Source organism: Pedobacter planticolens (assembly GCF_014172375.1).
Classification (GTDB): Bacteria; Bacteroidota; Bacteroidia; order Sphingobacteriales; family Sphingobacteriaceae; genus Pedobacter; species Pedobacter planticolens.
Map to the genome: position 1 here is coordinate 1,960,829 of NZ_WNXD01000001.1, position 57,671 is coordinate 2,018,499.

Consider the following 57,671-nt stretch of genomic DNA (forward strand, 5'->3'; position numbering starts at 1 on the left):
CATTCGATGATCTCCAGTTATCAAAAAGATGGTATTCTGATAATCACTTCTTTTCTGATATTTAGCAAAAAAATTCCTTAGCGCTTCATCTGTATACATGATACTTGAATATTGCAGTTTATAATTCCGATAATTTGATTTTTTAGACTCATCAAATTTTAAGTAATCCATTCGCTGCTCAAACAGTTTCAAGTATTTTTCTTGATTGTTTATAAAGAATGGGTTGTGGGTAGCAACTGTTAAAATAACATTTAGTTCTGGCGCTTTTTCTATCGTAGGTTTTCGGGTGTTTAGGTAATAATTAAACAGCTGATCATCTGTGTAACCCCAAGTAAACCCATTGTGAGCGGGAAGTTTCTGATATCCATTTGGAAATGTAAATTCATCATTAATTTCATCAACTGCGTTCTTTTTTAGGAAAGCATTCATGTTATCGAATTTAGAATCTCCCCCATAATAAAATGAGGTGCGGTAACCATTGTGCTTAAGTAAACTATATAGCGACAAATGGTTTGGCATTTGACTACCCATTTCTAAGAAACCATTTTTTGCAAAAGGTAAGGACCCCATTAACGATGGTAAAACGGCAAATGTACGTCCGCCCTCGCTTAAAAAGTTTTTCCAGTACAGGCTTTTGCCAGATAGTGAATCAATAAATGGTGTGAAATTACCTAAATAAGCACCTTCGTTTGTGAAGGCTCTGCCTAAACCTTCGACCAATAAAATAACTATGTGCGGAGGTTTGGTATTAGGTTTAAAAAAGGGTGTTAGCACATCGGGTGTTTGCTCGGTATGTAAAAATGGATATTCATTCTCATTGATATAATTGAATGAAGCTACTTGAGTTGTGTTTCCTCCTTCATAATCGCCGATGTAATTATCTGCATAAATATCTACTTCTTCGTTTGGTGGGAAGAAATGATTGTAACTTGCTGTAAAGAAATAATCTGATTTGTTTAGTACAAGGTTATTAGAGAAATCTGATTCTAGATTTGGAAGACCAATCCAGTTGCTGACAGGAATAAATAACAGTAATATCGATAAAATTGGAAGTACCAAAGCTAGTTTACGGGCAACATTAATTTTTGGAGTTAAAAACTTAAATGCTGCGATGATACCAATTAAAACTACAAGAAAGGCAATAGTCATTGCAATGCTTAAGCCGCCAGATGCGCCAATAGTTTGTTTAATATCTGCGATAGAATATCCGTATAAATCGCCACCTAATGGTACTAATGAGGTATTAAAATAGCCAATTAGGATGAGTTGTGCTACTGCGAGTAGTGTTAATAGTACATAAGTAATTGTGTAAATGGTTTTTTGAGCGAAGTAAAATATGAGTACGAAAATTAAGTATTGGAGCCAAAGCCACTTTAGCCAGAAAATAATATCTAATAGCCACGACCAACCAATAACGGCAAATAAATGTTGTGGAAATTGACGGGTAATACCGTTTAATATAAGCTCTAAAAGGCTGAGTAAAAATAGAATACCAAGCCAAATTAGCATCACTTTTGCAAATGCTTGACTTGCTGTGTGTATTTTTTTTAGGTTATCTGGATTGATTATGCTGTTCTTCATACGTTAATTCTTAGCACTTTTGGGTGTTGTAAATCCTTGTCTGGTCATTTCGCCCCATGAATTCTTTTTTCTTAACAAATCGATATTTCCTTTTATGGCAGACCAAACTCCAAATGGGTGAAATAAAAACGGTTCTAAAAGCGCTGTTAAAACTAGTCTTAAGATATCTTTTTTGCGTTTGTATTGGTTATATGTTAAAACTTCCATTAAAATGGCAAATACAGAATACATTATTCCGAAACTAAAAACCATAGCTAATAAGCCAAAAAAGAAGCGCCAATTGGTTAAGCCAGATAATGCAAAAAGTAAAAAGCATATCATGCCTACAAATTCTATTATTGGTGCTAAAAATTCGAAAAAGAACCAATACGGGTAGCTTAACATTCCGAGTAAACCATACTTAGGGTTGAAAAACATTACTTTGTGCATTTGTAGTGTTTCAATTGTACCTCTGGTCCATCGGTTACGTTGTCTGCCTAGTATTTTAAATGTGGCGGGTGCTTCTGTCCAGCATAAAGGATCTGGAATAAACCTTACTTTATAGGGTAACTTTAGTTCTTCCATGTACCTTCTCATGCGTACCACAAGTTCCATGTCTTCGCCAACGGTATTGTGGTTATACCCTCCGCATTTTACTACGATATCTCTATCGAATGCACCGAATGCGCCAGAAATTAACAGTAATCCATTTAGTCTGCTCCAAGCCATTCTGCCCAATAAAAATGCTCTGATATATTCTAAGGTTTGCACTCTCGGTAAAAACTCGTTTGGTAGGTTGATTTGTACTAGTCTGCCATCTTCAATTTTACATCCGTTGGCTATTCTAATTACTCCGCCAGTTGCAATAATTCTATGTTTTGTACTTTCTAAAAATGGTTTTGCTAGTTTAAGGAGCGCATCTTGTTCTAAAATACAATCTACATCTATGCAAACTATATAGTCTTTTTGCGAAATATTAATTCCAACATTAAGGGCATCGGCTTTGCCCCCGTTTTCTTTATCGACAACAATTAACTTTCTATAAATCTTTTTGCTGCTTTTATACACTCCACGAACAGCTTTGGTTTGAATTTGCTGATTTACAAAATGATCTGTTTTACATAAACTGTATGCCTTAATTAATTTTTCGAGCGAATCGTCTTTACTTCCATCATTTATAATAATTACTTCTAAGTTGTTGTAATAAATGGATAAAAGTGAACGTACGTTTTCGATAATATTGGCGCCTTCGTTGTATGCTGGCGCCAAAATACTTATGCTGGGCGCCAATGATGAACTAGCTAATGCTCTATAATCGGTAAAGCTATTTTTGAGTAAATGTTTTCTTACTTCGCCGATAGAGTATAAACCAATAAATATATAGAGGCTTAGTAGCACTAAGGAATACACTAAAATGATGTTTGTGAATGTATCTACTACAATTGATTGCCAACTCATATTAATTCTCCTTCAATTTGTTTAATAATTTGACTTAAAGGATGACTATTGGCTTCTGGTAATTCTTTTAGCTGAAATATACTAGCTGGATTAATGTTGGCGACTGTACGAACTATCATTCGTTTTAAGTCGTTATCTCCTTGTTCTAAAAAATTGATTAAGGTTGGTATATTTTCATCGGAAGCAATATTTTGCAATACATTTACAATGGTCTTTTGATTTTTTAGCGTTTCGTGCTCGTATCTTTCTAATAAAATGTTAGCTGTATCGGCGTTATAAATTTTTTCTAGCGTATAAATGGTTTCTAATCTAATATTCTCCATTTCGTGAGTTAGACATTCTACTACTTGCTCGTAAAGCTCAAATCTGTGGTAGTTTCTTGCTAGTTTAAGTGCAAATACAATTACGCTGTTATTTTTTGATTTAAGCCATTTTTCAATTCCGCTAAAATTCTCTGGCGGAAGCTGTGAAAGTTCTTTTAACAGTTTAATCTGTTGCCATTCTGTAAGTTGATACGAGATTATATCTAAAAATCTAAGTCCTTCAAAACCATATAATTTAACAATGGTGGTTTGGGCTTCCATTCGTACCAGTTCATTTTTATTGTTAGTGCATCTGTAAATTTTATTCAAATATTCTTTTTGCTCCATGACACCGAGCTCTTGTATGGCTTTTGCTTTAATATGCCATTTCTTACAGTTTCTTAGTCTTTCTTCTGCATCTTTATCTAAATTCAATTGGATGTATAATTTTTTCAAGTTTAAAGCGGAAACTCCTGAAATATTATTTTTTGCTGCTAACAATTCTTTTGTAAGTAAGCGCTTAAAATGAGGGTTGCTTAACATTTTTTGAGTTCGACCAGTAATGGGAAACGGTTCATCAGTTACGGCATCATCATGTTCAGAAAAAATGGCATTTCTAATTAATAAATCGGCCATAAGTTTCGATTTTGCATACTTCTTTCTTCTGTTTTTTCTGATTGTTAAATTGATCATGATAAAACAAATCATTAAGAATGCAATGCCCAAAAAGATTAATGTTACAACTTCAAAGTAGATCATTTTGCCTTCATCATGTCGAATCTTCTAACTCTAACAGTTAGTTCATTTGGGCTAAAAGGTTTTGTAATAAAATCATCTGCGCCAAGTTGAAATGCTTCTAAAACAGTATCTTCTTGTCCCATACCCGAAAGAATAATAATAGGAATTTTACGATCTGGATAGTTTTCTTTTATAGCTGCAATAATTTCTAATCCAGAAACATAGGGCATCATAATATCTGATATCACTAAATCTGGCGAATGTTCTTCTATTTTACTCAAAGCCTCTCGTCCATCTCTTGCCAAAATAACCTCGTGCCCATCTCTTTTTAGCCTTAGTTCTAAAGTTTTGAGCGTTATCTCTTCATCTTCTGCAATTAAAATTTTCATTATTAGGTAGTTAGATAGATCGTAGTAATGGGGATGTTTTCTGTAAGGAAAATACTAATTCTTTTGCTCAAATCCTAAGTTAAAACATAAATTTTGTTTCCCAATTAAATATAATTTTAAATTATTAGAAATTTTATTTCGTAATAATTAACTAACACGGTATAGTGTTTTTTTGTTTTGAAAGGGTTGTTTGGAAACTTTTTTACGCATTAAGATTCCCGTTTTCACGGGAATGACGAGTGTAGTTTATAGCTAATTAACTTGTTTATCAACCGTTTTTAATGATTTCTTTTTAATTGATTTTTTAAGCTTGGTCCATTGTTCATCGTAAAAATCGCATGACATGTAATTAACACCTACACGTAATGCTTTTAATCCGCTTACACCTTGCAGTTCTTCGAGCTCTAACATTTCCAAGTCATCTTGTAAAAACTCTTGTTCTTGTAGATATTTGATGTATTCTAAATATTCATTTGCTTCAAAAGCGTTAAAGTAAACTAATGAAATTTTGCCCGGCTGGGTTAACCGTTCTTCTGTTCCTTTTACTAATACTTTATCAATTCTTTTCTTTACAACTTCGTAACGAATGTTGTAAGCGCCTTCTACATCAAATCTTCTTTCGTCGTTTCTAAAACTAATATCTATTGGGTTAGAGTGTATAAATATCAACTGTGTTGTTAATAAAGCTCTTGGCATTTGGCTTACCAAACTGTTGGTTAAACGTGCAACTTCTACCATTGCTGTGAGTTGCCAAAGGCGAATGTTTTTTAAGTACAACAAATCGAAAGGCACATCTGGTGCGATGTCTTGACCGATGTAAATATCATATTCTACGCCATCGGTTCTAAATTTGGCAAAATAACATGGATATGAGTTTTGTAAGGTTTGTTGCGCCTCTTCTAAATACTCGCTTACTGCGGTATTAATAAACTGCATGGAGGTTTCTAATGTTCTTCTGTGCTCGAAAGCAATACCACTATCTGAGTTAATGCTATTAAAGTAATTCTGAACAACGTCTTTTGCTTGCGGATGTCCTTTTTCTATATGTGTTAGCATTGGATAAACTTGCAACTCTAGAAATTCATTCAGCAATGCTTCTTCACTTGAGCTAATAAAATTATCGATTTTCTTGATCCACTCTTTGCAGTTGAATAACACTTTATCAATTAAATCTAGCGGGATAATTGTTCTTAACTCGTTCAATGTTTCACTTAAAATATCTAATTGTACTTTAAGATCTTCTTTTAAAGCAAAATTACGTTCTATGGTGGAATTACGAATATCTATAGCTCCAAATAAAGGATAAAGGCCTTTAAAGGTAACAGTTTCTATTTCTTGAGTTTTCTTTTTGCCTTTACTATTTTTAATGAAATCCCATACTACTTGATTGAATTTCCATTGTACTGATGGTTGTAACGCAGTAAATTTATCTTTTAACACGCCATCCATTCTGGTATTAAATTCTTCAATTCTATACTGTAGCAATTGTCCTAAAAGGGGCAATGCCGAATGTAATTTCGATAATAGTTTTTCGTCAACTTCTAAGGCTTCAGTCGAATAAATTTCCATTACTCCAGCTAATTGGTTGTTGTAAAAAATTGGAAGAAAAGAGTAAGAATGGATGCTATTTTTTCTTAGCACATCTAAAAACGGAAACTTCTCTATTTTTTTATCATCCAAATTATTGAAGAAAACAGACCTTGGATTTTCTTTGTATTCATTTACTAATGCGTAAAATGTTTCTTCTTCGAGATCATTTTTTTTAGCAGAATCAAGTAAAATACTTTGTGAATTTTGCTCGCTATCAAAAACAAATTTATTGTTCACCATTAAAAATGGAAGTAATCCAAATTCAATATGCCCATCTCCTGCTAAGGTTTTTAAAGCCTGAATTACGTGTTCGTACGCTTCGTTTTCGTAGGTATGATTTACTAATGCATCGCGAATACCATCTATTGCGTGTTGCAGTGTAACATCTGTTAAAGAAATTACGGTAAATCCATCGAATTTAAATTTACTAAGTGGAATTAATTTTTGTAATAACTCAATTTCGGTGCCCTCTTGTGTTTGAGCAGCTAGCAGTTCGAAATTTATTTCTGGTAATTTTCCATCGTATTTTATATCTATAAATTGAGTATCTGCATTGATATTGTAATAGGTGGTTAAATGCGTTTCTGGATTGGTGTAAGGGTATAAAATATCATTTTTAAAGATGGAGGTATAGTTATAGAATCTGTCCAGTATCATTCTATAAATAAATTGCAATTGTTGTTTCTCTTTAGATTCTTCGTTTTCTTTATTTAGTTTTTTCTGCTCTGCATGTAAGGTTAAAAACTCGTGAAATGAATCGGTACTAAAGAAAATTTTATCTGGCACAGGAGTGCTTAAAGCCCAATATAAATCTTTTTCATTTGCCATTAATGGCGTTAGAATGGTAAAAATAAGCTCTAGTGTATCTTTATATTTTATTAAATCTTCTGCTTCAATATCATTTTTTAGTACTTCATCGCGTTCTATTTTTTCTAACAAAAAGCGATAAAATTCTGCCTTCAACGTCTGCTCTGTTTTTAGTCTACTTTTTAAATAAGCAATTAAAGGTCTAAAAGACAGTGTAGATTCTACCTGACACGTTATGCATGCATTTTGATTAATTTGAATTACCTCTGTGTTCATCTCTTCTCTAATTAATACCTAAAATTCATCGATACGTAAGGATACCATCCTTCGTTCGAGTGCCCCATTATAAAACGAAATATAGTTAGGGATGCAGGAGCAAAATATACACCACCACCAACGCCATGATGCCATGCATCTGATTTTTCGTTAGTAGCCCAAACACGACCAACATCATAAAATCCCATTAGGCCAACCTGACCTGGCAGTACATAACTTACAAAATCGCCAAGTTTGGCTCTAAGTTCTACATTATTATAAAAACTATGTTGTCCGGCAAATCGAAATTGACGGTAGCCTAACAAATTTCCTTGTCCGCCTAAAAATAAATTCTGATAAAATGCTGGTTTACCAACTGTTATTCCTCCGCCAAAACGATCTGCCAATACAAATTTAGCTCTTCCATCTAAATTTTTATATAGTGCAATGCTTGCTGTAAATTGCCCGTAGGAATTAGCGTACTTACTTAAACTTTTAAAAGCCGACCATTTAAAATCTACATAGCTACCTAGCGTAGGCAAAATTTCATTATCGCGTGTATTATTTACAAAGTTAACTACAACACCACCGTACAATTTATCTTGGGCTACTGTGGTGCTATCATAAGAATGGAGTTGGGAGATATTGGTTGTTATTCTTCCTATATTATCATTATTATCGTATTTATAATACTGAAAGCTTGGACCAACACTAAATGTAGATTTCGGTCTACGCCATCTTAATGCGGCTTCTAATTGATAAATATTAAACCTCGCTCTGTAATATATTTTCTCATTAGTATATTTTGTTTCGTTACCAACTCCGAAAAAATTCTGTGTATTATCTGGAGCGTATGCGTCTGCTTTTAACGTAAAATCGGCCTTGCCAAATAGTTTTAGCCAATCTCCATAATAGTTAAACCTAAATGCGGTTGTTGCAAATGAATGTAAAAATGAAATGTGCTGTGAATTCTCGTAAGGCTGTTTTCTAAATCCTGGATTGGTAATTTTATAGTTTAAACCGAGTAATAAACCGTCATCCGTATTAAAACCTGCATTTAATATTAATGAAGATCTGCTGTACATATCTTTACCTAAATAAGAAACATTAGAGGTATCGACAGACATTTTTTTCCTCAACCTATTTTCATCATCACCCTCAAACTTAGAATTACCGTTTTTTCTGCCAAATAATTGAACAGTAGTTGCAGAGTTTGGTACATCGTACACTTTTTTTCCTGCGCCAGCAATTACTCTTAATTTAATGTTTGATGTTTTGTTATTCAGTACTAAACTATCATTTCCATCTTTGGTGTATAAACGGATTTCTTTTGTGATTTCTGGATCAAAATTCCGACTAAAAATCTCTTCTTTTATATTTCCTTCTTTAGAAATTTTATTGATTTGAACTTTTAAATATTGATTAGTAGAATCTGTAATCACAATCTTTTCATTTTTATTACTGGTTTGGATATCAACAATTCTATTAAAGAAATGGTAATATTCGTTCATCAACTTTGGTAAAGTTGCTCTTCTCTCTTTCAGTTGTTTTAAAAATTGATCATGTCGTAAAGAATAGTTAGGTTCTGGCAGTTTTTTTAATGCTTTTTCAAAAACATCATCAGTTAATTTGGCGCAAAAATCTTGTATAATTTTATCCCACTCCACTTCTGTAAACTGCGACATTAATCTACTGTTCATTGCTCTACCTTCCCATAAAAACCAATCTATTTTTTTGATATTTCGTTCATAACCCTGCATCATTGGCAAAAGCGACGAACTTTGTGCGTAACGCTGAATAAATCCATCTGTACTATAAAAAACCATATCACGGTCTCTTGGTATCGCTAAATATTTAACTCCTTTTTCCGTTTTTTCAGGTTTCCACCTCCATTGATCTTCATGGCGATCCCAATCTCCAAGCATTACATCTAACGCTCTAGCTCGCAACAATAATGGACCATCATAGGTATTGTCATTATCATCATCTAGTTTTTTGAACATTTTTGCGGTATTGTCCGAATCACCAAGAGGTTCTCTTTCCTCTAACAAACAAAGTGTATTGGCAAAAATGCCAGAATAGTCACCAAGATTAACATCAGGTGAAACCCAACCAATAATCGGTGTACTATGCGGAATATTTACAGCATCGGCAATTGTGGGCACAATCAACGCACCAAAAGGATGCTGAGCAGACATGTTATCTTTTATAATATCCTTAGCAAATGTTTCTCTAAGCCCTTGCGGTAAAAGAACTTCTGCATTTTTTTCTACACTTCTCAACACCCATTCTTTTCCGTTTTTATCTTTCAACCTGAGCGAATGAGATTGATTACCACCGCCTAACTGTGTTGGCGTTAGCCCTCCTTGTATTTCTGAAATACGCAATACTGGAAATTTGGTTTCTTGCGCATAATCTTTACGGTAATTCTCTCCAAAAAGAAAACGGTGAAACTTACCTACGCTATCATAAGATGGGTGAACTTTTATACTAATACTATCTCCTTTAATTACTTTGTACGCATTTTTTTGAGCAACAACAATTTCTTTAAACGGTTGTGTGTAGCTAAAAACTTTTTTTACACCCGTATCTGCGTAGATATAATACTCATAGCGCATATCATTATTAAGCAATTGGTCTGCAATAACATATCCTTGTCTCATTTCTTGAAACAATGAATTTTTCCCTTTTTTATTAGGCGTCATTTTAGATCCAGCACCACTTATAATTTGCAATTGATCGCTTTTTATGAGCTGTAAACCATGTTCATGACCAGCTACATAAATTACGTTTGGTCTGTTACCAAAAACTCCATTCACACTTTTCATCATATCTTTATACAAAGGATGATTTAAATCTTCTGGACTTAATAAAGTAGAGCGCAACAGCGGATAAACTGAACCAATAATTGGCAAAGGAATAACCAGGTTTTTATTGAGTAGAGTTAATGGTAATAAGTGATTCCGCCACGTAAAATATCCACCATGTGAGCCATAACTTTGAAACGGATGGTGTGAAGCTAAAAGGATGATTTTGTTTTTATTTTGCTCCATCAAATCTTCCATACGAGCAATTACTTCGTCTTTCGTTTGGCAATCGCAATCTGCTGCAGGGTTTGCTTTATTGTATGGAAACAGCCACCATTCACTATCGTAAGCAATAATTGTTAATTTATCAGTTAGTTTAATTGCAACAGGATCTGGGCAACCATTAGCCGGTATTAATTTTAAAAGAGGATCATTAAATGATTCTAAATATTCACTTTGTGCCTGAATTTTAGCTAAACCATTTGGTCCAGATTTATCCCAATCGTGGTTACCAGGAACAAAATAAACCGCAGCACCAGCATCCCGCATAGGTTTAAATTGAGATTGTAAGATTTTACTCGTTTCTGCAAAATCGCCATAACCCGGAATAGCCATCCCGACAGGATAAATATTATCGCCTAAATAAAGTGTAGTAGTTTTTCCTTTAATTACATGCTTGGCCGCATTTTTTAAGGATTCCGCTTGCCCAGCATTCATTTCTCCAGCATCGCCGATTAAAATAACTCGATATTTTACAGAGTCTTGTGCAAATCCCACAACACCTTGAAATAAAAATACAATGAGGAGTAGTTTTTTTAACATATTGATAGTTTGAGCTTTAACAATTCCATTAGTTTACGATTTTAAGGCTTTTTATAATCGAATCTTAAAATATTTCCAACTTGTGTTTCACTTCCTTCATTAGAAATATAAAGGTTTCCAGCTGCATCAAAAGCAATTCCCTCTGGTTGATTAAATATATTTGAGCTTAAATGATATACGTTTTTTATTTTCCAATTCGCATCTGTAACCACTAAAGCTTTATTTATAGATGAAACAATATACCACTCTTTCGTTAATGGATTCATAGCCAGAGCCGATGGATGAAAAGTGCCTTTCTTTTTGCCGGTTAATTTATCTACTTGGCTCACATCTGTACTAAATGTTCCTGTTGATTTGAAAGAACCATCGCTCTGCAACGTTAAAATGTAACCGCTATTTTTTTTGGTGCCTTTATCTACGCCACATTGCTTACATAACACATACACTTGCCCAGTTGTTTCATCGCCAAACATACCTTCGTATTCACCTTTAGGTATTAAATTTTTTGTTTCTATTACGTTTGTAGTTTCTGGTTTTGCCGTTTCGCTTAAGGGAAAAGAGTATAAAGTACCATTGCTTTTTAGCAAAATTGCCCAACCTTTAATAATAGATACATCTTCGTAATCTCCTTTCTTGCCGAATTTGGTTACTTTTTCGTCTTTTGTTCCAAGTGGCAAACTAAATAAACTTCCATCCTCATCCATTTCGGCATACACAATTTTATTATCCCCCTTGTTAAATGCAATTCCGGATATTTCTTGTAAAATATCAGGCATTGGATATTTATGAGGTTTATTTAAATCATAACCTAAAGGACTATCTGGACCTGGACCTTTTTTTTCTACACATGATAATGCTGTAAAACTTGCAATAAATGCAAGCACACTTAGTACTGCTATATAATTTTTGTTCGTTTTGTTTTTTGAATTGTTTACCATCTTATTTTACTGTTTTAACAATTGATAAATACGATATTGAGATTGTTTTGGTTCTTGTTTTGTTACGATTGGAATGTTAATCATTTTGTCATTTAATAACACTGCTTGTACATTATCTTCCAATTGAAGCTTTATCATCGACTTTATTTCCTTTTTTATTGCATCGTCAAAAATTGGAAAGCACACTTCAATTCTTCGATAAATATTCCTATTCATCCAATCTGCAGAACCTAAATAAATTTCTTCATCACCTTGATTATGAAAGACAAATACCCTGCCATGTTCCAAATAACGATCTACAATTCTTATCACCCTAATATTTTCGCTCAATCCTTTTACACCGGGAATCAATCGACAAATGCCTCGAATAATTAAGTCTATTTTTACGCCAGCTTGCGATGCTTCATACAATTTAGCAATTAATACCTTTTCTTCTAAATTATTAAGTTTAATAGTGATGGAGGCTTTTTCTCCTTTCTGCACCTGCAAAATCTCCCTTTGTATTAAAGAAACGAAACCTTGCTGCAAATTAAATTGTGCTACCAATAGGTATTTAAACTTAATTAAATCGGGATTTGTTGGCTTAACTCTTTTCGCCAAAAAAATAAAAAGTAATTCCATTTCTCTCAACATACCTTGATGGGCAGTCATTAAAATATGGTCGGTGTAAAAATTGGCTGTAGTTTCATTAAAGTTTCCAGTGGCAAATAAACCCGAATAAATATGGCGTAAACCTACTTTTCTTTTTACCAATGCAATTTTGGCATGTACTTTTAAGGCGGTTACGCTATAGCTGATATCCACCCCAGCTTCTTTCATTTTTTTTGCCCATTTGATGTTATTGGCCTCATCAAAACGAGCTTTTAATTCGACTAAAACAAATACTTTTTTTCCGTTTTTAGCAGCGCTGATTAACGCATTTACAATTTTAGAATCGTTAGCTACGCGATACAATGTGACATAAATTTCTTCTACTTGAGGATCGGTAGCTGCTTCATTAAAAAATCTTAAAACACTATCATAAGACTGGTATGGCGGATTAATGAGCATATCTTTTTTCAAAATCTGCTCATACAATGACTTCCCTTTTATAATTTCTGGATAGTTTATTTTAGGCCATTCAGCATTGCTCAATTTCGGATTGCTCACAGGAAAAGAAAAGAAGTCTTTTAAATTATGATACCTGCCGCCTTCAACTACGTTTGCATTTTGCAAATTCAGTTTTTTTGCCAGTAATTGCATGGTAGTTTCTGGAACTCCAGGTTGATGCAAAAACCGCGTAGCCAACCCAAAATCACGTTTTTGTAATTGTTTTTCAATTTGGTCTGCCAAGTTGCCAGCATATTCATCTTTCAGATCAATTTCTGCATTTCTTGTAATTTTAAAACTAAAACATCCAGTAATTTCTGCTTCTTTAAAAAGGATAGCCAAATTGTTTCTGATGATATCATCTAAAAACACAATAAAAGTTTCTTCGCCGATGGTAGTTTTATAAAATCGAGGTAAATTATTTGATGGAATATTCAGAATAACTGTTTCTTCTTTTCCGTTATGTATCAGATTAATAAGAAAATATAGCTCATTATTATTAGGGAAAAACGAAGATTTTGCCTCAGCCAAATTTACAGGTTGTAAAAATGCCAAAACCTGACTTAAAAAGTATCGATTTAGGATTGGATTTAATACTTCGGGAGTATCGTTTCCGTAAACAAAGTTGATTTTATTTTCCCGCAGTTGCGGAATAATTGTCGATTTTAAAATTTGCCCATATTCTTGTTGTTGGTTTTGAATAGCTGCGTTTGCTCTTTCTAATAAACCATCTTCTAATTGAATATTGTTCTTTTCCTTTTTGCTCAATTTCGCCAACGCCAATAAAACTGGCATCCTAACGCGATAAAATTCATCTAAATTGGAAGAATAAATGGAAAGAAATTTAATTCGCTCTAATAAAGGCACATTTTCTCTATTCGCTTCTTGCAAAACACGTTCATTAAAAGATAGCCAACTTAAATCTCTATCAAAAAAAACGTTTTCTAGTACAGTTTCGGGCATTTTAAGATAGTTTACCGTAGGCGATATAAGAAATTACGTAGGCTAAAACCGCTGCAATTAAACCGAACATAAAAATATTATAGGCAATTCTTATGAGTTTATATTTACGCCCCAATACCACCCCTTGCGAATACACATCGGTAATTAAAGTGCCATACAAAAACTCATTATCGTTCATCACTCTTATCATTCCTTTAGAATAATCATTTAATGCCATTTTATAAAAATTACCAAAGAAAAGCAGGTTAACTTTTTTGCGATCTAAGTCATTATCAGTAAATAAACCATCTGGAATTGATGGCCGCGTTGCTAAAATTGAAAAAATGATGGTAGATAAACTTACCATCAACAAAATAAATGTTGGAACAATTAAAAAGGCATTATCCTCTAATCTCCTTAACACCAAACTCACAATTAACGATAAAATAATGGAGTTCACCGTAATCAACAATTGCGCTTTATTATCAGCCATATCGCTTAAACGTTGATTATTAGACGAGGTAATTCTAAACATCGTTTCAATACCTTTATCTGGTCTTTTCTTGTCTTTTTTTGTCAACAATTTTTCTTGCTTAAACGGATTTTCATCCTTAACTGGCTTCGTCTCTTTCTTATCGCTTATTGTTAAAACAGTTTCGTCTTCGTCCTCATCTTTTAACTTACTCTTTAATTTTTCAAGGTTTTTTAATTTCTGATCATTCAGTAATAAAATGCAATAATCTGTATGGTATTCGTGAGATTCTAAAAATTCAATATCAGTTTTACGCCATTGCTTTTTGCTAATGTCTTTATCATATAGCAACTCAATTTCTTTATGCATTAGCTTACCTTTTTTCCTGAAATCTTCTGTTCCTAAATGGAAAAGATCTCCATCACAAACAATATTTTCAAGCTGATTAGTAGGTCGTTGTGGCATTTTTGTAGAAAGAATAACCTGCATTACTTCATCTCTAACTGCTGCTGGCACATCTAATTTTTTCAAGAATTCTACCGCTAAATCTGCTCCTTTTTGCTCGTGTGCTAAAGGTGCTTCGAAATAACCCGTATCATGAAACCAAGCGCCAGTGGTTACAATAAAAAAATCTTTATCGTTTAGCTGATAATGATTGGCAATTTGCATAGTTGCCTTTACCACATCCTGAGTGTGGTTTAAATTGTGATAAACCAATTTTTCATCGTGGTGCGTATTGAAATATTCCAACACATATTTTTCCACTTCTAGTTGCAGGTTTTTATAATTCATCTTAGTTTTTTGAACAGTTTAAAACTGATTTGGAATTCTTTTTAGGGATTTTTTATTTCGTAGAACGATAGTTATTTTCTCTTTTGATATAATTACGAAATATAAGGATTTTTATTCATGGCATATCATAAACCCAATAAAATGAAAATTGTTTTACATGAAAAAATTTAGATCGAGCTTGCTGTTTTTACTTCCTATTTTTTAGGTCAGTTTTACGTCTTTTTTAACTTATTACTTCATTATTTTACCCCAATTTCAAAAGAAAACAATATTTTTATAAAGTGATGTATCCTAAAAAGCTATTCATTTTCTTTTTTTTGCTTTTGGTGCTACAGGTAAAAGCCCAAAAAGTAGGCTTAGTTTTAAGCGGTGGTGGAGCCAAAGGTTTAGCGCACATTGGCACGTTAAAAGCGCTCGAAGAAAATAGTATTCCGATAGATTATATTACCGGAACATCAATGGGTGGCATTGTCGGTGCAATGTATGCCGCAGGTTATTCTCCTTCGCAAATAGAAAAAATCGCCTTAAGTTCAGATTTTCAGGATTGGGTAAGTGGAAAATACAAGAGTGATTATAGCTTCTATTTTCAGAAAAATAGTGCAAATGCATCTGTTTTAACTGCAAAATTATCCATTGATACCAGTTTAAGGCTCAATTTTAGATCTAATTTGGTAAATGATATTCCACTCAATTTTGCTTTATTAGAATTGTTTTCACAGGCTTCTGCTATTTCAAAAGACAATTTCGATCAACTTTTTGTGCCATATCGTTGTATGGTTTCTGATGTTTTATCCCAAAAAAGCATTACTGTTAGCAAAGGAAGTTTAGCCGAGGCTGTTCGAGCAACCATGACCGTTCCCTTAGTTTATCGACCAATAAAATTGGATGGAAAATACGTTTTTGATGGTGGCTTATATAATAATTTTCCAGCAGATATTATGAAAAATGAGTTTAAACCAGGTTTCATAATTGGCGCTAATGTTTCTTCGAAAACCTTTAATGAATATCCAAAAAACGATGACAGATTGATGAACAGGTTTTTGGTGTATATGTTTCTTTCCAAATCAGATTCGACTTTAGTTGGCGAAAATGGAGTTTATATACAGCCAGATTTGGTCGATTATAGCACTACTAACTTTACACCTGTTGAAGAATTAATTAAACGCGGTTATGAGGCTACAATGGCCGATATGGATAAAATCAAAAGTTCGGTTGCCAGACGAGTTACGGCACAAGAATTATTAGCCAAAAGAGCAAAATTTAATCAACGTAAACCCGATTTAGTATTTAGTAATGTAACGGTTTCTGGCGTTAATTCTCAACAAAAAAAATATATAGAACGGCTTTTTAAAAGCGATCAAGCAACCTTTAACCTTGCAGATATTAAAAGAGGATATTATAAATTAGTAGCTGATGAAACTTTTGAAACTGTTTATCCAAAAATTTCTTATCACCCAGAAACAGATAGTTATAATTTCGAAATTGTAGCTAGACCTAAAAAAAGTTTTAAAATAGATTTTGGTGGCAACATTTCCTCCAGACCAATTAGTAATGTTTATTTAGGCTTGCAATACAATTACTTAAATCGCAAGGCGTATACATTCGGAACAAATTTTTATTCGGGTAGATTTTACGAGTCGGTTCAGTTAAGTGGACGAGTAGATTATCCATCTGGATTGCCATTGTTTTTAGGTGCAGAGCTAACTTATAACCACTGGAATTATTATAACACCAGTCAAATTTTTATCGAAAACCCGCATCCAACTTATATTGAACAAGCCGATAGAAAAATTGATTTAAAATTAGGAATGCCCTTAAATCGCAATGCGAGAATTACATTAAGTGCTGCTTTTATTAATAACAGCGATAGATATAGCCCTACAAACACCTTCACCGTTGGAGATATTTTAGATAGAACCATTTTTAATGGATTAAAAACCAGTTTGTTATTTGAACAGAACTCACTTAATCGAAAACAATATGCTGATAGAGGTCATAGTTTGTTCTTTAGCGTAAATTTTTTAACTGGTAAAGAAAATTATACTCCAGGTAATGTTTTTGGTACGTATAGCTCGTTTGTTAAGAATACGGTTTTGAAACGCACATTTAGAGAATGGGGAAGTATTAAATTAAGCGATGAGAATTATTTCTTCCATACCAAAAATTATACTTTAGGTTATTTAGCTGAAGGTGTAATTTCTAGTCAGCCTTTATATTTTGATTATTATGCAACCTTATTAGCCGCAACAGCTTTTTATCCTTTGCAGGATAGTAAATCTCTTTTCTTGAAAAACTTTAGAGCAACAAGTTATCTTGCTGGCGGATTAAAAAATGTTTTCAATATTAAACGGAATTTTGATTTCCGATTAGAAGGTTATTTATTTTTACCTTACAAAGAATTTGAACAAAATGGAGTGCAAGGTGTTCAATATGCAAAAGCATTTAGTAAGTGGCATTATGCGGGTACGGCGGGCTTAGTTTACCATACTCCGGTAGGGCCAGTAAGTTTAAGTTATAATTTATACGATGATCCTGTGAAAAGGAACGGCGTTTTACTACATTTAGGCTATCTAATTTATAATAAACGATCTTTAGAATGAAACACATAATTATATTTTTTTTACTGTTTTTAGGCGGTAAAAGTTTTGCTCAAAATGCTGATATCAATAATTTTTTGGTAAAGGAAAGTTTGTTAAAAAACAGCAAGTTGGCCATAATAGCTGCTGATTCTTTAGATAATCCGTTGGAGAAAATAAATGGAACTTACACGTTTAGTATTAGTGGTTTTACACAATCTATGACTTTTAATGATGGTGTTGCGATATTACCTTTACCAATAGATAAATCAACTTTTGTTTATATTAAACACCAAAACGATAGCGGTACGCATAGTAAATTGCTATACGTTTACAAAAAAGATGGCAATCTTAATCCTTTTACAATTAGCCGTATATTTCTGATTATAATTCCGTTAATAATTATAATTCTTGCTTTTGCCTTTAAGAAATTCATTTATATAGCCATTATACTGCTGTTAATTTTCATGTATTTCAGTTACAGTAATGGCTTAAATATTTCTACATTTTTCGAAACTACTTTCGATTATTTGAGAAATTTAGTGTAGAAGAGAAAGTTTAATTTTCTTAGAAAGGCATTCCGATACCAAAATTATATTGCATAAAACGGTAACGATCTGGATTATGAGTGAGGTAATAATTGTTTTTAAAATCACTAGCGCCATTTAAAAATTTACTAATTACCCATTGTTCCGAACCTTTAAACTGAGGATCCTTCACTTTTAGTCCTAAATCAAATCTGAAAACGAAGAATTGCACATCGTATCTAAAACCCATACCTGCACCAATGGCAATTTGTTTGCCTAATTCTTTAATTTTAAAATACGTTTCTGGCTGAGGATTGCCTGCCGAGATATTCCAAACATTACCCATATCTATAAAAGTTGCACCTTTTAATTTTCCTCCAAACAGTTTACTAATCAGCATATATCTGTACTCCAAATTGGCCTCTATACGCATTTGCCCAAGCTGATCTATACCATAAGAAGAGTTTCTGGCCTCCACACTCGTAATTACTTCTCTATTATAATTACCCGGCCCTAAAGTTCTTGCTTGCCAAGCACGTACACCGCTCGAACCTCCTGCATAAAATAATTTCTCGAAAGGAATAGCAATTGAATTTCCATAGGCATAACCAACTCCCCCATTTATTCTGGCAATAAATTGTTTATCACCCCCTAATTTTTTGTACCAACGGATATCCACTTCTGGTCTAACATATTGGTTAAATGGCAATCCGAATATTGTTGCATAATCCCCATTTTTTGGATCGTGCTTATTACCAGAAATACTAGACGCTAATTGTAAAAGGTTACCAGCAAGATCAATATTACCCTTAAAATAGATAAAAGACCTATTTTCTAATAGTTTATCAGCATTTAAAGAATAAGCATATTTAACTCCAAGTGTAAAATCTTTACGTCCAAGTAATTTAATGTTATAAGAGTTTTTTTCGAAAATTTCTTTATTGCTATTGTACTTATCTATATCACTTTTATCCAATGTATCTATTAAAACACTACCAAAACGATACTCGAAATTAAGCGGTGTAAGTGAGTGTAATTTTGATTTTGTTTCTACCCAATCGTAACTAATAGAGTTAATAAATATTCTACGTACAGTAATATCTTTCTGTAATGCATACAAATAACTTGAAGAAAATGTAGTGTATGGCATTCCATTTTTACCCATCATGGGGATGGCAAATGGCACCATTAATCGTGGTACGGTTAAGCTAGCACTCACAGAAAAATCTCGTTGATAAATATCTCTAAATATTGATTGACCACTTCCAATTCTAGATTGTAATCCACCCTTAACTTGAAATTGAAATTTTTCAGCTCCTCTTAAAAAATTATTGTTTGTGTAGGTATTACTTAATGTAAATCCGACTGTACCGCTATTAAATGGAATCTCGCCCTCAATACGATTACTCATTCTTTTTTGTGGAATAAGCATAATAACCGGCTCAACTTTGTTGCTACTATCTTTTGCTTTTGTGTAATCTATTTTAACGTTTTTAAATACGTTAAGCTCATATAATCGATCATACGTTAAAGTTTCTTTTCTAATATCATATATTTCGCCTTCTCTAATAAAATCGTAGCGAGTAATTGGATTTCTTCTAAATCTTTTCGAAAGATCAGTATATCGGATACCTCTAAAAGATCTATCGTTTAATTTTAATGAATCTGTAAAACCATCAGAATTTGGCGCAATAATAATATTCGTTTCGCCAATGGTATATACTTTATGTTTTAAACTGCTATCAATTGGATTATCAATAATCAGTTTTACGCTTACTTTGCTATTATTCTGATTTGAATCCGGTGCATATCTAACATATGGTCTAACAAAATCGTAATACCCATTTTGGCGCATTACTTGATAAATTTGTTCGCGTTCATAACTCAGCGAATCTTCATCGTACTGCATTCCTTCCCTTAAATGAGTAAATGATTTTTTATTTGATAGATAAAGTGTTTTTATTGTCGAATCAGGAATTTCATAGCTGATTTTATTTACAAAAAAAGCTGGCCCTTGTTCTGCAACAAATCTTAGTTTAGCCTTCTTATCTTTTACTTCAATTTCAGATTTTACTTTGGCCATAAAAAAGCCTTTACTTTTTAAGTATTTTTCTATCTGAACTCGAGAAATCTCGACTAAATTACTATCTAAAATTGGTGGTGGAGAACCTAATGGTTTTATATTACTAGTTTTGTATTTACCATTTTTAGTATTAAAAATATTGTAGATACCAATATTAATTCCTAATCCTTCTGAGGCTCTAATATCCTTTTGCACATAATTATAAGCTTGTTCTTCAAAGGCTTTATCAATGCTATCTATTTTTACTTTTTTAACAATAGATTGATAACTTTCAATATATTTTGTTGAAGAACATCCTGCTATAAAAACAAGAATAAATAGTAATATTGTAAGAATTTGTACCTGCTGCTTATAGTTATACTTGTATGCTTTCAAAATCTCAAATCAGTTTTATAAAATCTCTACATCAAAAAAAGTACCGCAAAGAAAGTGGAATATTTATTATTGAAGGTATAAAATCTATCACAGAATTCATAAACTCAAGCTATCAATTACATAGCATTTATTACACCCCTACGTACTTCCCCTCATTACCCAAACACACCGCAAATATAAAGTTATTTGAAGTAAACAACGCCGAATTAGAGAAGATTAGTACTTTACAAACTCCTCAAGGAATTTTAGCGTTAGTTCATATTCCTGTTAAACAAAAATTAGATCTTAAAAGTTTGCGCAATCGTTTTTCTTTAGTGTTGGATGATGTTCAAGATCCAGGAAACTTCGGTACAATTATCCGTATAGCAGATTGGTTCGGAATAAAAAATGTAATCTGTTCTGAAAATACAGTCGAAGCGTATAACCCCAAAACAGTACAATCAACAATGGGTTCTTTATGTCGCATAAATGTAATCTATACAAACCTTACCACTTTTTTAGCTGAAACAAAACTTCCAATTTTTGGCGCATTATTAAATGGAAATAATATTTATACAACCAATTGGGGCAAAGAAGGGTTAATTTTATTAGGAAATGAAGGGCATGGAATTAGCGAAGCTTTGATAGAAAAAATTACAATTCCAGTTACAATTCCACGTATTGGCAAGGCCGAATCGTTAAATGTGGCTGTTTCTGCCGCTATATTTTGTAGCGAATTAAGCAGAGGTAATAAATAAATTGAAATTTTAAGCTTTGAGCTTTGTATCCTAACATATAATTGTTATTTTTGCAACCTTGAATTTAAAAGGTCGAGTGGCCGAGTGGCTAGGCAGAGGTCTGCAAAACCTTGTACAGCGGTTCGAATCCGCTCTCGACCTCAGATTTTATATTAATTAAAGAAAATAAAGCTCATTATCATGGCAGTAACAAGATTAAAAAGAAAAGACAGATATAATAAAAACGTTTCTCGTTTAGAAGTTAAAACGTTGAAATTAGCTACTAATCTAGAATTAGGAAGCCGTTCTAAACAATCTAAAACTGATCAGTTGGCTAAAAACAACGCTGTATTAGCTCAATTAGAAGCTAAAGCGTAGTCAATTTCTTTCTTTTAACGTATTAAAAAGCATCTCAGATTTATTTTTGGGATGCTTTTTTGTGCGCCATATTTTGACATCAACTCCCCTATTTTCTTCTTTCAAAATAAATTTAAAATAAATTTGCGTAAGTAAATACTTACTTATAAATTTGTAAGCAAACACTTACATATGAGAAGAGATGTATTTCAGGCAATCGCTGATCCAACAAGGAGAGAAATCATAAACTTAATTGCGTTTCAATCGTTAAACTTAAATGCAATTGCAGAAAATTTTGAGATGAGTAGACCTGCGATCTCTCAGCATATTAAAATTTTAACAGAATGTGGCCTTGTCTCTATTAAAAAAGAAGGCAGAGAACGATTTTGTGAGGTTAAATTTCAAAAACTAAAAGAAGTTTCCCAATGGATTGAACAATATAGTTCATTCTGGAATAATAAACTAGATGCGCTCGAAATTTATTTATCAGCTAATAAAACTAAAGTAGAACCTAAAAAATAATAGTATGAAATCAGAAAATGTTGTAGTTGAAAGAACATACAATGCTCCTATTGATAAAGTTTGGAGTGCAATCACAGATGTGAACGAAATGAGAAACTGGTATTTCAAATTAGAAGATTTTAAACCTAAGGTTGGTTTTAAATTTGATTTTCTTGGTGGACCAGAAGAAGGCGTTCAGTATTTACATTTATGTGAAGTGACCGAAGTTGTGGAGGGTAAAAAAATAACTTACAGCTGGCGATATGATAATTATCCAGGTAATTCATTTGTAACTTGGGAATTATTTGACAAAGGAGATCAGACTCTATTAAGATTAACTCATACTGGTTTAGAAACTTTTGCAGGTTTAGGAGCTGAATTTGAAAAAACTAGCTTCAACGGTGGTTGGACTTACTTTGTACACACTGCATTAAAAGGTTATTTAGAACCAGAAAGCTAAATCAATTAATGGTTTCGAAACTAAGTTTATTTAAATTTATCGAATATTTTATTAGTGTCAAAAAACCACCCCTTCCAATAAAAAGTTTTACCAATGATGAAAAAGCGAAAGAATGGCTTAGAGGATTTATTTAAAATAATGGACTAAATTATTACTATAGCGTATGCATCAATATCAATAGGTAAATTCATTTTATGAAAGCATATTTAAAATTTTTAATATTAGTTAGTGTATTAATCCTACAAAACAAATCACTTTCTGCACAATTAAATTCATTAGCTCCTTCTCCAACTCCACCCATGGGCTGGATGAGCTGGTATACCTTTATTGATCACATCAATGAAAAACAAATTATGGAAGTTGCCGATGCAATGGTAAGTAGCGGACTTCGTGATGCGGGTTATAATTTAATTCAATTGGATGATGGTTGGATGGCAAAAGAAAGAGATAAAGAAGGCAGACAATATGCAGATAAGGTTAGGTTTCCGAATGGAATAAAATATTTAGCAAATTATTTACATCAAAAAGGGCTGAAACTTGGCATTTATTCTTCCAATGGTAGCCTTACCTGTGCAGGTTATCCTGGAAGCTATAATCATGAAGAAATTGATGCAAAAACGTATGCCGAATGGGGAGTTGATTATTTGAAATATGATGCCTGTGGCAAAAAAGAAGGGCATCCGGATCAGGAATTGAACATGAGGATGATTAATGCCATAAAAAAAACGGGCAGGCCAATGCTTTATGCAGTTTGTGTTTTTGGCAGCAATGAAACTCACCTCTGGGCTAGTAAAGTGGCTACAATGTGGCGTACTGGTGGTGATATTGTGCAACATATAGAAAGAAACCCAATTGTGACTTATAAACTATGGTACACTAATTTACAGCAAGTTATAGGGAAAGAGGCATATGCTGGAAATGGTCATTGGAACGATCCAGATAATTTAATAATTGGTTATCCGCGAAACAATGAACAAACCATAGAAGAGCAAAAAGCACAATTTAGTTTTTGGAGTTTAATTGCTGCTCCCCTTTTGCTGAGTGTAGACGTAAGGGCAATGGATCCAAAAATCAAAGCGATCATTATGAACAAGGAGGTTATTGCAATTAATCAAGATAAAGCTGGCGTACAAGGCAGTAGATTAATTAATGATGACGACCATGAGATTTGGGTCAAGAAATTAAATGATGGCTCAAAAGCTGTTATTCTATTTAACAAAAAAGATGTAGAAGCTGAAATCAGGCTTAACTTAAAAGACATTAATGAGAAGGGAAAGGTAAAAGTCAGGGATTTATGGACGAAGCAAAATAAAACAATAACGAGCTCACTAACATCCAAAGTAGCTCCACATGGTGTTGTAATGTTTAAAATTAATTCGTTTAAATAAGTTTTGTAACCTTTCCAATTTTCACTTACTCTATGTTAATAGAAATCTAACTATTAACATTAAAAAAAGAGAAATGGAAATTATCAATTTAAATCAGGAGATTAAACCAACATTCAATTTATTAAAATTCACATTCGGAATCGTTCCTATTGTGGCAGGGCTAGATAAATTCACCAATATATTAACTAATTGGGAGCAATATATTAATCCAAGTCTCGGAGGAATGATTCCATTATCTGCACATTCATTTATGATGATTGTAGGTATTATAGAAATTTTAGCCGGCATTATCGTTTTACTAAAACCTGCAATTGGCGGCTTAATCGTTGCTGCATGGTTAACTTTAATTGCTTTAACTTTATTAGCTAGCGGTCACTATTTAGATGTTGCAGTTAGAGATTTAGTGATGGCTATTGGCGCATTTTCGATGACAAGAATTGCTAAATTAATTTCATAACTAATTACAAATGAAAGAATTCGAACAATATTCGGATATTGAAATCATACAAAGAATTCTTAATGGTCAACTTCCTTTATATGAAATTCTTATCCGAAGAAATAATCCGTATTTGTATAAAGTAGGTAGATCTTACAACTATGGCCATGAAGACACGCAGGATTTAATGCAAGACACCTTTATTGATGCTTATAATAACTTATCAAAATTTGAAAATCGTTCTTCATTTAAAACATGGATTGTTAGGATTATGTTAAACAATTGTTATAGAAAGCAACAGAAATTTAGCTATAAAAATGAAATAGCAAATGAAATTAACGACCAATCAATACCGCTATTTTCCAATCAAAAACAATCCGATATTAATAAAATAATCATGAATAAAGAGCTGAATTCTATTATTGAAAATGCTTTGCAACACCTCGATATTGATTACAGGATGGTTTTTTCCTTACGGGAAATGAATGGGCTAACTACAAAAGAGGCAGCAGAAATATTGAATATAAGCGAAGCAAATGTTAAGGTTCGACTAAATAGAGCTAAAGCGATGTTGAGGAAAGAAGTAGAAAAATCGTACACCACAGCTGATATTTTTGAGTTTAATCTCATTTATTGTGATGCAATGGTAAATAATGTAATGAGTAAATTGAAAGTGATAAACCAGTAATTAAACCAATTCTTTACAAATTTGCTTAATCAAACCTGGTCCTTCGTAAATAAAACCAGTATACAATTGCACTAAACTTGCACCAGCATCCATTTTATCTTTTGCATCTTGCGGAGAATGTATTCCACCTACACCTATAATTGGAAAAGATTTACCAGATTTTTCAGCTAAATAACGAATAACTTCTGTAGAACGTTGGGTTAAAGGTTTTCCGCTTAAACCACCCATCTCGCTTTTCACTTTTTCTTCGGTGTATAAACCGTTTCTATCAATAGTTGTATTGGTTGCGATAACACCAGCAATACCTGTTTCCTGTACAATTTCTACAATATCATCCAATTGTTCATTGGTCAAATCTGGTGCGATTTTAAGTAGAATAGGTCTAGAGATATCGTTTTTAAGATTACGTTGTTGTAAAGTATTTAATAACTCTTTTAGTGGCTCTTTTTCTTGTAAAGCTCTTAAACCAGGTGTGTTTGGCGAGCTTACATTCACCACAAAATAATCTACCACATCAAATAAACGATCAAAACATTTAATATAGTCGCTTACTGCGTCTTCGTTTGGGGTATTTTTATTTTTGCCAATGTTTCCACCAACAACAATTTGAGGCTCTTTTTCTTTGAGTAAACGCAAACGCTCTGCCATCACATCAACGCCTTTATTATTAAAGCCCATTCTATTTATGATGGCTTTATCGTCTTGTAACCTAAACATGCGTGGTTTATCGTTACCAGGTTGAGGCAAAGGAGTTACCGTTCCAACTTCTATAAATCCAAAGCCTAAATTGCTTAAAGACTCTACGTATTCGCCATTTTTATCAAATCCTGCCGCTAAACCTACCGGATTTTTAAATTTAATACCAAAAACTTCTCGTTCTAAACCTTTTATATGAACGTCAAAACTGCTACGTAAAATGGTTTTCCCTAATGGAAAATAATCATGAAACCATTTTAAGCGTTTTACCACAAAGTGATGCACGTTTTCTGGGTCGAACTTAAAAAAGATGGGCTTAATGAGGCGATACATGCAACGAAGATAAGAAGCATTTTCATATTTTAGAATTCACGACAAAAAAAAGCCAAAACACTAAGGTTTCGGCTTAAGAAATATTATGTTTCTTATTAGTTAATACGCTGCTGTAAATTGTTCTTGGTGATGTGCATTATTTTCTAACTCATCTGCAATTACAATAGCTAAGTCTTCTACAGATAAAATTGAACGACCTTCTTCATTAAAAATAGGACTAGTTTTGCCTAAACGATATTCACCAGTACGACCAATGATTATTCCTTGATGCATTTCTATCGCTGGACTAAAAAATACCCAATCTATTTCTGTTTCTTGTTTTAAAATATTGAAGTAATTTCTAACCGCAGACGCAGCTGGATAATATTCTGCTGGAAATTGTGGTCCATCAACTAATTGGTTACCATCTATTTGTAAAGTACCAGCACCGCCGATATATATAAATCTTTTTACGCCAGATGCTGCAACAGCTGTTTGAATTGAAGTTGATCCATTAATAACATCATTATAAATATTTGGGTTAGTCCAACCACCGTTGTAAGCACTAACCGCAACATCTGCTCCTTTTAAAGCTTCAGTTAATTTTTCAGTTTCAAAAACATCGACAGCTTTTTTAACTAATTTTTCATCATTACCTTCAATTTTGTCTACGTTACGAGCAATGGCAATTACTTCATTTCCTCTGGTTAATAATTCGTTTAAAATGGCTTTACCTACAAATCCTGTGGCGCCTACTAATGCTATTTTCATATTGTTTATTTTTTTTAAATTGTAACTAATTTTATTACAGTTTTAATCAAAAAAAGTTTAATTGAACTTACTACTAAAATCTGCTAAGTTTTGTTTGCTTAACTGCTCAATTAGAACTAATTCTGTATCGTTATATAAATTGTTTAAGTGTTCATTAATGTTTTCCCCAACGGGACATTTTGGATTAGGTGTATTTTTTTGGCTTCCTAAAAGCGCAGTTTGCTTTACACTTTGGTAAACTGCACCAAGTGCAATTTCGTTAGCAGAAATGGCTAAGGATGATCCGCCGTTTTTTCCTTCTTTACTTTGAACAAAACCATTATTACGCAAATTAATTAACTCTTTACGCACCATTGCTGGATTAATATTGATACTGCCAGCTAAATATTCTGAAGACAATAATTCTCCATTAGCCTTATCTAGCAGGGTTAAAATATGCAAAGCGATGGCAAATCTTCCGTTATTCATTCTGTAATTATTTTTATTACAGTACAAAGGTATAGATTAAATTTAGAATTGCAAATTTTATCAGAAATATTTGGGTAAAGCCAAATTGCATATTTTTTTATTCTGTTAGCTGAAGCCGACGATTTATAAAGATTTACAAGGACTTCAGTCACACATATTTTAATAGTTGTAAAAGCTTTTGTTATTTAAACCCGATTGAAACGGAAATCCTTTTTGTCATCCTGAGCGTAGTCGAAGGGCACAAAAAGATTGTAGTGTAAAACGGGGCTGATTTTGCCATAATCTACTGCCCTTCTTTTTCAAAAACTTACACTTGAAAACGCCCTTAAAAAATCGTATTTTTGCACCCGAAATGATTTCTATAAACGACTTAACCTTCCTAATTGGCTCGAGAGCCTTATACGACGAAGCGAACTGGCACATTAAACCAGGCGATAGAGTTGGACTAATTGGTGCAAACGGCACTGGAAAGTCTACTTTACTTAAAATAATTGTTGGAGAATATGCGCCGTCTTCGGGTAGCATATCGATGGCGAAAGATATAAAAATTGGTTATTTGAACCAAGATTTATTGTCATACGATTCGCATCACACTATTTTACATGTGGCAATGGAGGCCTTTGAGCGCCAAAATCAATTACATGATGAGATTGAAGAATTATTAAAAAAGATTGAAACTGATTACAGTGAAGATGTTTTATATAAACTAAGCGACAAACAACAAGAATTTGAGGCTTTAGATGGGTATAATATTGAATATCGTGCAAATGAGATTTTAGCTGGTTTAGGTTTTAGTACCGAAGATCAACATCGCCCACTAAATACCTTTTCTGGTGGATGGCGGATGCGTGTAATGTTGGCTAAAATTCTATTACAAACTCCTGATATTTTATTGCTGGATGAACCTACCAATCACATGGATTTACCGTCTATTAAGTGGTTAGAAACTTATTTGGGCAGTTTTGAAGGTGCGATTGTAATTGTATCCCACGATAGGTATTTCTTAGATAAAATTGTGCGTAAAACAGTCGAATCTAGAAAAGGAAAGTTGACGGTTTATGCTGGTAATTATTCTTTTTATGTAGAAGAGAAGTCGCTACGTGGTGAAATTCAAAAAGGCGAATTTAAAAACCAACAGGCTAAAATTAAGCAAGAAGAACGTTTAATTGAACGTTTTAAAGCTAAAGCGAGTAAAGCTAAAATGGCTCAATCGCGGATGAAAGCATTGGATAAAATGGAGCGTGTGGAGGATGTTGATGATGATAATCCGACTGTAAATTTCAGTTTTAAATTCTCAAAACCTTCGGGCAGACACGTAATTAGGATTGAGCATGCGACTAAAAGTTATCCTAACATTGATATTTTAGATGATGCTGAAGCATTGATTGAAAAAGGTGATAAAATTGCCTTAATTGGTGCTAACGGTAAAGGTAAATCTACATTATTAAGAATGATTGCTGGAACTGAGAAATTTCAAGGTTCTTGCGAAACTGGCCATAATGTTACGACCACTTTCTTTGCACAACATCAGTTAGAATCGTTGCATCTTGGCAATACAATTTTAGAAGAATTACAAGCATTTGCTCCTAAACATACAGATACAGAATTACGTTCTATTTTGGGCTGTTTCTTGTTTACGGGCGATGATGTTTTCAAGAAAATTAAAGTGTTATCTGGGGGAGAAAAATCGAGAGTTGCTTTAGCGAAATCGTTAACAACTGATTCGAATTTCTTGATTTTGGATGAACCTACCAATCACTTGGATATTCAATCGGTAAATATCTTAATTCAGGCTTTACAACAATATGAAGGTACTTTTATCGCTGTATCTCACGATAGGTATTTCTTAGATAATGTAGCCAATAAAATTTGGTTTATTGAGGAAGAAAAAATCAAGGAATATCCTGGAACGTACGCAGAATATGAAGAATGGAATAGCAAAAGGGTAATTCCTACACCAAAACCAATTCCCGTTAGGCCAACCGAAGAAAAAAAGCTAAAAGCGGCTGAACCTGTTACTGCAAATGCGCAACAACAATTAAAAAAGTTGAACGAGAAATTGAAAAGAATTGAGGAGGAGATTGCAGCTTTTGAATTGAGTATTAAAACTGTTGAAGCGGAATTAGCAAAAGAAGAAGTATTTTCTAATCAGTATAAGTTGGATGAAACTAATAAAAAGTATTTAGCAGAGAAAACGTTGTTAGATCATGCTCAAAAAACTTGGGAAGAATTAGCATCGGAAATTATGGAATTGGAAGCTTAACATGCAACGATTTGGGCTGATACTCTTTATTATAGCACTTTCTACTAGTGCATTTGCACAAAACCCAGTTGTTGTGTATGATAATAAAGTATATCAGCCTACTATTAAAACTGTTGAATGTTATAATACTAAAAAGGAACAATCTTTTCCTATCATCGCTTTGCGGAGTGGTGAAACTATCACTTTTGCATTTGATGATTTAAAAGGTGGTAGTAAAACCTATAATTACACTATTGAGCATTGTACTTTTGATTGGAAACCTTCTAAAATTAATCAGCTAGATTATTTAGAGACTTTTAAAGAGGATATTATTTTTAAGTATCGCTATTCTTTTAATACACTTCAAAAATTTACTCATTATCAGTTTTCACTGCCAAACGATCAGATAAAACCTAAACTAGCGGGTAATTATTTATTAAAGGTTTACGAGAATAATGATCCTCGGAAAGTTATCATTACGCAACGATTTTACATTGTAGATAATTTGGTTAATGTTGGTGCAGAAGTTGTGCCGAGCAGTCAGGTGGAGTTTCGATTGAATAAACAAAAGGTGAATTTCACGATATTCCATCAAATGCCAATTCAAAATCCATACATGGATGTAAAGGCGGTGGTTATGCAAAATGGTATTCCTCAAACTGCGATTACAAATACAAAACCAACTTTTGTAAAACAGGGTTCTTTAGTTTATAATGAATTAAACACCAATGAATTTTGGGCTGGAAACGAATTTCGAAAATTTGATATTAGAAGTTTCCGCTACAAAGCCGAACATGTGCAAGATTTTTATAAGGATAGCACATTAAACGTGATTTTATTTCCTGATCAACCTAATGGTATTGCGAAATATAGTACTCAGTTTGATGAAAATGGAAATTTCTTTATTCGTAATCAGGATGGAAGGGATAACGTTACTGATAGTGATTACTCCAATGTTCTTTTTACGCTAAACGCCACACCTCCTACTGCAAAAGGCAATGCATATTTTGTTGGTCGATTTAATAATTACATTTTGAATGATGAAAGTAAATTAAACTACGATTTAGCTAAAAAGCGTTTTTATGGAAGTGTTAAACTGAAACAAGGTTTATATGACTTTAAATATGTTTGGGTAACTGAAGATGGAAAATTTGATGATACTGTTTTTGAAGGTTCTTTTTTTGAAGCTGATAACAGTTATCAGGTGTTAGTTTATTACCGCAAACCTGGTGGCAGATGGGATGAATTGATTGGATTTAGTAATGTAAATTCTATTAAAAAATAGTTCATTGGTGTCATTTGTTCATTAGTTCATTTGTGGCAAATGTAAAAAATCTCTCCTATCAACCTCCTAATCCCAACGAACTAGTGAGCTATTGAACTATTTTAACAAACTATCTAGTACCAATGAGCAAATGAACTAGTGAGCTATTGAACTTTTAAAGTCCAAACCGATACACTTCCAGCATTACAAAAGAATTCTCCAAAACCGTTTTCGTCTATTAATACTTCTTCTTTTCGTTTCTCTAAACTATCGATAAAGGTTTTACCCGAAAAATATTTGCCCATTTCCATTGCTTTAAAACCTTCTTCGCCATTACTCATTAGCACTACAATACCAGAGTTTGGATGTTCTTCATCTCCTTTTCTCGTCCAGCCAATGCAATTATTATGATCTAAATAATCGTGTTGTTCTCCATAAGCCAAATACTGTCTTGCTTTTAAGAGTTGAGGTAATTCTGACAAGGCTACTAATTCGATAGTTTTGCCTTTATCCTCATAATTTGCTCCATATATATCGGTAAAAAACACGCATGGAATACCTTGTTCTCGTAATAAAATTAAAGCATACGCCAACGGACGAAACCAAAAATCTATAAATGATTCTAATGCTTGTAAAGGTTGTGAATCATGATTATCTACAAAAGTAACTGCCAGTTCCGGATTTTTTTGAACCAACGTATTATCAAAAATACTGCTCATATTATAATCTTTTCCTCCTGTTGAGGCTAAATAAAAATTGTGATGCAGTAATGAATCGAATAATTGCGTTCTTCCGCCAGTAATTTCTATATAATGTTCTAAATCATCGGCACTGGCAATGTTCCAATTCTCCGAAACCACAAAAAAATCACGATTAAACTCTTTCTTCAATTCATCTAACCACTCGATTACAAATTCTGGCGAAATATGTTTAACCGCATCTAGCCTAAACCCATCTATTTTACACGTTTCGTGATACCATTTACCCCAATTAATGAGTTCTTGTTTTACAGATGGATTTCTAAAATCTATATCATCAAACATTAAATAATCATAATTACCTAATTCTGTGCCTGCTACTTTTTCCCAACTTTCGCCATACCCATTTTGAATTTCGAAAATGGCTGATTCGTTTATATCTTGCGCCCAATCTACACCGCTAAAACACTGGTAATCCCAAAGAAAGGCTGAGTATTTACCCTGCCTGCCCGGAAACGTAAATTTTGTCCAAGCTTCTATTTCAAACTCATCAGATATAAATTCGTTTCTGTTTAACGGGTTTACCTTTTTAACCTTCACTTTTTCCAGCTCATCGCCACCAGCTTTGTGGTTAAAAACGGTATCAGCCAATACACTAATGTTGTTAGCATGTAAAGCATTAATGGCCGCTATATATTGGTCTTTGTTCCCGTATTTGGTATCAATACTGTTTTTTTGATCAAACTCACCTAAATCGTATAAATCATACGCATCGTAACCTATGGAATAGCCGCCTGAGCTACCTTTATAGGCTGGCGGCAACCAAACAGCTGTAAAACCCATTTCTGACAAATTAGCTGCTTCATTTTTTGCTTTGGTCCATAAATTATCTTTTTCATTATAATACCAATGAAAGTATTGAATGAGCGTTTGATTTTGCATAGTGTGTTTTTATGAATTACTATAACTGTAAATTAACATATATGTTTGATTTTTAATTAAGTTATTACAGAAACTCTAATTAGTTATGCTGAATTTATTCAAGAGCTTTATACCAGAAAGATGCTGAAATAAATTCAGCATGACGCGTATTTTAATAAAAAACCAGCTAATTTTCCTTATTTTCGCCCCTATTATGAGTACAAAAGCTAAAAGTCCGAAAAATTCCCATACGATAATGAATGAATTGGTGTTACCTAATGATACCAATACGTTAAATAATTTAATGGGTGGGCGTTTATTGCATTGGATGGATATTGCTGCTGCTATTTCTGCTCAAAAACATTGCAATAGAATTGTGGTTACTGCATCTGTAGATAATGTTTCGTTTAAACATGCTATTAAATTGGGTGATGTAATTACAATTGAGGCTAAGGTTACTCGTTCTTTTAACACATCGGTGGAGGTTCGCTTAGATGTTTGGGCAGAGAATATCCCATCTGGAACTAGAGCAAAATCTAATGAGGCTTACTATACTTTTGTAGCGGTAGATCAGAGTGGCAGAACCATTCCTGTGCCTGAGTTAAAACCAGAAACTGAGGAAGAAGTAGAGCTTTTTGAAGGTGCTTTGCGTCGCAGGCAATTGCGCTTAATTTTAGGCGGAAAAATGGATGCTAATGATGCTAATGAATTAAAAGCGTTGTTTTTTAAGGATTAACATGTTCGGTAATAACTAGGTTCACGTACTTTTCTAGTTGTTTATAACCCGCTTTATAGTTTTCTTCGCTTTCATTTACGATAAGTGTAAATTTAGTATTTGCAATTTCAGAAATTACTCCGGTAATTGTTCCTGCAACAACTCCCGTTGCTGTTAAAAGTGATGTTAATACCAGCATTTCTTTAGTCGAATTTCCTTCACTATCTAATGACCAAATAGTTGCACCTAAGCCTAAACCTGCTGCTCCGCCGCTTAATGTGGCTTCGCCGATAGTTAACCCTCGTTTTCTAATCTTTATCCTTGTTATTTCACTTGGCCTAAAGGTGAGGTAATTGCCTTTATAATCTTCAACTCCTATACCTTCTGGTGAAACTTTTTGAAGTAAACCTTTTACGGTTTGGTATTTTTTTGAAACGACTTTAATTTCAAAATCTTTAGATTGAGCGTTGACTGTGGTAAAGAAAATCGAAAATAAAAGAAGTAATAAAAGAGATTTCATTAACTCCCCATTTCTAAAATTTTATCAAATTCTGTTGCTTTTAGTGGCATAACCGATAATCGACCTTGTCTGACTAAGGAAATATCTTTTAAGCTTTCTTCTGCTTTGATTTGCTCTAGTGAAACTGGTTTAGCTAGGGATTGCACTGGAGCTAAATCTACCACTACCCAATTTGGATCGCTGGTTGTTGGGTCTTGATAAAATTCTTTTACGACTTTGGCTATTCCGACTACATTTTTACCATCATTACTGTGATAAAAAAGTACTAAATCACCTTCTTTCATCTCTCTGAGATTGTTGCGGGCTTGGTAATTACGAACGCCATCCCAAAAGGTACGTCCGTCTTTATTAAATTTTTCCCAACTGTATTTTATAGGTTCTGATTTGACTAGCCAGTGATTCATATTGTGTTTTATTTGGTTTCGAATTTACGATTTTTTCTTTTGAGATAAGGAGTTTTTTAGCTCACTATGACCTTGTTTGTTTTAAGGTTGGTCTTTGCTAGTAACGACCTGTCACGACTGCTCGGGAAAGCAATCTTTCTTTTCTCTTGATGTTTTCGGTTCGCCGCCACCGATGGCTCTTTCGTTTTTCATGAGTGTTTATTTTAGGGGTATTCAAGAATGCTTCGCAGTATCTCTTGATAGAAAAGAAACAAAAGATCAAGGCTTAGTATCATTTTTTCGGTAGCATATATTGTTTTTTGTCCTCAAGAGCAATCGTGGTTCTCGGATTAAGCTATTAAAACTTTTTTGGCAATAAGCAGCAGGTTCGATGAAGGATCGAAAGTCTCATTGTTTTGGAAGTGGTTTTTGAAAGTTTGTGGGGGAAGTTTAAACAAGTTGGTTTATTGTTTTTAAATTGTTTGTTTGAGCTCGTGGTGAAAAACCACTCGGTTTAATGCTTTCTCCTTCGGGATGCTACAAGGCCGGATGGCGTACTTAGGGATGGACTGTGGTTTTGGGAAGGTTGCAGGATGGAAAACTAGTTCTAGTTGCTAGGTTAAGCAGTGCAGTTGATAGGTTAAGCAGTGCAGTTGAAAGATTAAGCTGAGCAGTTGAAAGATTAAGCGGTGCAGTTGAAAGGTCAAGCAGTGCAGTTGATAGGTCAAGCAGTGCAGTTGACAAGTCAAGCTGTGCAGTTGATAGGTTAAGCGGTGCAGGTATTAGGTTTCTTTTTGCAGGTGCTGGGTTTCTTTTAAGTTTTTTGTACAGTTTTAAGTTCTTTAAACCCGATTGGAGTGGAAATACTTTTTTGTTGTAGGTGCTTCACTTCGGCTACGCTCAGTGCAGGCTAGCTCAGCATGACAAACACAAAAAAGATTGTAACGGAAAGCGGGGCTGTGGTTGCGATGGAATACTGACTTTGTTTTTCGAATATTTAACCATATAAGGCATTTAAGAAAATATAAGCTATGGGTTTGCGTGATCTTGACTAAAACGTAGCGGAATGGAGAGATTTATATTTGAATGCAGTGCCTAAAGGTTTCTCCGCCACGGTCGAAATGACGGAAGAAGTTGGCACAAAAAAAGCGTCCCGATGTGAAGGCGGGACGCTTTAAATTAAGGTTTTGAATTACTTAATCTTTCTTATTATCTAAAGCGCCTTCTATACGATCTGTTAAATCTAATAGGTGGAATTTGCTTAACGAATCTGCTTGTGAGGCAGCGGCAGACTTAATGCTGCTATTTAAATCACGTAATTGACCTTTTACAACTGATAAAACATCACTTTGTGAGGCTGTTAAACCGCTTGGAGCGCCTCCGCCTCTACCTGCAAATACTACGGTGGTAGCTGCTGCTGGGGCTGGTTTTACAATTGCAATTAGTTTTTCTACGTATGCTTTTTGTAGGTTACGACGGTATACATCGATTGCTGCATTTGATTTTAGTTCGGTAAAGATTGCGCCGTTTAAATCTGTAAATAAATCGGTGATTTTGTAGGCTGTTGGTCCATCGGCAGCTTCGGCAGCTACTAATTTACTTAGGGTGCTGTTGCCTAATAAACGGTTTAAAGTAGTTGATTGTAATTTTGATACTACTTCTAATGGGTTTTGATCGATATTATCTAAAATAGACTGATTTAACATCCATTTTGGGGTTGTAAATAGTTGTCTGTTTAAGAAATCCATTGCTTCTTTTTGAGTTGCTGCTGGTGTGCGTTGGTATATTTCGCCAGCTTGCTCTACCGTTTTAGGGTTTTCGTAAATGCCGCCTACGTTTTTAGCTACATGGCCCATGTAACGACCGAATTGGGTTGTTAATTGGCCATACATGTTTGCTAAATTATCATAACCTTCGTTGGCTTCTTTTGTCCATGTTGGTAGGTTTGGTAAAATAACTTTTAGATTTTTAATACCGTAATCGCTCGCTTTCATGGCGTTATCCCCTAAGTCTTCACTTTGCGAATGTGGATCGTCTGGATTAGATTCGGTACCAAACCATAAACGTCTGTTTTTAGCTGATTCGATTACTGCATTGTTTAATCTAGCTACTTCATCTTCTGGAGATTTTGTATCTGCATAGTATTTGTACCCCCATTCTATTGCCCATCTGTCGTAATCGCCGATGCGAGGATATAATCCTTTTGCGGTGATGTTATCTTCTGGTTGCGCCACGTAGTTGAAACGAGCATAATCCATAATAGATGGTGTGTGTCCGTTTTCTTCTACCCATTTTTTATTGCGTAGGTTTTCTACTGGAACGGTTGAACTTGAACCATAATTATGTAATAAACCTAAGGTATGGCCCACTTCGTGAGAGGAAACGAAACGAATTAAATCGCCCATTAATTCATCACTGAATACCATTTTACGCGATCTTGGATCAACGGCTGCAGTTTGAATCATGTACCAATCGTGTACTAATGATTGCACGTTGTGGAACCAGTTAATGTGGCTTTCCATAATTTCTCCACTACGTGGATCTGAAATACTTGGCCCGCTGGCATTTGCAATTTCTGATGGTTTGTAAACGATTGCTGAGTGACGAGCATCATCAATACTCCATGTTGAATCTTGTGCAAATGTTGGTGCTTCTTTAGCTACAACTGCGTTTTTGAAACCCGCTTTTTCGAACGCTTTTGCCCAATCGTTAACTCCTGCGATTAAATATGGAACCCATTTTTTTGGTGTTGCTGGATCAATGTAATACACAATTTGTTTTTGTGGCTCTACTAATTCTCCGCGTTTGTATTTTGCTACATCTTGTGGTTTAGGTTCTAATCTCCAACGTTTAATTAAGTCGATTTCTTTTACACCTTGTGGGTTTAGATCGAAATCGGTATAACCCACGGTGAAATAACCTACGCGAGGATCTGCATATCTAGCTTTCATTGGTACTTTTGGCAAAATAACCATTGATGTATTTAGCTCTATTGTTGCAGAACCTGCAGAAGCGCCGCCGCCCATACCTGCTGGGGCAGCTGGACCGAAAGGTGAAGCCGCAGCAGTTAAGCTATAGGTTTTCATGGTGCTGATTTCTACGTTAAGTGGAAAACTACGCATGTTTTGGATGTAGCTACGATCTGATAGTTGTGCACCTAATCTGAAACGTGTTTTAGCTGCTGGAGAACTGAAATAGAAGATATCGTTATCGCTATTGATATAATCTGTCATGTCTATTACGCTTCCAGTTTTATCTGGTGTGTATGCTGCAATGTTAAATGAAGCAGCAATTGCTTGGATGTTTGAGTTTTTTAAAGACTGATACATTGCAGTGGTACTATCTGGGCTGTAGGTTTTAAAACTCACTTTGCGCATGAAAATGCGATTGTTTGGTCCTTTTTCGAAACGGATTACGGTGCTTCCAATCACGTCTCCGGCGTAGCCTTGTGCTGCTCGCACATCTGCACCAGATTTAGCAATACGGCTTACCACTAAAATATCTCTACCTAGTGTGGTATCTGCAATTTCAAAAAAGAATTTGTCGTCTAATTTGTGGGTGGTAATCATCCCTTTGCGGGTAAGTGCTTTATCGGTGATTACTTGAGCGTAGGGTTTTGGTTGTGCTTTAACACCTGCACCTAGGGCAGACCCTGGAGCTCTACGTGTTGTATCAGCCATACCGCCTTGCTGTCTGACTTGTGCTTGTGCTACGGTAATAGCACTTACAGCCAATAAAATGGTTAGTAAATTTCTTTTCATGAAAATAAGTTAATTTAAAGTAAATATAGCGGGGCTATATTTAATAGCGGGAATAGCGCTATAACTTTGTAGTTACAAACTGAAAAAAACTTATTGGTTTATTGGTTTATTGGTCATTGGTTCATTAGGTATTGGGGACCTAGTTAATGGAACATTTTAAAAAGCATTTCTTTGAGTAGTTAACGCTCTTCGAAAGATGATGGCTTTAGGTCGTCATTCTCAGCTCGACTGAGAATCGTAATGAGATGATAGTAATGGTTATTTAGCGCTTTACGGTTCCCACTTTCGCGGGAATGACGATTAACTAGCGCTCTTCGAGATATTCTATGCCAAAGGCATCCCTTTGGAAAAGGCATCTCAACAGCTTAAACTTATTGATTCATTAGTTGTTTGAACCTAGTTAATGGATCATTTTAAAGAGCATTTCTTTGAGTAATTCGCCATCTGTTGTATTGCCTGTACTGTCTAAACCTTTGCTTTTAAGGTCGTATTCTCTTAATAGGCTAATGATATCGAAGGTTTTTGCATCGCTAAATGTTCTGGCAGCGGTTTCATAATCTTTAATAAAATATGGACTTACGCCTAATTCTTTAGCTGCATCGTTTTTGTTGGGCAAGTAATGGTATTTTAAGATTTTGGTAAAGTAGGCGTTCAAATTTGCCATAACCATTACCATTGGATTTGCTTTTGGATTATCGGCAAAGTAATTCACAATCTGATTGCATTTTAACACGTTTCTTGAAGCCAACGCTTTTTGCAATTCGAATACATTATACTCTTTACTTATACCAATGTTTCGCTGAATATGATCTGTTTGGATAATGGTGTCTTTACTAATATTGAGGCACAGTTTTTCGACTTCGTTTGCAATTTTAGAAAGGTCTGTACCCAAATATTCTGCCATTAAAGCGGCTGCTTGTGGTGCAATTTGATATCCTTTTTCTTTGATGTGTTCTTCAATCCAAGGCATTAATTTGTAATCGCGAACGGGATCTGATTGAAAAACAATACCGTTACTGTTTATCGCTTTGTAAATCTTTTTGCGTTTATCGAAGTTGGCATATTTGTAGGCGAGTACGAGAATAGTACTTGGTAAAGGTTTTTCGAAATAGTTTTGTACTACTTCTGCTTCTTTACCACTGCCTTCGGTTTCTTTTGCCCATTTTAAATCTTGTGCTTCTTTTACAATAATGAGTTGGTATTCGGACATCATCGGGTACCGTTTTGCAGCGTTTAAAATGGTTGCCATGTCGGTATCTTTACCATACAAAACAGTTTGATTGAAACCTCTTTCACCATCGCTTAGCACATTATTTTCCATGTAATCAACTACTTGATCAATGTAATAAGGTTCTTCGCCCTGCAACAAATACAAGGGTTTAAATTTTCTGGCTTTTAAGTCTTTTATAATTTCTACGGCACTCATTTAAGCGTAAAATTACGATTTCAGATTTACGATTTACGATTTTGGTGGAATAGTTTATTCACAAATATTAACTTTGAGCAATGCCGATATTTAATCCAACTCCTCTTAATCTTCCACATCATCCTTTTAAAATTACCCAAAGGGATGATTTGTATTTTATTTTTGATGAGATACGGAAAAAGCATTTGGTTTTAACTCCTGAAGAATGGGTGAGGCAACATTTTATTCGTTATTTAATTAAAGAGAAAAATTTCCCTGCTTCTTTATTACAGATTGAAGGGGGATTGAGTTTAAATCAAACCAGAAAACGTAGTGATATTTTGGTGTATGATAAGTTGGGCGAAAAAATAATGGTGATTGAATGTAAGGCGCCATCGGTTGCTATTACTCAAGCTACTTTTGATCAGGCTGCTCGATATAATTCGGTTTACAAAGCGAGATGGTTGGCAGTGACCAATGGTTTACAACATTATTATGCGCAAATAGATCATACCAATGGGAAGTTTTTGTTTGTAGAGGAATTGCCAGATTATAAGTTTCTTTAGTTGGGAAGTTTTTAGTCCGAAAGTCCGTGAAGAGATAGTTTTAGTTTTTTAAAGGCCATTTGACAGGCTAGTTATTAGAATGATATTTAGAGATTCTTCGCTGCGCTCTGAATGACAAATTAGTTTTATAAAAAAGTCCTTCGACAAGCTCAGGATGACAAGCGTACCCTGAATGGCAAGTATATTTTGAATGATGAGTTTCTTTTATGTTTTATCTTCGGACTTTTCTGACTTCCCGACTTTCCCGACTCTCTTTTAAGAATATTCAGCTTTCCAGAATTGAGTTTTGTTGGTATAAATTGCTTCATTACTCATAGCTACACAAATTGCGGCTTGTGTACCTGTATTTATATTTGAAACTGGAGTTTTGTTTTCTGTAATCGCTTTATAAAATTCTTCTAAGGCATAGATAGTTCCGTCTTTTGTGGGTTTATCTAAAATCGGGATACCGCCATCGGTATTTACCACAATTTTTGTAGCACCAGTTACCCCATCTACAATTCCTAATTGTTTGGCTGTTTCCTTTTCAGGATAAAAAATTCCGGTATTAGGTAATAAATTAACAGAACCTTTTGTACCTTTTATTTTAAATAGATAACCATCGTGTGCATTACCGCATGTCGCACCGAAATTTCCAATCATCCCTGCATTTTTATAGCGCAAAGTAGCTTGTATATTATCATAAGTTTCTCTGCCATCCTTAAAAATATCTATTCCGCCAGTACCTATAATTTCATCAGGTTGTGTTTCGAAAGCCCAATTAATAAAATCTATTTGATGCGATAATAGTTCTGCTGCTAATCCGCCAGAATATTCTTTGTACATCCGCCAGTTAATTTGCCTTTCTAAACTAGGATTTGGCACGGCTCTACGCCAATTTCCATTGCGATCCCAACGGCAATCTATCTGAGAAACTTTACCTAAATATCCACTTTGTACCATTTCCTTAACTTTAAAATACAAAGGCGAATAACGGTACTGATAACCAACCTGAAAAACTTGCTTAGGATATTGTTTAACTAATTTTCGAAGTGCTAAAGCTTGGTCAATGTTGTAGGTCATTGTTTTTTCTACATACACATGTTTGCCAGCTAAAACTGCATCTTTTGCAATTTTAAAATGTTCGCTTAACGGTGTTGCAATAAATACAGCATCAATCTTTTTATCGTCTAAAATTTTTCTGTACTCTTTTACGGCAACGGCCGATGAAGGCACATATTTTTTAGCTTCTTCTAGCCTGAAATCAAGTAAATCGCAAAATGCAACGATGTTAAATTTATCGCTCATTTTCTGAATTACCGACAGCACACCTTTACCCCTATCTCCGCAGCCAATCATAGCCACATTAATAGGTGCTAAAGTCATGCTGGCAAAAATATTTTCGGCCATCAACATACTCGAACCAAGCAAAGCTGATTTTTTAACAAAGGAACGACGTTGCATTATAAAGTCTTAATTTTTATGGTTCTAAAACTTACTTTATTTCCGTGATCTTGTAACAGCAAATGACCTTTTACAGCTTCACCAAAGTTTTTCCAGTCTTTATATTTACTAATTGCGACTAATTTTTTAAACTCTTCAGAACCTCTGGTATATTCCAAAACTTTAACTCCATTTAAATAATGTTCTACTTTATTGTTTGGATAAACTACTAACCTTCCGTTATTCCAACTACCGATTGGTCTTAAATAGCGAGCTTCTTTTTTTGCAGTTAGTAAATCATATAATGATGCTAAAGTTCTATTTCCATCACGACCTAATTTCGCATCTGGATGTCTTTCATCATCTAATACTTGATATTCTAAGCCAATTGCAGAACCCGTATTTTTCTCAGATAGTGTTACAAAGTACTTCACACCACTATTCGCACCTTCGCTTAATTTAAACTCGAACGATAAATCGAATGCTGCATATTCTTCTTTGGTTACAATATCGCCACCATTAGTAGATTCTGCTCCGTTTGAAGGTAATACGGTTAATTGCCCATTAGAAATATCCCATCCTTTTGCTGGAAATGTAGTTTTGTAGGCGCCAACCCAACCTGCATTTGTTTTTCCATCGAATAATAATTTATACCCATTTGCTTTTTCGTATGCAGATAATGTATTTGGAGTTAAATTAACAGTATATATTCCTTTTGGAAAAGCTTGTGGTTTTAAGTTTTCTGTTTGAATATTGATGTTTTTGAAATATACTTTTTTACCATCTAATTTCAGATTTGAACCAATTCCATGCACCTGTAAACCAATAAAACCAGTTTTATCTAAGGTATCAATTACGTATGCTACTGGAATTCCGTTAACCCAAGTTTTGGTTTCGTTCCCAATACATTCTATTTTGTAGTGATTAAATTCTTCTGATTTATATGCAGATTTTGCAGCGGTATTTAACTCCAAAGGATAAAGCCAAAGTCTTCTTGCTTCATCATAAATTCCACCAGTCCATGCTCTTGCCGTTGGATCTATTTCAACTTGTCTGCCAAACACCTTGCCTTTTCCATTATTACCCGCAGCATCAAAATGACTGCGAGTTTGTATGCCAGAATTGGTTTCAGTTCCTTCTAGTTTTACATCTAGTTCCAAGATAAAGTCGCCGTACTCCTTTTCTGTTACCAAAAATGAGTTTGGAGATCCTTTAGTCATTGTTCCTATAATTGTACCATTTTCTATTGCATAAGGCGCTGAACCTACAATAGCTTTCCAGCCTTTTAAGGTTTTTCCATCGAATAATGGTTTACCTTTTTGGGCATTGGCAACTGATAAAAAGCTAATAAGTGAGAGGGTTAAAAGGCAAGTTTTTTTAGCGTAACTGAACATAATTTATTTAGGTTGATTTTATTTGGAGATTCTTCGCTTCGCTCTGAATGACAAAGCCTCTCAATGATGATTTAATTAATATTTGAATATTTTTCCGCCAGCCATTACTTCTTGTAATTTTTCATCGAATGTGGCTTTTGCACCAGTATGAACCGCGGCATTTGTCATGATATTTGCAATAGAGTGTGCGTAACCAGCTTCTACTGGTGCATTCGGTGTTTTTCTACTTCGCACACATTCCATCCAATTACGCATGTGACCAGAGGTTAAGGCATCGCCTCCCATATTGGCAGCAGTTTCAATTTTAATTGCCCTTTTAGAAAGATCGAATGGCTCTAGTAGGTTTGGTTTCATACCCATTGCGGCAGCTTCTCTTACTCCTAATCCACCTTTTGGTGATACTTTATTAGTCATTAAGTTTAATTCGCCTCCATTTGAATAGTACACTTCGCCAACATCACCCACACTATTTTGCATTCTCGAAGTGAACGTTACTTGAAATCCATCGCTTCCATTTGGCTGACCATAATCAAATACGGCTACCATTGAATCCCAATTCTTGCGACCATCTTTCCAAGTGTAAATTCCGCCATTAGCAACCACACTTCTCGGATGTTTTAATTTGGTAAACCAGTGTACGGTATCAATTTGATGCGACATCCATTGCCCTGGCATACCCGAAGAATATGGCCAAAACAATCTATACTCTAAATATTTTCTTGGATCGTAAGTATCTGCAGGGCGATTAACTAAAAAGCGTTTCCAATCGATATCTTCTTGTTTGAGTTTAGCAACTAAATCTGGTCTACGCCATCTGCCTGGCTGATTAACATTCCAAACTAAATCTACTGCTGTAATTGCCCCAAATTTACCATCTTGAATATACTGAGCAGCATTTGCATAATTTTCTCCACTTCTACGTTGCGAACCAATTTGAACAATTTTATTGCTTTCTTTAACCGCTTTTAAGGCTGCTTTTGCATCTGCCATTGTTTCGGCAAAAGGTTTTTCGATATACGCGTCACATCCAGCTTTTACAGCTTCAATGGTATGCATAGCATGTTGAAAATCAGCTGTGCTTACAATAACTGCGTCCAAATCTTTCATAGCATAAAGCTCGTCGTTGTTTCTACACGCTTTAATATCGTGACCCATTTTTTCTTTTAGATGGGCGATACCTAAATCTCTACGGTAATTCCATAAATCTGAAAGGCCAACAATATCAAAATTGAGCTCTTTATTATGGTTTTGAAAACATGGAAAAAGTGTGTCTTTAAATCGATCCGAGAAACCGACTACACCGACTCTAACTCGATCGTTAGCACCAATAATTCTGCTGTAACTTTTTGCGCTGCTTGTTAACGTACCGGCATAAGTAGCCGCGGCAAGTATAGTCGACTGTTTAATGAATTTTCTTCTCGAATTTTCCATGAAGTAAAGTTTAATAGTTTCTTTTCGGGTAATTTTTGATTTCTTGTTATAGTGATATATCTATCTAGAATTAAGTCTAATCATTATTTCATAAATACTTCATTAATTTGTTTAGTGAGGAATTTAAATGATAATTCAGCATCTGATGGTTTAGTGAAACCTGCTTCAATAAATAATGGACCTTTATAATTCGCTTCTTTTAATGCTCGCAAATATGGTCTAAAATCATCACCTTGAACACCTGGTAATGTCCTCTTTTCCGTTTCCGCAATTTCGCAGTGAATCAGTATTTTTTTTGCATCAACAATGCTTTGAGGTAATTCTCCTTCGCATCGCATGTGATAAATATCAGCATTAAGCCCGAAACTGGGGTTATTAACTCTCTTAACAACTTCTGCAGTAGCTTTTAAGGAGGTTAAAAAATTAGTCTCCTTACTTTGTAAATTCTCAAGTGCTATTTTAATTTTATGTTTTTGTGCCAAAACGGCTAATTTTTTACATAAAGCGACAAAGTCTGATTCTGCTTTTTGCACATCATAACCTTCGGGGATTCTTCTTGATGTACCACTACCTAAAACAAGCAATTCAACCCCAGCTTGCGCTGCTCTCAAAAAAACACTATCAGCATAGGCTAAAACATTTTTTTCATTTACATCTGGACCAGCTATTTTCATTTTACCTGGAAACAGCACATTACATAAATAAATCTTGCATTTAGCTGCTTTTATTCGTTCAATATTTTGTCTAAATTTCTCTTCTGTTAAAGAGGGAGAAATGAGTGCATTAACAGACCCACCGTTCAATTTAAAACCAGCAGCATGCACTAAGCTATCCCGTTCTAGTGAGGCAATTATACCAAGTTGTATGTATGTTTTTTGTTGAGATTGAAACCCAAACGATACAATTACAGATACTATGGTTAAAGTAATGAAGGCTTTTGCATTCATAATATAGATAAATTTTATAGAGAGTAATTAATTCACAATCATAAAATCAACTATATTTAATTTTCTAGTACAATCCATTTCAGAACTACAATTAGGTGATTGAAAGATTTATTATTTGGTTAGATTAATTCGATTAACCCATATCCAATAATATGATTTTTTACTCAAAAACCGTAGCTCTTACTGTAAAATTTTTACGCAATCGTTTCGAAATGAATTAGAACGGCTTAAAGTCAGTATCCGTTTTCAGTATATTTATTAAATTGAGCTATTAAATTATTTAATTTCTTTAGGCGAAATATTCCAGAAAGTATATTTTCCTAAAGTATAAATTGGTTTTTCTACTTCATGAGAAAACTTCACATCTGCTCGTTTGCCTTGTTTAAAAAGCATTCCTTTTAATATATATTTTTTATCAACAGTTAAACTAGCAGCTTGATCAGCAGGCATAATACCTCTAATTTCTAACTCTAAATCATTCAAAAGCGATTCTTTAGGTCTTGCAGTATCTTTAAAATTTTTAAATACTCCAATTTTTACAGGTTGATCGCTTACAACTGTATCAGATATTGTGGTAAGCTGTAAAGGGAACTCAGTTAAAAAATTAGGTTCATTACTGAGATTAATCATTTTATGCTTAAACTTTTCTGTAATATCAGCTTCTGTAGCATCTTTAGTCCAATCGGGATTAAGTGCAATAAAATCACTTACTTCTTTTTCAGTAAAAATTTTAGAATCAAAACCTTTAGGTTTTTCAGAACAGGCAAGTAATACAACTGCCATTACAAAATACATTAACTTTCTCATTGGTTTCTTTGCTATTATGGTTAATTCAATACCGCTATTTTATTATTTGAAAGAACAGGTTTTAACTTTTTGATCTGCATTGGATAAACGCCTAAAACATAAATTGAACCATCAGATTTTTTATAATAATTTACATCTTTACGTTTGCCTTGTTTATAAATCAATGCCTTAAGGTAATATTTCCCTCCCAATACCAAGCCTTTCGCTTCATAATCAAATTGGAAAATTCCATTTATTCTTAATTCCATTCGGTTCAAAAGAGAATTTTTATCTCGAAGAGCATCTGTATACGTTTCAAATGTTGCTATTTTAAAATTTTGTGTTCCCATTACTGTATCGCGGATATTTGTTGCTTGCAAAGGAAAATCTACCAAAAAATCTATGTTATTACTTAAACCCTTAATTTCTCTTTGAAATTTATCAAGAGCTTCGGCATATTTAACACTATCCTCACTATTTAACTCAGGATTTTTATTTACATAGTCAATTAAACTCTTTTCTGTAAAAATCTTCGATTGATAGGTAATTTGTTCAACTTCAGTCTTTTGTTCGCTAATACATCCTAAAAGGATACCAAACAGTGCAATAAATAGAATAACTCCTTTTATCTTCATTTTGAATTATCCTTCTAAAGTCTCTAAACTTTCGGTTATAATTTTAATTTTCGATTCTGCATCAGCCTTTTTATTACGCTCATTGGTAATAATTTCTGGTTTTGCATTTTGCACAAAACGTTCATTACTTAATTTCGCATCAACAGATTTCAAGAAACCTTGTAAATATTCCAGTTCTTTCGTTAAACGTTCTTTCTCTGCATCTAAATCTACATTTTCGTTTAAAACGATGAAAAACTCATCATTTCCTATCATAAAACTAGCCGCACCTGCAATTTTATCGTTTACTAATTCTACCTCACTAATATTTGCCAATTTAAATACGCTATTAATCCATTTTTCGTAATCTAAACTGGAATTCACCTTTATACTTAATGGCAAAGCATCTTTCGGAGATATTTGACGTGTATTTCTCACATTCCTAATTTCAGAAATCAATTCTTTAATCAGTTCTGCTTCTTTTAACAATTGTTCATCAGCTTTGCCAATTGTTGGATAATTTGCAACAATACAACAGTCCATTTCTGCACGCTCGCCAAACAACTCATCATGGTACAATTCTTCAGTTAAGAAAGGCATAAACGGATGCAATAATTTCAAGATTTGCTCAAAATATTGAATAGTTATTTTCTTGGTTGCCGCATCTATTGGATGTTGATAAGCAGGTTTAACCATTTCTAAATACCACGCACAGAAATCATCCCATACCAATTTATAAGTCGCCATTAAAGCTTCAGATAAACGATATTGTTTAAAGTTGGCTTCAATTTCAGCTAATGCTTCATTAAAGCGGTTTTCAAACCAACTAATTGCTTGTTGATTAGGATTTTCTAAGTTTTCATCAACTTCCCATCCTTTAACCAAACGGAAAGCATTCCATATTTTATTGGCAAAGTTTCTTCCTTGTTCGCAATACGATTCATCAAACATTAAATCGTTGCCAGCAGGCGATGACATTAACATTCCCACTCTAACTCCATCAGCTCCATATTTTTCAATTAACCCAATTGGATCTGGAGAATTCCCTAAAGATTTAGACATTTTTCTGCCTAATTTATCGCGAACAATTCCTGTTAAATACACATTTGTAAATGGTTTTTTACCCATAAACTCATGCCCAGCCATAATCATTCGAGCTACCCAGAAGAATAAAATTTCTGGTGCAGTTACTAAATCATTGGTTGGATAGTAATAATTAATGTCTTTATTATCAGGATTTTTAAAACCATCGAAAACAGAAATTGGCCACAACCATGAGGAGAACCAAGTATCCATTACATCATCATCTTGTCTTACAAAAGCAGCTAATTGATGTTTAAAACCTATTTTTTCTGTATCAGAACACGTTTGATCTAAGCATTTCTTTTTCCAAAACTCTTCTAAAGCTTCGTCTTTAGTTTTTGCAACTACCCAATTTCCTTTATCGTCATACCAAGCCGGAATACGTTGTCCCCACCATAATTGACGAGAAATATTCCAATCGCGAACATTTTCCATCCAATGGCGATAGGTATTTTCGAATTTATTCGGAATTAAGTTTACTTCTCCATTTAAAACATCATCCAAAGCTGGTTGTGCCATCTCTTTCATCTTCACAAACCATTGCATAGAAAGCTTTGGTTCTATAGCTGCATCGGTACGTTCAGAGAAACCAACTTGAGATTTATAATCCTCAATTTTCTCTAAATGCCCAGCTTCTTCAAGCATTTTAGCGATTTTTTTACGAGCTACAAAACGATCTTCACCAACCAAAATAACGGCTAACTCGTTTAAAGTTCCATCATCGTTTAAAATATCTGTAACTGGTAGTTTATGCTTAACACCTAACTCATAATCGTTCAAATCATGCGCTGGCGTAACTTTTAAACAGCCTGTACCAAATTCAATATCTACATATTCATCTTCAATAACCGGAATTTCATGATTAACCAAAGGCACGAAAACTTTTTTGCCTTTTAAATGTCTAAAACGTTCGTCATTTGGGTTGATACAAATCGCCGCATCAGCCATAATGGTTTCTGGACGAGTGGTAGCAATTGTTAAAAACTCATCAGTCGTTCCTGCAATTAAATACTTGATGTAATATAATTTCTGATTTACTTCTTTACGGATAACTTCTTCATCAGAGACTGCAGTTTTACCAGCAGGATCCCAATTTACCATACGAATACCGCGATAAATCCAGCCTTTTTTGTACAAATGGATAAACGAATCAATTACCGCTTCCGATAAATCATCTTCCATGGTAAAACGCGTTCTATCCCAATCGCAACTTGCACCTAATTTCTTTAATTGTTCTAAAATAATGCCCCCATATTTCTCTTTCCATTCCCAAGCATATTTTAAAAATTCCTCACGAGAAATATCCTTTTTATTAATTCCTCTTTCCTTCAGCATTGCTACAACTTTCGCTTCCGTAGCAATAGATGCATGGTCAGTTCCAGGAACCCAACATGCATTTTTGCCTTGCATACGAGCTTTACGAATCAATACATCCTGAATGGTATTGTTTAGCATGTGCCCCATGTGCAACACGCCAGTAACATTTGGTGGCGGAATTACGATGGTGTAAGGCTCACGCTCATCAGGCTCAGAATGAAAAAACTTTTTATCAAGCCAATAGCTATACCATTTATCTTCGGTTTCTGTAGGATTGTATTTAGTAGATATGCTCATTTATATGGTCGTGTCGAATTTAGGTGGTAAAAATACGTTTTTAGGCGCAAAAGACCAAAGCAGAAAGGTTATACATTTTACAATTCCCCTCTCATAGAATTGCTTTGTGAACTAAAGTCTACCAAGCTTTGCACCATTCCCGCAAAAGTGAGAATCTTAATACTTTTTTGCTTTTCAACAGCTTTACAATATCCAATTATTTGATTTAAAAAGGAAGCTAAAAATCAAATCGAAACAATAACTTTTGTTAAGGTCTTCTTTAGGTCTTGTTCGAGAAAAGTAGGGTTTTCTCGAAGGTGTCTCGAACAAGACCTTAACAAGACCTTAACAAGACCTTAACAAGTACACAACAAACAGCCATTAATATTAGTCCAGTACTTCATTATAGTCCATAATGAATCCATGTAACTATAGGAAGGGTTATTTCCATTGTGGTTGGATTTAGAAAACTTAGGAAATTAAAGACAATAAGTTCTAAAACCTTAATCCTTCTTCATTCCCTAATGTTAAAGTTATAAACCTTCAAAAACATCATCCAAGTTTAATACAAACCCTGGCAAAACTGATGAAGTGATTTTTTCGCTTAATGTGAATATTTTAGAAGGTCGAAATTTACCATCATTATCCAACGTATAAATTAAAATACTCTGGTCACTTTGGCTAACTACCCAATATTCTTTAACACCAAACTCTTCGTAAACTTTGTATTTATTTAAAAGTTCTTTTTTGTTATTCCCTGGCGATAAAATTTCTACAACTAAATCCGGCGCACCGATACAACCTTTATCGTCTAATTTACTTAAATCACAAACAACACAAATATCTGGCTGTAAAACTGTAAACACATCCTTGTCGGCTTTACTTTTTGTAGGAAAACGAACATCAAATGGAGCACCATAAACTTTACAAGGTTTATTTTCAAGGAAATTTCCAATTCTTCTAAAAATCTTTCCAAAAACCTCTTGGTGAACTCTTGAAGGTGCGGGACTCATTTTAAAAATTTTACCTTTAATTAACTCCACTCTTTCATCAAAAAGCCAGTTCAAATAATGAGCATAGCTATAAGTTAATGATTCGTCTATTTCGTTAAAAGTATAAACTTTCTTTTCAGTTAAATCTGGGTATGTTTTTTCGGTAGTCATTATACCAAATATACTAATTTAGACACAGATAAGGAGTTAAACATTAAGGAATTAAGAAAGACTAAGAATTTAATTTAGCGAGAACAACTCTGTAAACAAAGTAGACACGGATTAACTTAATTTAACTTCAATTCTTACTATTAAAAATCTTAAAATTTCATTTTCTGAATTCTTATTGCATTTAAAATCGCTAAAAACGCCACACCAACATCTGCAAAAACTGCTTCCCACATGGTGGCTAAACCGCCAGCGCCTAAAATTAAAACCACAGCTTTTACAGCAAATGCAAGCGTAATATTTTGATAAACAACTCGCTTAGTCGCTTTACCAATTTTGATAGCAGTCACAATTCTACTTGGCTGGTCATTTTGAATAACAACATCAGCCGTTTCTATCGCAACATCACTACCCATTGCCCCCATTGCCATTCCTAAATCACTTAATGCTAAAACTGGTGCATCATTTATTCCATCACCAACAAAAGCAACTACACGGGTTTTATCCTTTTTAATTTCCTCTAATCGAGCTACTTTATCTTCGGGTAGTAAATCTCCATGCGCCACATCAATTCCTAGCATTTTTGCAATCTTTTGAGTAATGGCAGTTTTATCTCCACTCAACATAACAACCTGATTAACGCCATTTTTGTGCAATTCATGGACAGCTTGTTTAGCATCTGATTTTACTTCATCAGTAATAGTTACATAACCTGCATATTTATCATCCACAGCTAATAAAACTATAGTTTCAACTTCTTCATCAACAACTGTTGGATAATCTATTTTAAGCTTTTTAAATAATTTAGTATTCCCAGCGACTATTTTTTGATTTTCAATTACAGCTGTTAACCCATGACCTGTGATTTCTTTTACCTCGTTTACTTTTAGTAATTTTTTATCGCCATGATGGCTTACAATAGCTTTAGCAATTGGATGCGTAGATTGGCTTTCTATCGATGCAAGTAAAATCATAAACTTTGCTTCTTCAATTTCAGATTTTATGGCTGAAACTTTAAAAACACCATGAGTTAGCGTACCAGTTTTATCTAATACAACGGTATTGATTTTGGTAATTACATCTAAAAAATTAGATCCTTTAAATAAAATTCCATTGGCAGATGCAGCCCCAATTCCTCCAAAATATCCCAATGGGATAGAAATAACCAAAGCGCAAGGACAAGAAATAACCAAAAATACCAAAGCACGGTATAGCCATGTTTGAAAGTGATAATCTGCGACTATAAAGTAGGGAAATACCACTAATGCAACAGCTAAAAAGAAAACAATTGGTGTATAAATTTTAGCAAACTTTCTAATAAACAACTCTGTTTTCGCTTTGCGTGAAGTTGCCGATTGTACCATTTCTAAAATTCGAGATAAAGCACTATCTGCAAATTTCTTTGTTACTTTTAGTGTGATAACTTGATCTAAATTGAGCATCCCAGCTAATACAGTTTCACCTTTTCTGAAAGTTTTCGGCGTACTCTCGCCAGTTAGGGCCGCAGTATTAAAACTTGCGCTGTCATTTATCAATTCACCATCTAATGGAGCTTTTTCTCCTGCTTTTAATTGAATTGTTTCTCCAATCTCAACTGTTTCTGGCTTTACAATTTCATATTTTTCTTTTCTAAATACATTAGCAGTATCTGGTCTAACATCTAATAAAGCTTTTATATTTCTTTTCGCACCCTCAACCGCAGCACCTTGAAACAACTCTCCCACCGTATAAAATAGCATTACCGCAACTGCTTCAGGATATTCTCCCAAAGCCAATGCCCCAATAGTTGCCAAAGCCATTAATAAAAATTCCGTGAAAATTTCTCCTTTAGCTATAGTTTGAATTGCTTCTTTAATAACTGGATAAGCAACTGGTATATAAGCAACTACATACCATGCAATCCGGATATAATTCGTGAAAAAATCCACCTTAAAATAATCTAATGCGATTGCAATAAGTAATAAAACTAAACTGAAAATTGCAGGTAAATAGGTTTTAAAAGCAGAAGCATCTCCATGGTCGTGATCGTGGTCATCTCCATGTTCATGTTGATGAGAATGATTGTGACTACAGCAGCTATCTATTTCTTTATTATGTTGATGTTTTTCTTTTTCCATTTTATTTAGAATAATTCAAAATTACGTAATTATTAAGCACAAGGCACATTTTTTAGGTTGATTTTTCTGCCTTGCACAATAAAAAGTGTTAAAATATGTTAATATTAATATAAATCGCAAATCATGAAATCGTTTAGATTATCAATATTTAATGGCGACATTTTCCGCAAAATTGGTTTAAGCAGAATCTATTACTGGTTTAACAAGTAATATTTCTATTAACTTCATACAAGTTCAGTAGGTATTTCTTAATTTTCATCTTTAACTATTTATTAAAGTATGAAAATTCAACAACTCAAAAATTATTTTACAGTTTTAGGAATTTTGGCAGGTAGTTTTTCCGCCTATGCGCAAAATATCCCTAAAAAACTGATCGATCCAGCTAATATGGACTTAAGTGTTAAACCTGGCGATGATTTTTATCAATATGCTAGCGGAACTTGGATTAAAAACAATCCTGTACCAGCCAAAGAAACACGATGGGGCTCTTTTAATGAACTTCGAGAATTTAATGCACAAGCTGTAAGAAGTTTAGTAGAAAAAGCTGCCGCTGATAAAACTGCTGCTGCTGGATCTATTACTAAACGCGTTGGCGATTTCTATGCCGCTGCAATGGATAGTTTAACTATCGAAAAATTAGGCTACACTCCTATCAAAGCAGATTTAGAAAAAATTAAGCAAATTAAAGATGTAAATGGCCTTTTAGATCACATTGCATACATGCGTACATCAGGTATTGGTGGTCCGATGTTTGGTTTTGGCGTTGGTCAGGATAGAAAAAACGTAACCAAATACGTAGTTAATATCTCGCAAGGCGGAACAACTTTAGGCGACCGTGATTTCTATTTAAAAGATGACCCACAAAGTCAAAGAATTAGAGCGGCATACAATACGTACATGGTAAAATTATTTACATTGACTGGTAATAGCGAAGCTGATGCTAAACAAAAAGCAGCCACCGTATTTAATTTAGAGAAAGCTTTTGCTGAAATTCAGATGAGTCGTATCGAAATGCGTGATCAATACAAAACCTACAATAAGTTAAGTGTTGCAGAATTTAATAAGATTACGCCAAACATTAACTGGACTACTTTAATGCCTAAGCTTAAAGTGGTTGGACAAGATACGGTGTTGGTTAATTCGTTATCTTTCTTTAAAAACTTAGACGGCATGTTAACGAGTGTGCCATTGGCAGATTGGAAAACGTATTTAGAATGGAATATTTTAAAAGGTGCGGCAAGTAATTTAAGTTCGCCATTTGTGAATGCATCTTTTGCATTTACGCAAGCTCAAACTGGTCAAAAAGTGCAAACACCACGTTGGCAAACCATGTCGGCCTTAACAGACCGTACTATAGGTGAATTATTAGGCCAGTTGTATGTTGCCAAATATTTTAAACCGGATGCAAAAGTGCGCATGGATCAGATGATTGTAAACTTGCGCAAAGCTTTTGAAATTAGAATTAATGGTTTGGAGTGGATGAGTGCCGCGACCAAACAAAAAGCATTAGAAAAATTGCATGCTTTTACACCAAAAGTTGGTTACACCACTAAATGGCAAACGTATGCTGGTTTAGAAATTAATAGAGGTACTTATTTCCAAAACTTACGTAATGCAGGTGTTTGGGGTTATAAAGAAAATATAGATAGACTTGGAAAACCTGTTGACCGAACTCGTTTTGGCATGACGCCTCCAACTGTGAATGCTTCTTACAGTCCAACAATGAATGAAATTGTTTTCCCTGCTGGAATTTTGCAATTCCCTTTCTTTGCACCAAATGCAGATGATGCCGTAAATTATGGCGGTATAGGTGCTGTTATTGGTCATGAAATGAGCCATGGTTTTGACGATACTGGTAGTCAATATGATAAAGATGGAAATCTTAGAAACTGGTGGACTGATGAAGATCGCACTAAATTCAATGAAAAAACAAAAGCTTTAGGAGATCAGTTTAGCTCATACACGGTTGTGGATACTATTCACGTTTTGGGTAAATTGACTATGGGTGAAAACATTGGAGATTTAGGTGGATTAAACGCGGCTTACACTGCTTTTAAAATGACTAAACAAGGTCAGAGTAATGATAAAATTGATGGTTTTACACCAGATCAACGTTTCTTCTTATCGTGGGCGCAAGTGTGGAGAGGTAATATTTTACCAGAAGCCGCAGCACAATTAATTAAAACAGATCCACATTCGCCAGGCCCATACAGAACTATTGGTGCACCTGTAAATATGGATGCATGGTATGAAGCATTTGATGTAAAACCTGGAGATAAATTGTATAAAAAACCAGAGGATAGGATTAGGTTGTGGTAGAATTTTAAGCCATTGACCATAAAAAATCGTCATTTCGTTGCTTTCGAAATGACGATTTTTTTTTTATTTATACTTCTCCTGAACCTTCTTCGACAATTTACTCAATACCAAAGCTCTAGAAGTAGCAACCCGTTTTTTCAATTCCGTATCGTTCAATACTTCTAAATTATCTATTTGCACCCATTGTTTTTTGGCCATATGCGAAGCCTGATGAATACCATCACGAGCGGCTAACTCCTCAAATTCTTCTGGCGTACATTTGGTAGAAAAGCTATTTCCTTCATCAATGGCAATAATTACAAAGATTTTATCTTCAACCATAAAACAAAGGTGCTCCCATTTCATACCTTCCGTAGTACCAGGAAAGCTTAAACAGTATTCTCTAAAAGTTTCTATATCCATAAAAATTGAAAGGTTAAAGCTGAAAAATCAAAGTTAAAAAAGAAACGCTAAAGCAAAATGCTAAATTTGTGCCGGAAAAGAAAAAGGCACTCCTACGGAGCATCATTATCTTGAAAATCCTTAAATCATTTTAATCCTGATCCTGACGATGAATATTCTTACCCAAACCGCCGATGGCTCTAATACTTTATTTAATGAAACCATTGGCGAACATTACCATTCTTCGCATGGTGCATTGCAAGAAAGTAAACATGTTTTTTTGGAAGCAGGATTAAAACACTCCATCTCCCAAAGGGAAGAAAAAGAAGTTAACGTATTAGAAGTAGGTTTTGGAACAGGATTAAATTTTTTACTAAGTTTTGCGCATTGCGAAGAAAATAATATTCAATTAAATTATACTGGCATAGAAGCTTTTCCGCTTTCAAAAGAAGTAATAGAAAAAACGGGTTACGAGCAATATGTTATGCCTGAGGTTTGGCAAAAATTCCTCGCCAATTACGAAGTGAGTTTAACTCAAAAACAAGTTTTATCATCGTTTTGCGAATTAGAAATTGCCCATATTACATTAGCCAATTTTAAAAGCTTACCGCAATTTGATATTTTATATTACGATGCCTTTTCCGTACAACACCAACCTGAAATGTGGACAAATGAAATGATTGCTCATGCTTGTAGTTTCCTTAAAGTTGGAGGCATTTTTGTAAGCTACGCCATTACCGGAAATTTAAAACGAGCGGTTAAAAGTTGTGGTTTTACCATCGAGAAATTGCCTGGCGCAGCCGGAAAAAGAGAAATGCTCAGAGCCATTAAGTCTTAAGTAAATAGTCTGCGCTCTTGAGTCTATTTCTTATTCTCTATTCCCTATTTCTCGCGGAAAAATCTTTTATCTTTATTAAAATTTATTGCCATGAAAGAAATCTCCCTGCCTTTTGTTGCCAAGTTAGCTTTGGTACTTTTATCTATCATTATGTTGGGCTACTTAGCCATTTTAGGTAAAAGCTTATTGGCTCCATTGTTATTTTCGTTATTGATGGCTTTTTTACTCTTACCACTTGCTAATTTTTTAGAGCGAAAATTAAAGTTTAAAAGAAGTTTAGCATCAATAACTGCCGTAGTTTTAATGATTGCTGCTCTATATGGCATCCTTTATTTTTTAGGAAATCAATTAACAGAGCTTTGGGCAGACTGGCCATTATTGGTAAAACAAGTATCAACTGCCTTTCACGATATACAAAATTGGGTTGATAAAACATTTCAAATTAATATTAAAAAACAAAGATCTTTTCTAACAGATGGCATTGAGAAGTCCTTATCTACTAGTGCAGTCGTAATTGGGACCACGCTATTAACCTTATCATCTAGCTTATTATTTTTAGCATTTACATTATTATTTACCTTCTTTATTTTAAACTACCGCAGATTATTATTCACATTCCTAACTGCTGTTTTTGCCGAAGAACATAAAACAAAAGTGAACGATATAGTACGAGAAATACAGCGAATTATTAGAAAATATGTAACTGGTTTGTTCCTCCAAATGCTAATTGTTTCGTTATTAATGATTATCACTTTGTCGTTATTAGGTGTAAAATATGCCATCCTTTTAGGTCTTATTGCAGGTATTTTTAACATTATCCCCTACTTAGGAATTTTTACAGCATTATTAATAAGTGCATTAATTACTTTCGCAACTGCTGGAGCATCATCTGCATTATTCGTAATCTTTGCATTTATAGGTGTTCATACCATCGATGGAAATATTTTAATGCCTTTGGTGGTAGGTTCCAAAGTAAAAATCAATGCCTTATTCGCTTTCATTGGTATTATTGTTGGCGAAATGATTTGGGGAATTTCTGGAATGTTTTTGTGTATTCCCTATTTAGCAATGCTGAAAATAATTTTCGAAAAAACTGATGGTTTAAAACCTTGGGGAATTTTACTAGGTGAAGAACAGAAAACCATACCCAGAAAGCGTAAGACATATCAAATTACCAAAAAGATAAAGCTCGAAGAAGCAGAATAACGATTAATGAAAACCGAAAAAGAAAATAGATCGCCACATATTTTAAATACATCTGCCAATTTATTAGGCTTTTGTTTTATTGTTTTAACATCGGTTAAGATTTCAAAACTAGAGGAATCATCTTTTATTGATGAAGGTGCTGCTTTAGCAATTATTATTTTTATGAGCAGTTGTTTATTATCTTTTCTCGCCATGCGAAGTACAACCACTCGTGCAATAAAAATGGAACGCAGCGCAGATATTTTATTCCTATTCGGCTTAATTGTCCTTTTCATCACCACCATACTTATTACGTTTAATATCATTAAATAATATGCCCGCAAATATTCCACCTCCAACAACTTCAAGTCCAGAAACTGCTTTTTTAAGATTGTTAACCGTGTTAGATACGCTGCGTACGCAATGCCCATGGGATAAAAAACAAACCATGGAAACCTTGAGACATTTAACAATTGAAGAAACCTACGAACTTTCTGACGCCATTATAGAGGGCGATACGCAAGAAATTAAAAAGGAATTGGGCGATTTAATGATGCATTTGGTGTTTTATGCTCGTATTGCTAGTGAAACCGAAACGTTTAATATCACTG

Annotated in this window: 47 protein-coding genes and 1 tRNA gene (2 of these 48 running past the window's edge); 20 read left to right on the top strand and 28 right to left on the bottom strand. The window is 34.1% G+C overall.

Going from position 1 to position 57,671, the window contains the following annotated elements; translation table 11 throughout:
- The 9 genes from GM921_RS08040 to GM921_RS08080 all read right to left on the bottom strand — a co-directional run.
- A protein-coding gene (locus GM921_RS08040; RefSeq protein ID WP_182922079.1) for an LTA synthase family protein crosses the window boundary here: on the bottom strand, nucleotides 1–1,581 show its 5' portion. The gene continues 471 nt to the left of window position 1, outside the view; 1,581 of the gene's 2,052 nt are visible here — the first part of the coding sequence; its start codon is at nucleotides 1,579–1,581; its stop codon lies off the left edge, out of view.
- Nucleotides 1,582–1,584: 3 nt separating this feature from the next.
- Nucleotides 1,585–3,018: a glycosyltransferase family 2 protein gene (locus GM921_RS08045; protein ID WP_182922080.1), complete on the bottom strand. Its 1,434-nt coding sequence runs from the start codon at nucleotides 3,016–3,018 to the stop codon at nucleotides 1,585–1,587.
- Nucleotides 3,015–3,956, bottom strand: a complete 942-nt coding sequence (locus GM921_RS08050; RefSeq protein WP_182922081.1) for a HEAT repeat domain-containing protein — start codon at nucleotides 3,954–3,956, stop codon at nucleotides 3,015–3,017. Before GM921_RS08050 ends, GM921_RS08045 begins: the two co-directional genes overlap by 4 nt.
- A gap of 119 nt (nucleotides 3,957–4,075) precedes the next feature.
- Complete coding sequence (locus GM921_RS08055) at nucleotides 4,076–4,447, bottom strand: response regulator (RefSeq protein WP_182922082.1); 372 nt, start codon at nucleotides 4,445–4,447, stop codon at nucleotides 4,076–4,078.
- 252 nt (nucleotides 4,448–4,699) lie between these two features.
- Entirely contained in the window at nucleotides 4,700–7,120 is a 2,421-nt protein-coding gene (locus tag GM921_RS08060; RefSeq protein WP_182922083.1) for a GAF domain-containing protein, read from the bottom strand.
- A gap of 11 nt (nucleotides 7,121–7,131) precedes the next feature.
- Nucleotides 7,132–10,728: a BamA/TamA family outer membrane protein gene (locus GM921_RS08065; RefSeq protein ID WP_182922084.1), complete on the bottom strand. Its 3,597-nt coding sequence runs from the start codon at nucleotides 10,726–10,728 to the stop codon at nucleotides 7,132–7,134.
- Nucleotides 10,729–10,769: 41 nt separating this feature from the next.
- Entirely contained in the window at nucleotides 10,770–11,666 is an 897-nt protein-coding gene (locus GM921_RS08070; protein ID WP_235969795.1) for an SdiA-regulated domain-containing protein, read from the bottom strand.
- A gap of 6 nt (nucleotides 11,667–11,672) precedes the next feature.
- Entirely contained in the window at nucleotides 11,673–13,718 is a 2,046-nt protein-coding gene (gene ppk1 / locus GM921_RS08075; protein ID WP_182922085.1) for a polyphosphate kinase 1, read from the bottom strand.
- 1 nt (nucleotide 13,719) lies between these two features.
- Entirely contained in the window at nucleotides 13,720–14,961 is a 1,242-nt protein-coding gene (locus GM921_RS08080) for a Pycsar system effector family protein (protein WP_182922086.1), read from the bottom strand.
- A 284-nt stretch (nucleotides 14,962–15,245) separates the two neighbouring features.
- Between GM921_RS08080 and GM921_RS08085 the strand changes: the two genes are divergently transcribed.
- Both GM921_RS08085 and GM921_RS08090 read left to right on the top strand, forming a co-directional pair.
- Complete coding sequence (locus GM921_RS08085) at nucleotides 15,246–17,561, top strand: patatin-like phospholipase family protein (protein ID WP_182922087.1); 2,316 nt, start codon at nucleotides 15,246–15,248, stop codon at nucleotides 17,559–17,561.
- Complete coding sequence (locus GM921_RS08090; protein ID WP_182922088.1) at nucleotides 17,558–18,085, top strand: hypothetical protein; 528 nt, start codon at nucleotides 17,558–17,560, stop codon at nucleotides 18,083–18,085. Before GM921_RS08085 ends, GM921_RS08090 begins: the two co-directional genes overlap by 4 nt.
- 19 nt (nucleotides 18,086–18,104) lie before the next feature.
- Here GM921_RS08090 and tamL read toward each other — a convergent pair whose 3' ends face one another.
- On the bottom strand, nucleotides 18,105–20,522 hold the full coding sequence (gene tamL, locus GM921_RS08095; protein WP_182922089.1) for a translocation and assembly module lipoprotein TamL: 2,418 nt from the start codon (nucleotides 20,520–20,522) through the stop codon (nucleotides 18,105–18,107).
- Between tamL and GM921_RS08100 the strand changes: the two genes are divergently transcribed.
- The 9 genes from GM921_RS08100 to GM921_RS08135 all read left to right on the top strand — a co-directional run bounded on the left by GM921_RS08100 (nucleotide 20,513) and on the right by GM921_RS08135 (nucleotide 25,068).
- Nucleotides 20,513–21,259 carry a TrmH family RNA methyltransferase gene (locus GM921_RS08100; RefSeq protein ID WP_182922090.1) on the top strand — a complete coding sequence of 249 codons (747 nt, stop codon included), beginning with the start codon at nucleotides 20,513–20,515 and terminating at the stop codon, nucleotides 21,257–21,259. The genes tamL and GM921_RS08100 overlap by 10 nt on opposite strands.
- A 70-nt stretch (nucleotides 21,260–21,329) precedes the next feature.
- Nucleotides 21,330–21,400, top strand: a tRNA-Cys gene (locus GM921_RS08105).
- Nucleotides 21,401–21,439: 39 nt separating this feature from the next.
- Nucleotides 21,440–21,616: a spore protein gene (locus GM921_RS08110; protein WP_182922091.1), complete on the top strand. Its 177-nt coding sequence runs from the start codon at nucleotides 21,440–21,442 to the stop codon at nucleotides 21,614–21,616.
- Between the two features lie 171 nt (nucleotides 21,617–21,787).
- Nucleotides 21,788–22,117, top strand: a complete 330-nt coding sequence (locus GM921_RS08115) for an ArsR/SmtB family transcription factor (RefSeq protein WP_182922092.1) — start codon at nucleotides 21,788–21,790, stop codon at nucleotides 22,115–22,117.
- 4 nt (nucleotides 22,118–22,121) lie between these two features.
- Nucleotides 22,122–22,556 (top strand): SRPBCC family protein, encoded by a 435-nt coding sequence (locus GM921_RS08120; protein ID WP_182922093.1) that lies wholly within the window; start codon nucleotides 22,122–22,124, stop codon nucleotides 22,554–22,556.
- A gap of 8 nt (nucleotides 22,557–22,564) precedes the next feature.
- Entirely contained in the window at nucleotides 22,565–22,690 is a 126-nt protein-coding gene (locus tag GM921_RS17635) for a DUF7793 family protein (protein WP_449415947.1), read from the top strand.
- A 60-nt stretch (nucleotides 22,691–22,750) separates the two neighbouring features.
- Nucleotides 22,751–23,944, top strand: a complete 1,194-nt coding sequence (locus GM921_RS08125; protein WP_182922094.1) for a glycoside hydrolase family 27 protein — start codon at nucleotides 22,751–22,753, stop codon at nucleotides 23,942–23,944.
- Between the two features lie 73 nt (nucleotides 23,945–24,017).
- Complete coding sequence (locus GM921_RS08130; RefSeq protein WP_182922095.1) at nucleotides 24,018–24,401, top strand: hypothetical protein; 384 nt, start codon at nucleotides 24,018–24,020, stop codon at nucleotides 24,399–24,401.
- A gap of 10 nt (nucleotides 24,402–24,411) precedes the next feature.
- The gene (locus tag GM921_RS08135) at nucleotides 24,412–25,068 is read left to right on the top strand and encodes a sigma-70 family RNA polymerase sigma factor (protein WP_182922096.1); all 657 of its coding nucleotides are present in this window, start codon (nucleotides 24,412–24,414) and stop codon (nucleotides 25,066–25,068) included.
- On the opposite strand, the gene GM921_RS08140 is transcribed toward GM921_RS08135, so the two are convergent.
- The 3 genes from GM921_RS08140 to GM921_RS08150 form a co-directional block, all read right to left on the bottom strand.
- Nucleotides 25,069–26,097: a quinone-dependent dihydroorotate dehydrogenase gene (locus GM921_RS08140; RefSeq protein WP_182922097.1), complete on the bottom strand. Its 1,029-nt coding sequence runs from the start codon at nucleotides 26,095–26,097 to the stop codon at nucleotides 25,069–25,071.
- Between the two features lie 99 nt (nucleotides 26,098–26,196).
- Complete coding sequence (locus GM921_RS08145; RefSeq protein WP_182922098.1) at nucleotides 26,197–26,847, bottom strand: NAD(P)-dependent oxidoreductase; 651 nt, start codon at nucleotides 26,845–26,847, stop codon at nucleotides 26,197–26,199.
- Nucleotides 26,848–26,904: 57 nt separating this feature from the next.
- Nucleotides 26,905–27,315 carry an Rrf2 family transcriptional regulator gene (locus GM921_RS08150; protein WP_182922099.1) on the bottom strand — a complete coding sequence of 137 codons (411 nt, stop codon included), beginning with the start codon at nucleotides 27,313–27,315 and terminating at the stop codon, nucleotides 26,905–26,907.
- 352 nt (nucleotides 27,316–27,667) lie between these two features.
- Between GM921_RS08150 and GM921_RS08155 the strand changes: the two genes are divergently transcribed.
- Together GM921_RS08155 and GM921_RS08160 are read left to right on the top strand one after the other, a co-directional pair.
- Nucleotides 27,668–29,578 (top strand): ABC-F family ATP-binding cassette domain-containing protein, encoded by a 1,911-nt coding sequence (locus GM921_RS08155; protein ID WP_182922256.1) that lies wholly within the window; start codon nucleotides 27,668–27,670, stop codon nucleotides 29,576–29,578.
- A gap of 1 nt (nucleotide 29,579) precedes the next feature.
- Nucleotides 29,580–30,842, top strand: a complete 1,263-nt coding sequence (locus GM921_RS08160; protein WP_182922100.1) for a type IX secretion system plug protein — start codon at nucleotides 29,580–29,582, stop codon at nucleotides 30,840–30,842.
- Between the two features lie 143 nt (nucleotides 30,843–30,985).
- Here the strand turns inward: GM921_RS08160 and GM921_RS08165 are convergent, their stop codons facing one another.
- A complete protein-coding gene (locus GM921_RS08165) occupies nucleotides 30,986–32,461 on the bottom strand; it encodes an alpha-amylase (protein ID WP_182922101.1) in 1,476 nt (491 codons plus the stop codon).
- A 193-nt stretch (nucleotides 32,462–32,654) separates the two neighbouring features.
- Here GM921_RS08165 and GM921_RS08170 point away from each other — a divergent pair, with 193 nt between their 5' ends.
- Nucleotides 32,655–33,176 (top strand): acyl-CoA thioesterase, encoded by a 522-nt coding sequence (locus GM921_RS08170; RefSeq protein ID WP_182922102.1) that lies wholly within the window; start codon nucleotides 32,655–32,657, stop codon nucleotides 33,174–33,176.
- Here GM921_RS08170 and GM921_RS08175 read toward each other — a convergent pair.
- The 4 genes from GM921_RS08175 to holA form a co-directional block, all read right to left on the bottom strand.
- Nucleotides 33,166–33,675, bottom strand: a complete 510-nt coding sequence (locus GM921_RS08175) for a hypothetical protein (RefSeq protein WP_182922103.1) — start codon at nucleotides 33,673–33,675, stop codon at nucleotides 33,166–33,168. The two genes, GM921_RS08170 and GM921_RS08175, sit on opposite strands and share 11 nt — an antisense overlap.
- Nucleotides 33,675–34,079, bottom strand: a complete 405-nt coding sequence (locus GM921_RS08180) for an EVE domain-containing protein (RefSeq protein ID WP_182922104.1) — start codon at nucleotides 34,077–34,079, stop codon at nucleotides 33,675–33,677. Before GM921_RS08180 ends, GM921_RS08175 begins: the two co-directional genes overlap by 1 nt.
- Nucleotides 34,080–35,254: 1,175 nt before the next feature.
- A complete protein-coding gene (locus GM921_RS08185; protein ID WP_182922105.1) occupies nucleotides 35,255–37,819 on the bottom strand; it encodes a zinc-dependent metalloprotease in 2,565 nt (854 codons plus the stop codon).
- A gap of 400 nt (nucleotides 37,820–38,219) precedes the next feature.
- Nucleotides 38,220–39,245, bottom strand: a complete 1,026-nt coding sequence (gene holA / locus GM921_RS08190) for a DNA polymerase III subunit delta (protein ID WP_182922106.1) — start codon at nucleotides 39,243–39,245, stop codon at nucleotides 38,220–38,222.
- Nucleotides 39,246–39,325: 80 nt separating this feature from the next.
- On the opposite strand from holA, the gene GM921_RS08195 reads away from it, so the two are divergent.
- The gene (locus tag GM921_RS08195) at nucleotides 39,326–39,790 is read left to right on the top strand and encodes a type I restriction enzyme HsdR N-terminal domain-containing protein (RefSeq protein WP_182922107.1); all 465 of its coding nucleotides are present in this window, start codon (nucleotides 39,326–39,328) and stop codon (nucleotides 39,788–39,790) included.
- Nucleotides 39,791–40,045: 255 nt separating this feature from the next.
- On the opposite strand, the gene GM921_RS08200 is transcribed toward GM921_RS08195, so the two are convergent.
- The 9 genes from GM921_RS08200 to GM921_RS08240 form a co-directional block, all read right to left on the bottom strand.
- The gene (locus GM921_RS08200) at nucleotides 40,046–41,233 is read right to left on the bottom strand and encodes a Gfo/Idh/MocA family protein (protein WP_182922108.1); all 1,188 of its coding nucleotides are present in this window, start codon (nucleotides 41,231–41,233) and stop codon (nucleotides 40,046–40,048) included.
- The gene (locus tag GM921_RS08205; RefSeq protein ID WP_182922109.1) at nucleotides 41,233–42,606 is read right to left on the bottom strand and encodes a 3-keto-disaccharide hydrolase; all 1,374 of its coding nucleotides are present in this window, start codon (nucleotides 42,604–42,606) and stop codon (nucleotides 41,233–41,235) included. The genes GM921_RS08200 and GM921_RS08205 overlap by 1 nt, the downstream gene beginning before the upstream one ends.
- A 75-nt stretch (nucleotides 42,607–42,681) precedes the next feature.
- Nucleotides 42,682–44,037, bottom strand: a complete 1,356-nt coding sequence (locus GM921_RS08210) for a Gfo/Idh/MocA family protein (protein WP_182922110.1) — start codon at nucleotides 44,035–44,037, stop codon at nucleotides 42,682–42,684.
- 83 nt (nucleotides 44,038–44,120) lie between these two features.
- Nucleotides 44,121–44,984 carry a sugar phosphate isomerase/epimerase family protein gene (locus tag GM921_RS08215; RefSeq protein ID WP_182922111.1) on the bottom strand — a complete coding sequence of 288 codons (864 nt, stop codon included), beginning with the start codon at nucleotides 44,982–44,984 and terminating at the stop codon, nucleotides 44,121–44,123.
- A 276-nt stretch (nucleotides 44,985–45,260) separates the two neighbouring features.
- The gene (locus tag GM921_RS08220; RefSeq protein WP_182922112.1) at nucleotides 45,261–45,791 is read right to left on the bottom strand and encodes a hypothetical protein; all 531 of its coding nucleotides are present in this window, start codon (nucleotides 45,789–45,791) and stop codon (nucleotides 45,261–45,263) included.
- Nucleotides 45,792–45,811: 20 nt separating this feature from the next.
- A complete protein-coding gene (locus GM921_RS08225; RefSeq protein ID WP_182922113.1) occupies nucleotides 45,812–46,405 on the bottom strand; it encodes a hypothetical protein in 594 nt (197 codons plus the stop codon).
- Nucleotides 46,406–46,411: 6 nt separating this feature from the next.
- Nucleotides 46,412–49,081, bottom strand: a complete 2,670-nt coding sequence (locus GM921_RS08230) for a valine--tRNA ligase (protein ID WP_182922114.1) — start codon at nucleotides 49,079–49,081, stop codon at nucleotides 46,412–46,414.
- A 512-nt stretch (nucleotides 49,082–49,593) separates the two neighbouring features.
- Nucleotides 49,594–50,223 (bottom strand): Uma2 family endonuclease, encoded by a 630-nt coding sequence (locus GM921_RS08235; protein WP_182922115.1) that lies wholly within the window; start codon nucleotides 50,221–50,223, stop codon nucleotides 49,594–49,596.
- 149 nt (nucleotides 50,224–50,372) lie between these two features.
- On the bottom strand, nucleotides 50,373–52,337 hold the full coding sequence (locus GM921_RS08240; protein WP_182922116.1) for a heavy metal translocating P-type ATPase: 1,965 nt from the start codon (nucleotides 52,335–52,337) through the stop codon (nucleotides 50,373–50,375).
- Nucleotides 52,338–52,616: 279 nt separating this feature from the next.
- Between GM921_RS08240 and GM921_RS08245 the strand changes: the two genes are divergently transcribed.
- On the top strand, nucleotides 52,617–54,656 hold the full coding sequence (locus GM921_RS08245; RefSeq protein WP_182922117.1) for a M13 family metallopeptidase: 2,040 nt from the start codon (nucleotides 52,617–52,619) through the stop codon (nucleotides 54,654–54,656).
- Between the two features lie 63 nt (nucleotides 54,657–54,719).
- Here GM921_RS08245 and GM921_RS08250 read toward each other — a convergent pair whose 3' ends face one another.
- On the bottom strand, nucleotides 54,720–55,058 hold the full coding sequence (locus GM921_RS08250; protein WP_182922118.1) for an MmcQ/YjbR family DNA-binding protein: 339 nt from the start codon (nucleotides 55,056–55,058) through the stop codon (nucleotides 54,720–54,722).
- 148 nt (nucleotides 55,059–55,206) lie between these two features.
- On the opposite strand from GM921_RS08250, the gene mnmD reads away from it, so the two are divergent.
- The 4 genes from mnmD to mazG form a co-directional block, all read left to right on the top strand.
- Nucleotides 55,207–55,875: a tRNA (5-methylaminomethyl-2-thiouridine)(34)-methyltransferase MnmD gene (gene mnmD, locus GM921_RS08255; RefSeq protein WP_182922119.1), complete on the top strand. Its 669-nt coding sequence runs from the start codon at nucleotides 55,207–55,209 to the stop codon at nucleotides 55,873–55,875.
- Nucleotides 55,876–55,965: 90 nt separating this feature from the next.
- Nucleotides 55,966–57,081 carry an AI-2E family transporter gene (locus GM921_RS08260; RefSeq protein WP_182922120.1) on the top strand — a complete coding sequence of 372 codons (1,116 nt, stop codon included), beginning with the start codon at nucleotides 55,966–55,968 and terminating at the stop codon, nucleotides 57,079–57,081.
- Between the two features lie 6 nt (nucleotides 57,082–57,087).
- Nucleotides 57,088–57,393 (top strand): hypothetical protein, encoded by a 306-nt coding sequence (locus tag GM921_RS08265; RefSeq protein ID WP_182922121.1) that lies wholly within the window; start codon nucleotides 57,088–57,090, stop codon nucleotides 57,391–57,393.
- Between the two features lies 1 nt (nucleotide 57,394).
- On the top strand, nucleotides 57,395–57,671 hold the 5' end (the start) of the coding sequence (gene mazG / locus GM921_RS08270; protein WP_182922122.1) for a nucleoside triphosphate pyrophosphohydrolase. It continues 530 nt past the right edge of the window; 277 of the gene's 807 nt are visible here — the first part of the coding sequence; the start codon lies at nucleotides 57,395–57,397; its stop codon lies beyond the right edge, outside the window.

Bases quoted from the DNA above. Each gene is read 5' to 3' on its own strand.
- GM921_RS08080 (WP_182922086.1), bottom strand. From the start codon at position 14,961: ATGAATTATAAAAACCTGCAACTAGAAGTGGAAAAATATGTGTTGGAA.
- GM921_RS08215 (WP_182922111.1), bottom strand. From the start codon at position 44,984: ATGAATGCAAAAGCCTTCATTACTTTAACCATAGTATCTGTAATTGTA.
- GM921_RS08220 (WP_182922112.1), bottom strand. From the start codon at position 45,791: ATGAGAAAGTTAATGTATTTTGTAATGGCAGTTGTATTACTTGCCTGT.
- GM921_RS08120 (WP_182922093.1), top strand. From the start codon at position 22,122: ATGAAATCAGAAAATGTTGTAGTTGAAAGAACATACAATGCTCCTATT.
- GM921_RS08155 (WP_182922256.1), top strand. From the start codon at position 27,668: ATGATTTCTATAAACGACTTAACCTTCCTAATTGGCTCGAGAGCCTTA.
- GM921_RS08065 (WP_182922084.1), bottom strand. From the start codon at position 10,728: ATGTTAAAAAAACTACTCCTCATTGTATTTTTATTTCAAGGTGTTGTG.
- GM921_RS08070 (WP_235969795.1), bottom strand. From the start codon at position 11,666: ATGGTAAACAATTCAAAAAACAAAACGAACAAAAATTATATAGCAGTA.
- GM921_RS08045 (WP_182922080.1), bottom strand. From the start codon at position 3,018: ATGAGTTGGCAATCAATTGTAGTAGATACATTCACAAACATCATTTTA.
- GM921_RS08225 (WP_182922113.1), bottom strand. From the start codon at position 46,405: ATGAAGATAAAAGGAGTTATTCTATTTATTGCACTGTTTGGTATCCTT.
- GM921_RS08240 (WP_182922116.1), bottom strand. From the start codon at position 52,337: ATGGAAAAAGAAAAACATCAACATAATAAAGAAATAGATAGCTGCTGT.
- GM921_RS08060 (WP_182922083.1), bottom strand. From the start codon at position 7,120: ATGAACACAGAGGTAATTCAAATTAATCAAAATGCATGCATAACGTGT.
- GM921_RS08050 (WP_182922081.1), bottom strand. From the start codon at position 3,956: ATGGCCGATTTATTAATTAGAAATGCCATTTTTTCTGAACATGATGAT.
- GM921_RS08175 (WP_182922103.1), bottom strand. From the start codon at position 33,675: ATGAAATCTCTTTTATTACTTCTTTTATTTTCGATTTTCTTTACCACA.
- GM921_RS08235 (WP_182922115.1), bottom strand. From the start codon at position 50,223: ATGACTACCGAAAAAACATACCCAGATTTAACTGAAAAGAAAGTTTAT.
- GM921_RS17635 (WP_449415947.1), top strand. From the start codon at position 22,565: ATGGTTTCGAAACTAAGTTTATTTAAATTTATCGAATATTTTATTAGT.
- GM921_RS08115 (WP_182922092.1), top strand. From the start codon at position 21,788: ATGAGAAGAGATGTATTTCAGGCAATCGCTGATCCAACAAGGAGAGAA.
- GM921_RS08250 (WP_182922118.1), bottom strand. From the start codon at position 55,058: ATGGATATAGAAACTTTTAGAGAATACTGTTTAAGCTTTCCTGGTACT.
- GM921_RS08160 (WP_182922100.1), top strand. From the start codon at position 29,580: ATGCAACGATTTGGGCTGATACTCTTTATTATAGCACTTTCTACTAGT.
- GM921_RS08125 (WP_182922094.1), top strand. From the start codon at position 22,751: ATGAAAGCATATTTAAAATTTTTAATATTAGTTAGTGTATTAATCCTA.
- GM921_RS08130 (WP_182922095.1), top strand. From the start codon at position 24,018: ATGGAAATTATCAATTTAAATCAGGAGATTAAACCAACATTCAATTTA.
- GM921_RS08205 (WP_182922109.1), bottom strand. From the start codon at position 42,606: ATGTTCAGTTACGCTAAAAAAACTTGCCTTTTAACCCTCTCACTTATT.
- GM921_RS08245 (WP_182922117.1), top strand. From the start codon at position 52,617: ATGAAAATTCAACAACTCAAAAATTATTTTACAGTTTTAGGAATTTTG.
- GM921_RS08100 (WP_182922090.1), top strand. From the start codon at position 20,513: ATGCTTTCAAAATCTCAAATCAGTTTTATAAAATCTCTACATCAAAAA.
- GM921_RS08180 (WP_182922104.1), bottom strand. From the start codon at position 34,079: ATGAATCACTGGCTAGTCAAATCAGAACCTATAAAATACAGTTGGGAA.
- mnmD (WP_182922119.1), top strand. From the start codon at position 55,207: ATGAATATTCTTACCCAAACCGCCGATGGCTCTAATACTTTATTTAAT.
- GM921_RS08165 (WP_182922101.1), bottom strand. From the start codon at position 32,461: ATGCAAAATCAAACGCTCATTCAATACTTTCATTGGTATTATAATGAA.
- GM921_RS08110 (WP_182922091.1), top strand. From the start codon at position 21,440: ATGGCAGTAACAAGATTAAAAAGAAAAGACAGATATAATAAAAACGTT.
- GM921_RS08260 (WP_182922120.1), top strand. From the start codon at position 55,966: ATGAAAGAAATCTCCCTGCCTTTTGTTGCCAAGTTAGCTTTGGTACTT.
- holA (WP_182922106.1), bottom strand. From the start codon at position 39,245: ATGAGTGCCGTAGAAATTATAAAAGACTTAAAAGCCAGAAAATTTAAA.
- GM921_RS08145 (WP_182922098.1), bottom strand. From the start codon at position 26,847: ATGAAAATAGCATTAGTAGGCGCCACAGGATTTGTAGGTAAAGCCATT.
- GM921_RS08195 (WP_182922107.1), top strand. From the start codon at position 39,326: ATGCCGATATTTAATCCAACTCCTCTTAATCTTCCACATCATCCTTTT.
- GM921_RS08135 (WP_182922096.1), top strand. From the start codon at position 24,412: ATGAAAGAATTCGAACAATATTCGGATATTGAAATCATACAAAGAATT.
- GM921_RS08085 (WP_182922087.1), top strand. From the start codon at position 15,246: ATGTATCCTAAAAAGCTATTCATTTTCTTTTTTTTGCTTTTGGTGCTA.
- GM921_RS08170 (WP_182922102.1), top strand. From the start codon at position 32,655: ATGAGTACAAAAGCTAAAAGTCCGAAAAATTCCCATACGATAATGAAT.
- GM921_RS08200 (WP_182922108.1), bottom strand. From the start codon at position 41,233: ATGCAACGTCGTTCCTTTGTTAAAAAATCAGCTTTGCTTGGTTCGAGT.
- GM921_RS08210 (WP_182922110.1), bottom strand. From the start codon at position 44,037: ATGGAAAATTCGAGAAGAAAATTCATTAAACAGTCGACTATACTTGCC.
- GM921_RS08265 (WP_182922121.1), top strand. From the start codon at position 57,088: ATGAAAACCGAAAAAGAAAATAGATCGCCACATATTTTAAATACATCT.
- GM921_RS08230 (WP_182922114.1), bottom strand. From the start codon at position 49,081: ATGAGCATATCTACTAAATACAATCCTACAGAAACCGAAGATAAATGG.
- GM921_RS08150 (WP_182922099.1), bottom strand. From the start codon at position 27,315: ATGAATAACGGAAGATTTGCCATCGCTTTGCATATTTTAACCCTGCTA.
- GM921_RS08055 (WP_182922082.1), bottom strand. From the start codon at position 4,447: ATGAAAATTTTAATTGCAGAAGATGAAGAGATAACGCTCAAAACTTTA.
- GM921_RS08185 (WP_182922105.1), bottom strand. From the start codon at position 37,819: ATGAAAAGAAATTTACTAACCATTTTATTGGCTGTAAGTGCTATTACC.
- GM921_RS08090 (WP_182922088.1), top strand. From the start codon at position 17,558: ATGAAACACATAATTATATTTTTTTTACTGTTTTTAGGCGGTAAAAGT.
- ppk1 (WP_182922085.1), bottom strand. From the start codon at position 13,718: ATGCCCGAAACTGTACTAGAAAACGTTTTTTTTGATAGAGATTTAAGT.
- GM921_RS08140 (WP_182922097.1), bottom strand. From the start codon at position 26,097: ATGTATCGCCTCATTAAGCCCATCTTTTTTAAGTTCGACCCAGAAAAC.